We start from the raw sequence: 49,261 nt of genomic DNA on the forward strand, positions 1-49,261 counted from the left end.
GTAGGAGCCGGCTTGCTGGCGAACGCGGTGGGTCAGCTCCAGAAATGTTGACTGACACACTTGGTTCGCCAGCAAGCCGGCTCCTACAAGTGTGTCCAGCATTGGTCAGGCGGGCGATTCAGCGCTCTCAGGACTTGAGAAACGCCTGGTGCAGCTCTTTCAACGATTCGAAGTGATAAGTCGGCGCTTCGGCCTGTAGCTCTTCACGACTGCCGAATCCATAACCCACTGCCGCCACATCCAGCCCGTTGCGCTTGCCGCCGATCAAGTCGTGCTTGCGATCGCCGATCATCAACGTCTGCTTCGGATCGAGTTTTTCCTCATCCAGCAAATGTCGAATCAGCTCGACCTTATCGGTGCGGGTGCCGTCCAGTTCGCTGCCATAGATCAGCTTGAAGTGCCGGGCGAAGTCGAAATGGCGGGCGATTTCATGCGCGAACACCCAAGGCTTGGACGTGGCGATGAATAATGTACGGCCCTGATCCGAGAGCAGATCGAGCAGTTCGAACACGCCATCGAACACCAGATTTTCGTACAGCCCAGTGACCTTGAAGCGCTCGCGATAGAAACCTACCGCTTCCCAGGCTTTGGTCTCCTCAAAGTCGTAAGCGCGCATGAATTGCTGTAGCAGCGGCGGCCCGATGAAATGTTCGAGCTGGGTGATATCGGGTTCATCGATGCCCAGCTTGCTCAAGGCGAACTGGATTGAACGGGTGATGCCTTCTCGTGGGTCGGTCAGGGTGCCGTCCAGGTCGAACAGAATATTCTGGTAATGCATGTCTACGCCCATGATCGAAGGGAAATTTCCAAATGGCACTGACCTGTGGGAGCGAATTCATTCGCGACTGTTGTACTGCCGACACAGATGAGTTGGATGTACCGGCCCCTCGCGAATGAATTCGCTCCCACAGATTGATCTGATTCCAAATAAACGCCTATTGCTAGCAGGGCTTGTCGAAACCTTCGGCCAGATGCTGATCCTTCAACTTCACGTAATTGGTCGCGCTGTAAGGGAAGAAAGCGATTTCCTTTTCCGTCAGCGGACGCACCTGTTTGACCGGCCGGCCAACGTACAGAAAGCCGCTGTCCAGACGCTTGCCCGGCGGGACAAGGCTCCCTGCGCCGATGATTACTTCATCTTCAACCACTGCGCCGTCCATGATCGTGCTGCCCATGCCGATCAGGATTCGGCTGCCGATGGAACAACCGTGCAGCATGACCTTGTGGCCGATGGTCACTTCATCACCGATCAACAGCGGAAAACCGTCCGGATTGAACGGCCCGGCATGGGTGATGTGCAGCACGCTGCCATCCTGCACGCTGGTGCGGGCGCCGATACGGATGCGGTGCATGTCGCCACGAATCACCGTCAGCGGCCAGACCGAACTGTCGGCGCCGATTTCGACATCGCCGATGACAACCGCCGAATGATCGACAAAGGCCCGGTCGCCAAGGGCTGGCGTGTGATTCTGGAATGTGCGAATAGCCACGATAGGCTCCTTCTCTGGCGTTGATAGCTGCGGTCAGCGCCGATTGTAATTAAGATGCTCAAGTGTTTCTTCCAGCCAAGGTGCCAAACCGTGAGCGCGAACAACCCTCTTTTGCAATCCTACGACCTGCCACCTTTCTCGGCGATCCGCGCCGAGCACGTAAAACCTGCCATTGACCAGATTCTCGCCGACAACCGCGCCGCGATTGCCGACATCCTCGCCAAGCAAGGTACGCAGCCTACATGGGCCGGCCTGGTGCTGGCGATGGACGAGTTGAACGACCGCCTGGGTGCCGCCTGGAGCCCGGTCAGCCACTTGAACGCCGTATGCAACAGCGCCGAACTGCGCGAGGCCTATGAGTCCTGCCTGCCAGCGCTGAGCGCCTACTCTACCGAGATGGGCCAGAACCGCGAACTGTTCCAGGCCTTCGAAGCCTTGGCCAATAGCGCGGAAGCCGCCAGCTACGACGTGGCGCAGAAAACCATCCTGGAGCATTCGCTGCGTGATTTCCGGCTGTCGGGTATCGACCTGCCCCCCGAGCAGCAGAAGCGTTACGCCGAAGTGCAGAGCAAGCTATCCGAGCTCGGCAGTCAATTCTCCAACCAGTTGCTCGACGCTACTCAGGCGTGGACCAAACACGTCGCCGACGAAGCCGCCCTCGCCGGCCTGACTGATTCGGCCAAGGCGCAAATGGCTGCCGCGGCCCAGGCCAAGGGCCTCGACGGCTACCTGATCACCCTGGAATTCCCGAGCTACTACGCGGTGATGACTTACGCCCAGGACCGCGCGCTGCGTGAAGAAGTCTATGCGGCGTACTGCACCCGTGCTTCGGACCAAGGCCCGAATGCGGGCCAGAACGACAACGGCCCGGTGATGGAGCAAATCCTCGACTTGCGTCAGGAACTGGCCAGATTGCTGGGCTTCGCCAGCTTCTCGGAGCTGAGCCTGGCGACCAAAATGGCCGAATCCAGCGATCAGGTATTGAGTTTCCTGCGTGATCTGGCCAAGCGAAGCAAGCCGTTCGCTGCGCAGGACCTGCAGCAGCTCAAGGCTTACGCCGCCGAACAGGGCTGCCCGGATCTGCAAAGCTGGGACAGCGGTTTCTATGGCGAGAAATTGCGCGAGCAGCGTTACAGCGTTTCCCAGGAAGCCCTGCGCGCCTACTTCCCTATCGACAAGGTATTGGGCGGCCTGTTTGCCATCGTGCAAAAACTGTACGGCATCGAAATCGCCGAGCAGAAAGGCTTCGACACCTGGCACCCGGATGTCCGCCTGTTCGAAATCAAGGAAAACGGCCAGCACGTCGGCCGCTTCTTCTTCGATCTCTACGCCCGCGCCAACAAGCGTGGCGGTGCCTGGATGGATGGTGCCCGCGATCGTCGCCGTACTTCCAGCGGTGCCCTGCAAAGCCCGGTCGCCAACCTGGTGTGCAATTTCACCCCGGCATCGCCTGGCAAGCCTGCCCTGCTGACCCACGACGAAGTTACGACCCTGTTCCACGAATTCGGCCATGGTTTGCATCACCTGCTGACCCGCGTCGAACACGCTGGCGCCTCGGGCATCAACGGCGTGGCCTGGGATGCGGTCGAGCTGCCGAGCCAGTTCATGGAGAACTGGTGCTGGGAGCCGGAAGGTCTGGCACTGATCTCCGGTCATTACGAAACCGGCGAACCGCTGCCTCAGGACCTGCTGGAAAAAATGCTCGCGGCGAAGAATTTCCAGTCGGGGCTAATGATGGTGCGTCAGCTGGAATTTTCGCTGTTCGACTTCGAACTGCACGCCACTCACGGCGACGGCCGTACCACGCTGCAAGTGCTCGAAGCCGTACGCGACGAGGTCTCGGTAATGCGTCCGCCGGCGTACAACCGCTTTCCCAACAGCTTCGCGCACATCTTCGCGGGCGGTTATGCAGCGGGTTACTACAGCTACAAATGGGCTGAAGTGCTCTCTGCCGACGCTTTCTCCAGGTTCGAGGAAGACGGCGTGCTCAATGCCGAAACCGGTCGTGCGTTCCGCGAAGCGATTCTGGCCCGGGGCGGTTCGCAAGCGCCGATGGTGCTGTTCGTCGACTTCCGCGGACGCGAGCCTTCGATTGACGCACTCTTGCGCCATTCCGGCTTGAGTGAGGACGCGGCAGCATGACCGATACACCGCATGTGGTTACCAAGAAGCGCTTCATCGCCGGGGCTGTCTGCCCGGCGTGCAGCGAGCCTGACAAGTTGATGATGTGGAGTGAAGATGACGTCCCGCATCGCGAATGCGTGCATTGCGGGTATTCCGACACGCTCAACGCCCAGGGTCAGTCGATTCCGAAAGAACTGGGCACGCGCGTCAACAAGGCTCCCGTAAAACCGGCCGACACGAAGGTGCAGGGTGTGCAGTTCTTCCCGAATCCGAAGCTGAAAAAGCCGGCAGATCCAAGCTGACAAGCGCTGGCATCTACCTGTAAGAGCCGGCTACCTGGCGAACGCGATTCACCTGATCCATTGACGGTGATTGACGCGACGCTTTCGCCAGCAAGCCGGCTCCTACAGCCCTCGACCCGAGCAGAATGCCTCGCGAGGGTTCACAGGCTTTTCACTTAACAAAAAACCAGGGACGTGGCCGAGCGGCCCTTCGTTGGACTCAGCTATCGACTTCCGCTGAAATAGCCAAACGAGACCAATCCGTCGATACCTTTGCTGTGATTTTCCACTTTCACATTTTGGTCCTGATACGAGCGATTGAAGCTTGGGATCACAATAGGTGTCGTGATATCTCGCAGGATTGTCACGTTCGTCCGGCCCTCTTTGAACTCGCCCCCTGGATGCCCCGTTAACGTGAACTCGGTTCCCGCTTTCGCTTTCAGGATCTTCGCGGAACGGATCTCGTCATTCGAGCAACCGAAACTGTTTTTCTTCATCCTTACATGATGCGCATAGTGAAATGGCACGACACAGTCCAGGTTTTGCGTCGCATTGTTTCCTTCGTAGAAGGCCACTGCGGCATCGGAAAAATCTACAGGCGTGGTTTTAACTTCAATGCGAGAGACTTTTCCTGCCAAACCATTGTTGCGGATATAAACCGCTCGGTAGGCGTCCGTGGTGCGGCTGCGCTCCAAAGAACCAACCACGACTTTTTCACTGATACCGATATCTCGTATTACGTCGATGATGATGTGGTCATCTTCACGATTACCGCTTGCGCTGTCGAACAGAGTGATGCGGGTGCCCTTGTTGATGCCCGCCAGGGACAAGGATCTGGCTTCGTCGTTTTCGCATCCGTTCGCTGGCAGGCTCAAGGTCTGCGCCCGACGGGGTATGACGCATACGGTATCGCCCGTGGTATTGGCGTTGTCCTTTTCCCAGAGATAAATGCCACCCTGACTCAAGGCTTGGGTGTAAGGCAGCGTATCGCCATTGCGATAGTTATTGATGCCGATGAAGTTTGGGGTGGTGCCGCAATTCGCTGCACGACGCATCAGGTAGGTCAGATTGTTGTCGTACTTGGCTGAATCCGGAATGGTCGAGGTTGCGTAATGGAACTGATTCATCAGGAAAAGGCGATTCCACTGTTTTCCCGTGCGCGCATTCACTTTTGCAGTCGATAACGGCAGGCTGCTCCATCGGGTCGGACAGGAAAAATCGTGTGCGGCCAACACGTTCGAAGCCACAGCTCCCAACGTTTTCCAGTGGTTCTGCACCAGCCAGTCCTGATCGAACAAGACCTTGATGGGTCGCCCATTGACTGTATACGTCCCGGCGACTTCGGATCTGTCGGTAAAAATAATCAGTCGATTGTTTTTTTGCGCCATCTGCCCACGAGTCGGCCACCCACTGGCCGGGAAGTTGTCAGGGTTGAACGCAATATCGGCAACTTGAGGAAAGCTGTTCAGGAAATTATGGAATTGTTCGCGAGTCACGTAGGTTTCCAGGAACAGCGTGACGATTTCGTTTTTATGGGTGTTCAAAAAAGGCAGGAGTTCGTTGCCAAGTTGATTGGCAAGACTGCCATAGCAGATTTTTTTATGGCAGACCCTGATGGCGTCACGGTCTGAGTGTTTGTCGTCGTGATAAAGATCCAGCATGAATCCACGAACGCCGTCGTTCAGCTGATGCGGAATCTCCCTGAGGTTCTGGTTAATCTTTTCATATGAATTGTGAGTGGTGACCCAGCTGAGTTGGTCGAATGGCAAATCTTTCTCAGCCAATGGATGAGCTGTTGCGTGAGCTGTCATGAGAAACGCAAGAAAGCCGCCACAGAGATTAGTGGCCCCTTTAAGTTGATTCATCGTCGAAATCCTTTTCCTTCAATCAGCGCTTCCTGCACTGAAGGTGGCTTGAAAGTGGCCTCCGTTCTGGAGGTGACGAAAGTATCGATGGGAAATATGAAACCCGCTATTAAGCAAGCTTCTGAAATTGTTACTTGAATTGCGGCATCTCGCGTTTTTCAGCGCCTCAGGAACCACCTGTCCGAGGGCCGACCACGCAGCCCACTGGCTATGGAATGGACGTTCTGGTTGCGATACTGTATGCATGAACAGTTATCCAGAGGCGCGCATGTCCATATCACTGCCCCCGCGTGGCCGCGGCACCGCGACCAATCCGCACAATCGTTTCGCGCCGAACCGCTCGGTGGTCGAAGACGATGGCTGGTATCAGGAGGTGCCTGTGACGCAAGGCACCACGGTTACGCTGGAGACGGCCAAGACCATCATCGCGCGCAACTCGTCACCTGACATCCCGTTTGATCGCTCGATCAATCCTTATCGCGGCTGCGAGCACGGCTGCATTTATTGTTACGCACGGCCCACTCATGCCTATTGGGACATGTCGCCGGGTCTGGATTTCGAGACCAGACTCATCGCCAAGACCAACGCCGCTGCCCTGCTTGAACAGCAACTGTCCAAGCCCGGCTACAGCGTGGCCCCCATCACTCTGGGTGCTAATACCGATCCGTATCAGCCTATCGAGCGCGAATACAAACTCACCCGCGCAACTTTGGAGGTGCTGCTGCGCTATCGGCATCCGGTGACCATCATCACCAAGGGCTCGTTGATTCTGCGTGATCTGGATCTGCTGGCTGAGTTAGCGAAGCTGAAGCTGGTCTCGGTGTTCATCAGCCTGACTTCGCTGGACGATGAACTCAAACGCATTCTCGAACCGCGGGCCGCGGCGCCCAAAGCGCGACTTCGCGCGATTCGGGTGCTGCGCGATGCCGGTGTGCCGGTGGGTGTGCTGTTGGCGCCGATGATTCCGATGATCAATGACATGGAACTGGAGAAGCTCATGACCGAGGCCAAAGCTGCCGGAGCCTTGAGCGCGAGCTATGTAATGCTGCGTCTGCCACTGGAGGTCGCGCCGCTGTTCGAGGAATGGCTCCAGGCGCATTACCCGCAACGGGCCGAGCACGTGATGAGTCTGGTTCGGCAGAGTCGCGGTGGCCAGGTGTACGACAGTCGCTTCGGCTCAAGGATGCGCGGCGAAGGGGTGTTCGCCGAGTTGCTGGCGCAGCGCTACAGTATTGCGGTGAAGCGACTGGGCCTGAACCACCGCGAGAGTTTCAGGCTCGATTGCGAAGCGTTCTGCCCGCCGGGCGGGCAGATGTCATTGTTGTGACTCCGGTGGCGTCTCAACTGCACATGCCGCTCTGGCCAAGCATTGGATTTTCTTAAGCAGACCCGCGAGCTAGAGGGCTGCATTCAGTTTCAATTAAGTTTTTATCGCTAAGGTGTTTCGCAAGTGACCAGCTGGTCGCGCACAGATGGAATTGTCCGTCATGCCAGAAAAAAGTGGGACATTCACCGGAATCACTGGAAACTCCACTTCAATTCGACAGAGGGGATGAGACATGAGCAACAGGGATAAACAACCGCAGGCGCAGACGACTCAAGCCCCGGTCAAAGCTGAATCCGCCGAAGCGGCGTTGCAACACATCGTTGACGGCTTCAAACACTTTCGTCATGACGTCTTCCCGCAACAGGAAGAACTGTTCAAGAAACTCGCGACGGCCCAACACCCGCGAGCGATGTTCATCACCTGCGCTGACTCGCGCATCGTTCCCGAACTCATCACCCAAAGCTCGCCGGGCGACCTGTTTGTTACCCGCAATGTGGGTAATGTCGTGCCTCCTTATGGCCCCATGAATGGCGGCGTTTCCACGGCGATCGAATACGCGGTGCTGGCGCTGGGCGTGCAGCACATCATTGTCTGCGGACACTCCGATTGCGGTGCCATGCGTGCGGTTCTCAATCCAGAGACCCTGGAGAAAATGCCGACCGTCAAAGCCTGGCTGCGTCATGCCGAAGTCGCCAAGACCGTGGTGCAGGACAACTGCAACTGCTCCGGTGAACATGAAACCATGCACGTACTCACCGAAGAGAACGTTATCGCCCAGCTGCAGCATCTGCGTACTCATCCTTCGGTCGCGTCGAAACTGGCGAGCGGTCAGTTGTTCATCCATGGCTGGGTCTACGACATCGAGACCAGCGAAATCCGCGCCTACGACGCCGAGCAGGATTGTTTCCTTCCTCTGGACGGCGATCAGAAGATTCCGATGGCAACCGTACCCCGCGGCCGCTATTGATCCAGGCGATGTAAAGACTCCTGCAGGCTAGGGCCTTCGGCGCTGCGCACGCGATGCTGCGTTATAACAGGCGGAAAATGCTCATCTGGAGCACCTGGAGTCGGACGCGACCCGGCCGTTTTCGCCTGTTTTGCCTTGCCTTACCTTCGCTCGGGACGTTTTTACACACTCCGGATCGCCAGTTGACCGCAGCGACACATCGGTGACGCTGCGGCACCACTGACGGTTCCAACCCATTCAAGCTCACAGCGGCCACGCCTTGCGCGCGCCGTCGGGCGTTGTCACGCCTGAAAAATCTTCGGAGAGTCGCCATGGCTACTAAAGATCTGAAATCATTATTGCCTCGGGAGCTGCTGGCGTCCGTGGTGGTTTTTTTGGTGGCCCTGCCGCTGTGCATGGGGATCGCGATAGCGTCCGGCATGCCGCCCGCGAAAGGGCTGATTACCGGTATCATCGGCGGCATCGTGGTCGGTTGGTTGGCCGGTTCGCCGCTGCAGGTCAGCGGCCCGGCCGCAGGTCTGGCGGTGTTGGTTTTCGAGCTGGTGCGCGAACACGGCATGGCCATGCTCGGGCCGATCCTGCTGCTGGCGGGTCTGCTGCAATTGCTGGCCGGGCGTCTTAAACTCGGCTGCTGGTTCAGAGTGACGGCGCCAGCGGTGGTCTACGGCATGTTGGCGGGAATCGGCGTGCTGATCGTGTTATCCCAAGTCCATGTGATGTTCGACAGCGGCCCCAAGCCTTCAGGGCTGGGTAACCTGATCGCCTTTCCCCAAACCCTGTTCGGCGCCATCGGTCCTGGTAACGGTATGCAAGCGGGCTTGCTGGGTCTGGGCACCATCGCGGTCATGTGGCTGTGGGAAAAACGTCGGCCACAAGCGCTGCGTTTCGTGCCAGGCGCCTTGCTCGGCGTGGGCATCGCCACTGTGGTCAGCCTGGCGGTGAGCCTTGACGTCAAGCGGGTTGAAGTCCCGGCCAACCTCGCTGAGGCCATCGACTGGCTGAGTCCGGCGGACCTGTTGAACCTGGCGGATCCGTCGATCCTGATCGCGGCCATTGCCGTGGCCTTCATCGCCAGCGCCGAGACATTGCTGTCAGCGGCGGCAGTCGATCGCATGCATGACGGTCAGCGTTCAGACTTCGACAAGGAACTCAGCGCTCAGGGTATCGGCAACATGCTCTGCGGCCTGGTCGGAGCGCTGCCGATGACCGGCGTGATCGTGCGCAGCTCAGCCAATGTGCAAGCCGGTGCCAGGACGCGACTGTCGGCGATCTTCCACGGCCTTTGGTTGCTGGCGTTCGTGTTATTGCTGTCCAGCGTGTTGCAGAGCATTCCAGTGGCGAGTCTGGCGGGTGTGCTGGTCTATACCGGAGTCAAGCTGGTCGATCTCAAGGCGCTGAGAGGCCTTGGGCGTTATGGCCGCATGCCGATGTTCATCTACGGTGCCACGGCGAGTGCGATCATCCTGACCGACCTGCTGACCGGGGTGCTGATCGGATTTGGCCTGACGCTGGTGAAGCTGGCGCTGAACGCATCGCGTCTGAAGATTAATCTGGTGGATCGTGAAGCCGAGAACGAAATGGACTTGCGTCTGAACGGTGCAGCGACTTTCCTCAAGGTGCCTGCGCTGACTCAGGCGCTGAACAACGTTCCGTCGGGTACTACGTTGCACGTGCCGCTGGGCAACCTCAGCTATATCGACCATTCCTGCCTGGAGCTGCTTGAAGAATGGGGCCGGGCCAATGCTGCGCAGGGTTCAAGATTGCTGCTGGAGCAACGCCTGCTCAAGCGGCGGGTCGAGGGGCGGATCCGGACTTCGATTGGTGGCGCGGCATTGCATTGATGGTTGAACAACCTGATCTGAACTGCGATCCCCTTGTGGGAGCGAGCTTGCTCACGAATGGCCTGCACATCACAGCGGATATACCGTCTGGACGTTAGCTTTCGTAGGTAAGCTCACTCCCACAGGTTTCGCATCGCTCCCATGACATCCGTAGCGTTAGTCCTTCGGACATTCCACCTCAAGCCCCACTCCCAGCTGGCGCGACAGGCTCGGCCAGCGTTTCCACGCTGCTTCGGTGTCGGGGCTGGCAAGTTGCTCGCGGTACGCTTCGACTGACTCCAGCGAGAAACTGTCTTCGTCCAGCATTTCGTCGATGGCGTGATGCACCACCTCGTCCAGCTGATTGGCGAACGCCTCACCAATCAGTTGATGCGCGATGACGCTGGCGACGGTGGTGTTCACGGGGATCAGCGGCTGGCCGAAATGCACGATGTACAAATCATTCACTTCTTCGACCAGACGATGCGCCAGATAAGCCTCGTCCAGCAGGCTGTCGAGCCCTTCATGGCCGTCCATGATCGCAGGCGGTGCGCTGAAGAACTGCTCGGCGATTTTCAGCACCGGTTTGATCTGGTCTTCGATACCCGCTTGCAGCGCTACGTCATGAGCGGCATCCAGCAGGTGTGGAACCTGATCGATATAAGTGACGACGAAACGCGCGAGTACGCCCCGCGCATCGACGTCAGGGAGATGGATAGCAGGGTGAAGATGTGGAAGTTGCAACTCAAGCTGACGCAAAAGCTGACCAGTCCGGGCCTCGTGTTCCTGTGCTCGTGTAATCTGCTCGCGCAACGCGGCGGTGTTCATGAATGCTCCATAAGGCAATAAAACCAAGCCGTCATTATAGGAAGTCATACGTTAGCTTGCTTATTAACGAGGCTAAGACGTAATTGTCATAACAGCTTCACGGTTATGTGCATGAGCTATTAAAAGGCCACTTATGTGGCTTTTGTCTTTGGTTTCCGCAGTAAATGCGGTTGCGTATAGCTCGGATTCGTGGAATCTCCACTGCGTGCGTACGTTCACGCCCTGTCTATACTCCGATTGTGTGAGTTAGCTCTACTGGATGTGCTGGCCTGGCCCCGGTCCCCCTTGTCTCTTAATAGACCGCTCCCTCGCCTGCTGTGACGCTGGCAAAAAATAAGAAGAAAAAGGGGGGATCCCGCAATGATGCGACATCCACACGTCTGGATGGCGCTCCTGTTGTGGTCGGTATTCAGTCCGGTGCAGGGCGCCTGGACCACGAATATGGCGCCGGGAGCGACTGAAGTAAGCCACGAAGTCTTCGACCTGCACATGACCATCTTCTGGATATGTGTGGTGATCGGGATCATCGTGTTCGGCGCGATGTTCTGGTCGATGATCATCCATCGGCGCTCAACCGGTCAGGTGGCGGCCAGATTCCATGAAAACACCAGGGTGGAGATTCTCTGGACTATCGTGCCGCTGCTGATTCTGGTGGCCATGGCAATTCCCGCGACCAAGACTCTGATCCAGATGTACGACAACACCGAGTCGGGTCTGGATATTCAGATCACCGGTTATCAGTGGAAGTGGCATTACAAATACCTGGGCCAGGACGTCGAATTCTTCAGTAATCTTGCGACGCCCGCCGATCAGATCCACAACAAGGAAGCCAAGGGCGAGCACTATCTGCTTGAGGTGGATCAGCCTTTGGTGGTGCCTGTCGGTGTGAAAATCCGCTTCCTGGTGACGGCCGCCGATGTCATTCATTCCTGGTGGGTGCCTGCGTTCGCGGTCAAGCGCGACGCCATTCCCGGCTTCGTCAACGAGGCCTGGACCCGCATCGAAAAGCCCGGCATCTATCGCGGCCAGTGTTCGGAACTGTGCGGCAAAGATCACGGTTTCATGCCGATCGTGGTCGAGGCCAAGACGCAGGCCGACTACGACACCTGGCTCGCCGGTCGCAAAGAAGAGTCCGCCAAACTCAAGGAGCTGACCAGCAAGGACTGGACGCTTGAGGAACTGGTGGCTCAGGGCGACAAGATCTATCACACCACCTGCGTGGCCTGTCACCAGGCCGAGGGTCAGGGTCTGCCGCCGATGTTCCCGGCGCTCAAGGGCTCGAAAACCGCGACCGGACCCAAGGAAGCTCATCTGGCCACCGTATTCAACGGCCGGCCCGGCACCGCCATGGCCGCGTTCGGCAAGCAATTGTCCGAGGTCGACATCGCTGCTGTCGTGACCTATGAACGCAACGCCTGGGGCAACAACAAAGGCGACATGGTCACGCCCAAGGATGTCTTGGCGTTCAAGCAGGCGGCTGCCAAATGAACGTCTTCACGGATCTGCACATGATCACCTGTGAGAGCGAATTCACTCGCGAGACGATCACACATCCGACGCCTCTCTATCGTCTGCGCCACACCATCGCGGATGCATTCGCTCCCGCAGGGTTCAACGGCGCGGCCGGGAATTCAATCAAGCCGTCTTCCACACCGTCAGGTGGCATTGCCGGATTTCAGGCTTGGCGCGAGACATTCTCAGGAGACAAGACATGAGCGCAGTGATTGACGACCCCCGCCAGGAAGATCATGAAGGCCATGCCCACGGGCCCGCCAAAGGCCTGACCCGCTGGTTGCTGACTACCAACCATAAAGACATCGGCACCTTGTACCTATGGTTCAGCTTCTGCATGTTCCTGCTTGGTGGTTCGTTCGCGATGGTGATTCGTGCCGAGTTGTTTCAACCTGGTCTGCAGATCGTCGAACCGGCATTCTTCAACCAGATGACCACCATGCACGGTCTGGTGATGGTCTTCGGGGCAGTAATGCCGGCCTTCGTCGGCCTTGCAAACTGGATGATTCCGCTGATGATCGGCGCGCCGGACATGGCCCTGCCGCGCATGAACAACTTCAGTTTCTGGCTGCTCCCCGCCGCGTTCCTGTTGCTGGTGTCGACACTGTTCACCCCCGGCGGCGGACCGAATTTCGGCTGGACCTTCTATGCCCCGCTTTCCACTACCTACGCACCTGAAAGCGTCACGTACTTCATTTTCGCCATTCACCTGATGGGCATCAGCTCGATCATGGGCGCGATCAACGTTATCGCGACCATCCTCAACCTGCGCGCCCCAGGCATGACCCTGATGAAAATGCCGCTGTTTGTCTGGACGTGGCTGATCACGGCTTTTCTGCTCATCGCCGTGATGCCGGTGCTGGCCGGCTGCGTGACCATGATGTTGATGGACATCCACTTTCACACCAGCTTCTTCAGCGCGGCAGGCGGTGGTGATCCGGTGCTGTTCCAGCATGTGTTCTGGTTCTTCGGTCACCCCGAGGTGTACATCATGATCCTGCCGGCGTTCGGCGCGGTCAGTTCGATCATCCCGGCCTTCTCGCGCAAGCCGTTGTTCGGTTACACCTCCATGGTCTATGCCACGGCAGCCATTGCCTTTCTGTCGTTCATCGTCTGGGCGCACCACATGTTCGTGGTCGGCATACCGCTGGTGGGCGAGTTGTTCTTCATGTACGCGACGATGCTGATCGCCGTGCCGACCGGCGTGAAAGTCTTCAACTGGATCAGCACCATGTGGCAGGGCGAGCTGACCTTCGAAACGCCGATGTTGTTCGCCGTGGCGTTCGTGATCCTGTTCACCATAGGCGGTTTCTCCGGGCTGATGCTGGCCATCGCGCCTGCTGACTTCCAGTACCAGGACACCTACTTCGTCGTCGCGCATTTCCACTACGTGCTGGTGCCTGGCGCGATCTTCGGCATCTTCGCCTCGGCGTATTACTGGCTGCCGAAATGGACAGGCCACATGTACGACGAAACCCTCGGCAAGCTGCACTTCTGGCTGTCCTTCATCGGCATGAACATGGCCTTCTTCCCGATGCACTTCGTCGGGCTGGCCGGAATGCCGCGTCGGGTACCCGATTACAACCTGCAGTTCGCCAACTTCAACATGGTGTCGTCGATCGGCGCGTTCACCTTTGGCGCGACGCAGATTTTCTTTTTGTTCATCGTGATCAAGACCATTCGCGGCGGCGCCCCTGCACCGGCCAAACCCTGGGACGGCGCCGATGGCCTGGAGTGGACCGTGCCCTCGCCCGCTCCGTATCACACCTTCGTCACACCGCCGGATGTCGAGTGAGAAGTGAAATGACCCACGCACTGCATCCGAACAAGCGACTGGTCATCCGCCTGCTGATTTTGGTAGCAGCGATGTTTGCCTTCGGGTTTGCGCTAGTGCCGCTGTACGACGTGATGTGCAAGGCGCTGGGGATTAACGGCAAGACGGGCGATCAGTACAGCCAGACGCAGCAGATCGACGACAGCCGCCAGGTGCGGGTGCAGTTTCTGTCGACCAACTCGGCGGACATGGTCTGGGGTTTTTACCCCAAGGCAGAGGAACTGAACGTACACCCCGGCGCGGTCAACGAGATGTTGTTCGTGGCGCAGAACCCGACCGGCAAACCAATGACCGCCCAGGCGATCCCGAGCATTTCACCGAGCACGGCGGCAGTGTATTTCCACAAGACCGAGTGCTTCTGTTTCACCCAGCAAATGCTGCAACCGGGGGAGCGCATCGAGATGCCGGTGCGCTTCATCGTCGACCGCGATCTGCCCAAGGATGTGAAACACCTGACGCTCGCCTACACCCTGTTCGACATCACCGCTCGTATGCCGCCGATTGTCCGCCCTGTCGCGGCCAATGGTGGCTAGGCTTCATGGCCGAGGAGATTCAGAAATGGCAACCCATGAGCATTACTACGTTCCGGCGCAGAGCAAATGGCCAATCATTGCCACGGTCGGCATGTTCATCACCATGTACGGCCTGGGCACCTGGTTCAACGACCTGAAAGCGGCTCGCGACTCACATGGGCCGATTTTTTTCGCGGTTGGCGGACTGATCGTCGCCTATATCCTGTTCGGCTGGTTCGGCACGGTCATCAAGGAGGGGCGAGCGGGTTTGTACAGCGCGCAGATGGATCGTTCGTTCCGCTGGGGGATGGGCTGGTTCATCTTCTCGGAAGTGATGTTCTTCGTGGCATTCTTCGGTGCTCTGTTTTACGTGCGCAACATCACAGGCCCCGCGCTGGGCGGCGAAGGCCCCAAAGCCATTGCCCACATGCTGTGGCCGAACTTCCAGTACACCTGGCCGATGCTGAACACGCCCGATCCAAAGATGTTTGCGCCGCCGAAGGAGGTCATCGATCCCTGGCATTTACCGTTGATCAATACGGTGTTGCTGGTCAGCTCCAGCGTCACCGTGACCATCGCTCACCACGCCTTGAAAAACGGCCACCGCGGTGCGCTGAAGCTCTGGTTGGCGATCACCATTTTGCTGGGCATCGCGTTTCTGTCGTTGCAAGCCAAGGAATACCACGAGGCTTATACCGAGCTGGGGTTGACGCTGGGGTCGGGGATCTACGGCGCGACCTTCTTCATGCTCACCGGGTTTCACGGCGCACACGTAACCATCGGCACGATCATTTTGTTTGTGATGCTGATGAGGATCGTGCGCGGGCATTTCGATGCCGAGCACCAGTTCGGCTTCGAGGCGGCCAGTTGGTATTGGCATTTCGTGGATGTGGTGTGGGTAGGGTTGTTCGTTTTTGTGTATGTGTTGTGAGCGTTCAATCGGCCCTCCGCAATCTCTGTGGGTAGCCTATTGCACAGGATTTACGTCGGATTGATTACCAAGGCGTGTGATAGACCAACTGCCCGCTGAAATACCCATACGCAATCAAAGCCAGGGTAATTGCGGCGCAGACCACGCGGACAGTCAGGGCTTTGAGCAGGCGGGTGGATGACGCGTCATCCTTGACCAGAAAGAACAGGCCGCTGAATAGGCTGGCCACGGTGGCAAGCAGCATGAAGACGATCGCGGCTTTGAGCATCGGGTGACTCCGGGGAGCAAACGCTATGCAAGGGAGTATAGGTGTGGCTCATCAGCTGACGCAGGTGGCGTGATGAAGCGCTTTCGGCCGAGCATTGCGTCGACGCTTGTGGTGCTCATTTTGCTGCCGCTGCTGGTCTCGTTGGGTTTCTGGCAGTTGGGTCGTGGCGAAGAAAAACGCCAGATGCTGATCCATTACACCGAGAACCAGAGCGCACCGCCGATGTCTGCTGAACTATTGCCAACCACGGCCGATCCCGCCTACCGCCGGGTGCAGTTGCGCGGCAGTTTCGATGCCGCCCACAGCCTGTTGCTGGATAACAGTACGCGCGAGGGCAAGGCCGGTGTCGAGTTGATTCAGCCGTTTCACGATCAGTCGAGCGGGCTTTGGTTGATGGTCAATCGCGGCTGGCTGCCTTGGCCGGATCGGCGCACGCCCCCCGTTTTCGATACGCCGGGTCAGCCCGTGAACCTCGACGCCTGGGTCTACATCTCTCCCGGTGCGACGTTCCAGTTGCATCCTGACACCCAAAGCGCCAGGTGGCCGAAGCTGGTGACAGCGATCGATCCAGCCAAGATCTGGCCGGAGCTGAACCGGGAAGGCTTCGCTCACGAGCTGCGTCTGGAAGCCGGGCCGGCGGCCTATCGCACTGACTGGCCGGTGGTTGCCATGGGGCCGGAAAAGCACTTGGGCTATGCGGTGCAGTGGTTCGCCATGGCCACGGCGCTGGTCGGGCTTTATCTGTATCTAGGCTTCAACCACGTCAGAAACGTCAGGAACACTAAAAAACAGGAGAAGCCGCATGGGAACGGCGATGAATCCAGCCAGCACATCTGAAGCCTATCCTGCCAAGAGGCGTCGTCGCGGGCGCTTGCAGTTGATTCTTGTGTTGCTCGTGGCGCTGGGGCCGATGGTGCTCGCCACGGCCATGTACAAGTTCAATTTCTGGGTACCGGACAGCCGAAGCTACCACGGTGATTTGATCGGCAATGGCGAAAGCCGCGCCGAACTGGGCGTGCAGTCCGACGAGAAGCGCTGGCAGTTGTTGGTCACTGCACCCGATCAATGCGAAGCCGATTGTCAGCAACTGGTGTATCTGGCGCGGCAGATCCAGATCGGGCTCGGCCGCGATGCCTCGCGTGCGAGTCACGCGCTGACCACCGCGCAGCCTCTCAGCCCCGAGTACGAAGCTAAGCTCACACGTGAGTATCCCCAACTGCAGCGTTATCCCCTCGATCTGAAGCGCTATCAACGCATGGCGCCGGGAGTCGAGTTGCCGCAGCTGTGGATCGTCGATCCCCACGGCAATCTGGTGTTGCGTTACGGTGCGCAGGTCAACGGCAAGGACCTGCTCAACGACCTGCGCCAACTGCTGAAACTGTCAAATATCGGATAAAGGGGGTCGTAAATGACCAAACCCGGATTTCGTCTCGGATTGTTTGCAACCCTGTTGGCGCTGGTGGTGGTGCTGCTCGGCGCCTATACCCGCTTGACCCACGCAGGCCTCGGTTGCCCGGATTGGCCGGGCTGTTATGGCTTCATCAGCGTGCCCCAGACCGAAGCGCAATTGGCGCATGCCGAACTGCACTACCCTGATTCGCCGGTTGTGGAGCACAAGGGCCGTAACGAGATGGTCCATCGCTACTTCGCGGGTGGCCTGGCACTGGCGATCATGATGCTCGGCGTGCAAGCCTGGCATCGGCGGCACATAGTCGGCCAGCCGGTCGGTCTGCCGTTGCTGTTGTTGGGCGTAGTCTTGGCGCAAGCGGCGTTCGGCATGTGGACAGTGACCCTCAAGCTCTGGCCGCAAGTGGTCACGGCGCATTTGCTCGGGGGGATCACGACGCTGAGTCTGCTGTTTCTGCTGACTGTTCGATTGAGCGGGGTGTTTGCGCCGATCCCCAAAATCCCTTCGCGTCTGCGGCGGCTGGCTGCTGTGGGCTTTGCCCTGGTGGTGTTGCAGATCGCCCTGGGCGGCTGGGTCAGCGCCAACTACGCGGCGATGGCCTGCGCCGACCTGCCGACCTGTCAGGGCCAATGGTGGCCGGACGCGGACTTTGCCAATGGCTTTCATCTGACGCAACACATCGGCCCCAACTACTTGGGCGGAAAACTGGACAGCGAAGCGCGCACAGCCATTCACCTGACCCATCGCATTGGTGCCTTGCTGGTGACCTGTTCATTGCTAGCGCTGGCTTGGCAGCTGCATCGCGCGGGGCTTAAAGGAATGGCGACGTTATTGATGCTGGCGCTGGGTGTACAGATCGCTCTGGGCCTGAGCAATGTGGCCTTCCATCTGCCCATCACCGTAGCCGTGGCCCATAACGCCGGGGGTGCTGCGTTGATGCTGACCATGACACTGATCAACTATCGCGTACGACCCGTGTTTGCCGAGGTGCGAAGACACGCGCCCGGCTTCTGGCAACATGCCCATGTGCTGCTGCATCTCGGGCCGCATCGTTAAGACTGGGGATTCCCTTTCTGCACACGCGTTGGTGTTGTACCGTGGCAGCCGGCCGCATGCCGCGATCAATATCGCGCTGCTTGTAGATCATGACCTGATATTGAATTTATGACCCGAACCCAAAAAACCGTCTTCATTCTTGTGGCCATCGTCGCGCTGGTGCTGGGCCTGACCGTCAACCGCGTGCTTTCCGGCAAGAGCCAGGGCGACCAGACCGCGTTGATCGACGCCGGGGTGATTCTGCTGCCACAAAGCCGCGAAGTGCCGGGCCTGAAACTTATGGATCAGGACGGTCAACCAGTGTCGCTGGACGCGTTCAAGGACAAATGGACGCTGCTGTTCTTTGGCTACACCTTCTGCCCGGACATCTGCCCGACCACCCTCGCCCAGCTGCGTCAGATCAAGAGTGAGCTGCCGAAGGATGCCGTGGACAGGTTGCGTGTGGTGCTTGTCAGCGTTGACCCGAACAGGGATACGCCGCAGCAACTGAAAACGTATCTGGGTTATTTCGACAAACAGTTCGTGGGTCTGACCGCGCCGGTGGAGACCATTCAGAAATTGGCAAATGCGGTGAGCATTCCGTTCATTCCGGCGGACACCAATAAGCCGAACTACACCGTCGACCACAGCGGCAACCTTGCCATTCTCGGTCCGGACGGCACACAACGCGGTTTCATCCGCGCGCCGTTGAACACCCAGAAATTGGTGGCGCAATTGCCCGGATTGGTGGAAAGGAAGTAACGAGCAAGGGTTCACCGCGGATCACGCAGGTACATCGAATTGCAGGAGCCGGCCTTGACGGCGAAGGCGGTGTGTCAGTCCCTATCAATGTGACTGGCCTGACGCATTCGTCAGCAAGCCGGCTCCTGCAGTGGAGATTGCGTGCCGCCGCAGCGGATGCGGCAGACACGCAGCCTGATCAGAACGCCGGAACCACGGCGCCTTTGTATTTATCGACGATGAACTGCTTGGTCTCTGGGCTATGCAGCGCAGCGACCAGTTTCTGGATGGCAGGCGAATCCTTGTTGTCTTCGCGGGTGACCAGAATGTTCGCATAGGGCGATTCCTGACCCTCAATGATCAGCGCATCCTTGGTCGGATCGAGCTTGGCGGTCAGCGCGTAGTTGGTATTGATCAGCGCCAGATCCACTTGGGTCAGCACTCGCGGCAGGGTCGCGGCTTCCAGCTCGCGAAATTTCAGATTTTTCGGGTTCTGCTGCACATCGCTCGGCTTGGCGGTGATGCTTGTCGGATCCTTCAACGTGATCAGGCCAGCCTTGACCAGCAGCAAGAAGGCACGTCCTTCGTTGGTCGCATCGTTCGGCAGCGCCACGGTTGCGCCGTCAGGCAGATCAGCCAGGCTCTTGAGCTTGTCCGAGTACGCACCGAAAGGCTCGATGTGAACCTTGGCCACACTCACCAGATGCGTACCCTTGCCCTTGTTGAACTCATCCAGATACGGCTGATGCTGGAAGAAGTTGGCATCCATGCGCTTCTGATCGACCTGCACGTTCGGCTGAATGTAGTCATTGAAGACCTTCACGTTCAGCGTTACGCCTTCTTTGGCCAGCGCCGGTTTCACGAATTCGAGAATCTCGGCATGCGGCACCGCAGTGGCGGCAACGCTCAGGGTTTCATCGGCATGGGCGGACAGCGCAGCCACAGCAGCGAATACGGCCAACAGCTTCTTCATAGATCTCAACTCCTTGAAATGCGCACCCAGCGGCACGCATGTGCCGGTCCCATGCGGGTGAAAAAGACCGGCGAACTCGATTAACGGTGGGAAAAGTGCGCGACCAGCCTGTCGCCCACGGTTTGCAGAATCTGCACCAGCACCAGCAGCAATACGACCGTCACGAACATCACATCGTTCTGGAAGCGCTGATACCCGTAGCGAATGGCCAGGTCGCCCAACCCGCCCGCGCCCACGGCACCGGCCATCGCAGTGAACGACACCAGCGCGATTGCTGTGACGGTGATCGCCGCCAGAATGCCCGGCCGCGCTTCCGGCAGCAGGGCCTTGACGATGATTTGTCGGGTAGAGGCACCCATCGCCTGAGTCGCTTCGATGATCCCGCGGTCCACCTCGCGCAGCGCGGTTTCCACCAGTCGCGCGAAGAATGGTGTGGCCCCTGCGATCAGCGGCGGCAGCGTGCCGAGAATTCCCAGCGAAGTGCCTGTGATGATCTCGGTAAGCGGCATCATCACGATCAGCAGAATAATGAACGGCAGCGCCCGCAGCATGTTCACGATCAGGCCGATAGTGGCATAGACCGGCTTGTTCTCGAGCAACTGACGCGGAGAAGTGAGGAACATCAACACACCAAGCGGCAGGCCCAGCAGCACGGTGAAGGCCAGAGAAATGCCGAGCATGATCAGGGTATCGCCAGTGGCAACCCAGATTTCATACCAGTCAACGTTGGAAAACAGAGTGGCGAGGGTTTCCATCAGCGCAGGATCTCCATGTGGACGTCAGCCGCCGTGAAGCGGGCGAACGCGGCTTCCATATCGCCGCCGGTGATGGCCAGCGTCAGTTGCCCGTAGGGAGTGTCCTTGATGCGGTCGATCCGACCGGCCAGGATGCTGTAGTCCACGCCAGTTTCCCGAGCCACGGTACCTAGCAATGGCGCGTAGGTCGCTTCACCCTGGAATGTCAGACGCACAATGCGACCCTGAACGTGGGCGAAGTCGGAGTTCATGTCGTTCTCGTCCACCTGCTCGTCTTCTTGCACGAAACGGCGCGTGGTCGGGTGCTTGGGATGCAGGAACACATCCGCTACGGCGCCCTGCTCGACGATCACCCCTGCGTCCATCACCGCCACCTGATCGCAGACACGACGGATCACGTCCATTTCGTGGGTGATCAGCACGATGGTCAGCTTCAACTCGCGGTTGATCTCGGCCAGCAGTTGCAGGACCGATGCCGTGGTCTGCGGGTCGAGCGCGCTGGTGGCCTCGTCGCACAGCAGGATTTTCGGTTTTGTCGCCAAGGCGCGAGCAATGCCGACGCGCTGCTTCTGGCCACCGGACAACTGCGCCGGATATTTCTTCGCGTGATCGGACAGCCCAACCCGCGCCAGCAATTCGGCCACTCGCTGATCGATCTGCGCGCGGGACATATCCCCGGCCAGGGTCAGCGGCATGGCGACGTTATCGGCCACCGTCTTGGACGACAGCAGGTTGAAGTGCTGGAAGATCATCCCGACCTGGCGGCGAAAAGCCCGCAGACCGTCGGCGTCCAGCGCGGTGACATCGACGTCATCGACCAGGATCTTGCCACCGCTTGGGGCTTCGAGTCGGTTGATCAGGCGCAGCATGGTGCTCTTGCCTGCGCCTGAATGGCCGATCAGACCAAATACCTGGCCGTTTTCGACTCGCAGGCTGGTGGGATGCAGTGCGGGTATTTCCCGGTCAGCAACCCGATAGGTTTTATGGACGTTTTGAAACTCGATCACGTAGCGAACCTTGTGGGGGCGCGTTAGAAGTTCAGCGTGAGAAAAGCCTCGAACGCTGCTGGACGACCAGCGAATAGAGCCGCTTATCGCCTTGGCTGGATAAACCGGGCGCGCATTTTAGCCTGTCAGACCGGGGTTGGCTCCGCAATTCTTAGCATTTATTTAGCTGCTTTCCTGCCGAACGGTCATAACGTCGGTATCGATTGCCTGAAGCAACGTTAGACCAGTGGTCTGAAAAAAAACGGAACGGTCATTTTTATCCTTAGTCACTACATAAGCGTCGAAATTTTCCCTGCTTGTTGTCCGGGAAATTCCTGCTAACCGAGCTCATACCGACTTTCCTCACGGAAGAACGAGAAAAGAGCCGCCTGAACCGAGGAGTTTTTGTCCAATGGCTACGAAAAAACCTGCACCTGTAAGTGCTACACCCAAGAGCGAACTGGCAGGCACCGATACGCTGGACCGGGGCAACACCAACGAAAAACTCGACAGTCTTGAGCAGTTTCGCTCCGATGCGACCGGGCAGGCTCTGCGCACCAATCAGGGCGTCAAGGTTTCCGACAATCAGAACACCCTGAAAGTTGGTAGCCGCGGCCCGTCGCTGCTTGAAGATTTCATCATGCGTGAAAAGATCACGCACTTTGACCATGAGCGCATCCCGGAGCGCATCGTGCATGCGCGCGGTACAGCGGCTCACGGTTACTTTCAGAGCTATGAGAATCACTCGGCTCTGAGCAAGGCTGAATTCCTGCGTGATCCGGGCAAGAAAACCCCAGTATTTGTACGCTTCTCCACGGTTCAAGGGCCGCGTGGCTCGGGCGACACCGTACGAGACGTGCGCGGCTTTGCCGTGAAGTTCTACACCGGCGAAGGCAACTTCGACTTGGTCGGCAACAACATGCCGGTATTTTTCATTCAGGATGCGATCAAGTTTCCTGACTTCGTGCACGCCGTAAAACCAGAGCCGCACAACGAGATTCCTACGGGTGGTTCGGCCCATGACACCTTCTGGGACTTCGTTTCGCTGGTGCCGGAATCCGCGCACATGGTCCTGTGGACAATGTCCGACCGCGCTATTCCGAAAAGCCTGCGCACGATGCAGGGTTTCGGGATTCACACCTTCCGCATGATTAATACCAAGGGCAAATCCTCGTTCGTCAAATTCCACTGGAAACCCAAGTACGGCACTTGTTCCCTGTTGTGGGACGAGGCGCAGAAGCTGGCCGGCAAGGACACCGACTACCATCGCCGCGACCTGTGGGAGTCTATTGAAACCGGCGATTATCCGGAATGGGAACTGGGCGTGCAGATTGTCGCGGAAGAGGACGAGCACAAGTTCGATTTCGACCTGCTCGATCCGACCAAGATCATCCCCGAGGAGATGGTCCCGGTCACGCCGCTAGGCAAGATGGTGCTCAATCGCAACCCGGACAACTATTTCGCCGAAACCGAGCAGGTCGCATTCTGCCCGGGTCATGTGGTGCCCGGCATCGACTTCTCCAACGACCCATTACTGCAGGGCCGGCTGTTTTCCTACACCGACACGCAGATCAGCCGACTGGGCGGGCCGAACTTTCATGAGATCCCGATCAACCGTCCGGTAGCGCCGAACCACAGCAGCCAACGCGACGCGCAACATCGCATGACCATCGACAAGGGCCGCGCCTCCTACGAGCCCAATTCCATTGACGGTGGCTGGCCGAAAGAAACTCCGGCCGGTCCCGAAGACGGTGGCTTCGAGACCTATCACGAACGGGTGGAAGCCAACAAAGTGCGCGAGCGCAGTCCTTCGTTCGCCGACCACTTCTCGCAGGCCACGCTGTTTTTCAACAGCATGAGCGAGCATGAGAAGGAGCACATCATCGCGGCTTACAGCTTCGAGTTGGGCAAGGTGGATCGTGAGCACATCCGTGCGCGTCAAGTGAATGAAATTCTTGCCAACATCGACATGACCCTGGCGACCCGCGTCGCTGCCAATCTCGGCCTGCCTGCGCCCACCGGGCCGACCGTCAAGGCACAGAAGACTGGCGAGCCAACGGTGGACAAGTCGCCACTGCTGAGTCAGGTGAATCTGTTGTCCGGTGACATCGCTTCTCGCAAAGTGGCGATCCTGGTGGCAGACGGTGTAGACGAAAAAGCCGTGGCGACCATGAAGGCTGCGCTAGAGGCCGAAGCGGCTCACGCCAAGGTACTGGGCCCGACCTCTGCACCGGTGAAGACGGCAGGCGGTCAGACGCTGGCTGTGGATGCCTCGATCGAAGGGATGCCTTCGATTGCCTTCGATGCGGTGTTCATCCCTGGTGGGACGGCATCGGTCAAGGCACTGAGCGGCAACGGCGTGGCGCTGCACTATGTGCTCGAAGCCTACAAACACCTCAAGGCCATTTCCTACGCTGGAGACGCCGAGAAACTGATTGCCTTGCTGCGTCTTGAGGCTGATGCGGGCTTGCTCGCAGTGTCGGACAGCAAGTCGTTCACCGCTTTCTTCGATGCGATCAAGCAGCATAGGGTGTGGGCGCGTGAGCCTAAGGCCAAGGCGATTCCGGCGTAAGGCATGTAGCGGTTTCGCGGTGGGACTGAGCCGCAGCGAAACTTGAATGGCTTTCGCGATTGGGCTGACTTGTCGCGAAATCTGTAGGAGCCGGCTTGCCTGGCGAAGGCGTGGTGTCAGTTACCTCATATGTGACAGAAATCCAGCTTACTCCAGCAAGCCGGTCCTACAAATGGGTACGCGTCGAAATCCATTCTATTAATTGGCCTAATAAAAAGGCGTTACCCGCGAGGGCAACGCCTTTTTTTGATCTTGCTTGTGATCAGGAAACGATCAGAGCTTGGCGGGTTTCAGGATGATCTGCGCAGGCTGGGTTTTCTCGATCTCGCGCTCGATCTGCAATTCGAAATCCGGGTTGATCTTGGTCACGCGCTTGGTCAGCAAGGTTGCCAGCCACGGGTAATCGTCGGTGCGTGGCACCTGCACCGTCACCTCGCAGTTAAAGGCCGTTACATCGGCGGCGATGTCGTTCAGTTGACGACGCAGTTGCTTGGAGTCGGTGATTTTCAGCTCGATAGTCGTGCTTTCAATGCTCGGATCGATAATCTTCGCGATGCGCTTGGCTTCGGCAGCCCGCAGCTCGGCTTCGGCCTTGTCGAGTTCAGCCTTGCGGGCGTTGGCGATGGCGCCGTTGACACCGCTGGTCAGCGCTGGCGCTTTTGGCATCAGAGCGCGGGCACGACTCAGCGCGCTGGCGGCAGCGTTGACATCGCCTTTTTGCAGAACGATCTGACTGCGGCTCAGATAGGCCTCGGCCAGTTGACGCTGATACTGCTCCAGGCGTGGATCGTCGGCGTTCTTGCTCTGCAGAGCGGCGAGCTGATCCTCAGCGGTGGCCAATTCGCTGCTGGCGATATTCTGTTCCAACTGCTGATAGGCGTCAGGTGCCGCGACGGGGGCGGGCTGTTCAACGGGCTTGCTTTGGCAAGCGCCCAACAGAATGGAAAATGCAGCAAGCAGCAGATAACGGGATGCGAACGGCTTCATTCCTGCGATTCTCTATTTGCGCAAAAAACGAGCAAGTTTACACATAAGTGACTTGCACCGAAAATAACTGATCACGATCGGCGGCGCTGGATCGAATCATTGCACATTGCCGCCATTCAATTATTGCCGAGTATGACTCCACTTCCCAGCCAAGGTTCTACCGCTTGGGCAAAAGGAAACTGAGCAGGAACAGGGCCGCGGCGCAGACCACGATAGAAGGGCCGGCTGGCGTATCCTTGAACCATGACAATGCCAGTCCGCCGCAGACCGCAAGGATGCCGATTACGCTCGCGCCGAGGGCCATTTGCTCCGGCGAACGGGCGTGACGCTGTGCCGCAGCAGCTGGGATGATCAACAGCGACGTGATCAACAGTACACCAACGATTTTCATGGCCACGGCGATAACCACGGCGATCAACAGCATCAGGGTCATGCGCAGCGTGGCTACTGGCAAACCTTCAACGGTCGCCAGTTCTTCATGTACGGTAATCGCCAGCAGCGGGCGCCAGAGTGCGCAGATGATCACCAGGACCGCCGCGCTGCCGCCGAGAATCCAGGCCAGATCGGTAGGGCTGATGGCCAGCAGGTCGCCGAACAGATAGCCCATTAGATCGATGCGCACTTCGCGCATGAAGCTCAGCACCACCAGCCCTAGCGAAAGGGTACTCGGCGCGAGAATCCCCAGCAGCGTGTCTGAAGCCAGCGGCTGGCGTTGCTGCAAGGTCACCAGAAGGATCGCCAGCAACAGGCAGCCGACGGTCACCGCGATAGCCGGGCTGATGTCCAACAAAAAGCCCAACGCGACGCCTAGCAACGCCGCATGAGACAGGGTATCGCCGAAATAGGCCATTCGTCGCCAGACCACGAATGATCCCAGTGGACCGGCCACTACCGCCAGAGCGAGGCCTGCGAGCAAGGCATAAAGTAGAAAATCAGCCATGCTTGCAGCTGTCCCCATGGTCGTGGTTTTCAGTGTGAAGGTGGGTGTGAGGCTGCGAATGATCGTGGGCAGGTGGCGCGGGCTGGCAGACCTCGCCGTGCAGGTCATGGGCATGGTCGTGATGGTGGTGATAGATCGCCAGGCTCGGAGCGTTCTGACCGAACAATTCGACGAACGCCGGATCGTTACTGACCTGTTCAGGATGACCGGAGCAGCAGACGTGGCGGTTCAGGCAAACGACCTGATCGGTGGTACTCATCACCAGATGCAAGTCGTGGGACACCATCAGCACGCCGCATTCGTGACGGTTGCGCAGCTGGGTAATCAGGGCATACAGCTCGGCCTGCCCGGCTACATCGACGCCTTGCACCGGTTCGTCGAGCACGAGCAGTTCAGGTTTGCGCAGCAGTGCGCGGGCGAGCAAGACCCGCTGCATCTCGCCCCCGGAAATGCCTTGTAACGGGCTATCGATGACCTTCTCGGCGCCAACTTCCACCAACGCGGCCAGCGCGGTATCGCGATCGACACCCGGAACCAGCCGCAGAAAGCGTAAAACGGACAGCGGCAGCGTGGCATCCACGTGTAGCTTTTGCGGCATGTAACCGACACGCAGCTTCGGCTTGCGCCAGACGTCGCCCGAATCGGGCTTGAGCAGACCCAGCACGGCGCGCACAAGCGTGGTCTTGCCTGCGCCATTAGGACCGATCAGGGTGACGATCTCGCCAGAACTGACGCTCAGTTGAATGTTTTCCAGCACATTCTGGCCGGCACGAGCGACGCTGACGCCCTTCAGGCGGATCAGTGCGTCGCTCATCAAGCGGCCTTGCAGCCAGCACACACCCCAACGACTTCGACGGTCTGGGCTTCCACGGCAAAGCCAACTTCGTTGGCGGCGCTGACGATGGAGGCGCTGATCGCCTTATGTTGCAGTTCGATGGCGGCATGGCACTCACGGCAGATCAGGAACTGGCCCTGATGCGCGTGTGTGGGGTGATTGCAGCCTGCGAAAGCGTTGAGCGAGGCGATGCGGTGCACCAGGCCGTTTTCCAGGAGGAAGTCCAGTGCGCGGTACACGGTCGGCGGCGCGGCACGGCGCCCGTCCTCTTCGCTCAGGATAGCCAGAATGTCGTACGCGCCCAGCGGCTTATGGCTTTGCCAGACCAGCTCCAGCACACGACGGCGCAGAGCGGTCAAACGTAGGCCTTTGCCGGCGCACAGCGCATCGGCTTCAGCCAGTGCGCTGTGCACGCAATGAGAGTGATCATGGGGGCGACTGGCCAGTGGTGTTTTAGACATGGGCGGCGACGGCTTTTGTGAGAGACGTTATTATGTTACCCGTTCCTGCCCTCATGAGTGGTCATCGTGTCTCGACTTTTTTTACTTTTTGTCGTTTTCATCACCGGATTCTCCGCAATTGTTCCAGCCCAGGCCGAGGTGCGCGTACTGACCAGCATCAAGCCGCTGCAGTTGATCGCCGCGGCTGTACAGGACGGCATCGCGGTGCCGGAAGTGCTACTGCCGCCGGGCGCTTCGCCCCATAACTACGCCCTGCGCCCATCCGACGTACGGCGCGTGCAGGAGGTCGATCTGCTCTACTGGATCGGTCCTGACATGGAAACTTTCCTGCCTCGCGTATTGGCTGGCCGGAGCAAGGTTTCGGTGCCTGTTCAGTCGCTGCCCGGCATGCATCTGCGTCATTTCACGGCCAATAGCGATCACCACAACGACGGCGATGAAGACGAGCACGATCATGACCACCGCCCGGGCAGCGTCGATGCGCACCTATGGCTGTCCTCGTTCAACGCGCGGGTTATCGCGGCAAAAATGGCGGCGGACCTGAGTGAAGCCGATCCCGCCAACGCCAGCCGATACGAAAGCAACGTCAAAGCTTTCGATACGCGCATGGACGCGCTGGATGCCAGCATCAAACAGCGCGTGGCGAGCATCGCTGACAAGAAATATTTCGTTTTTCACGAGGCTTTCGATTATTTCGAAGAAGCTTATGGGCTGAAGCATGCCGGTGTGTTCGCGGTCAGCAGCGAAGTCCAGCCGGGCGCTCAGCACGTCGCCGCTATGCGTACGCGGTTAGCGGAATACGGCAAGACCTGCGTATTCAGCGAGCCACCTTTACGCCCGCGTCTGGCCGATACTCTCAGCGCCGGTTTGCCGGTGAAGCTGGCTGAGCTGGATGGTCTGGGCGGCTACACACCTGCCACGGCCCAGGGCTATGAGCAACTATTGAGCAAGCTGGCGGATGATCTGGCGGGGTGTCTGGAATCGCTCTGAAATTGAGGTGATGCACGGCTTGAGACCTGCGGGAGCGAATTCATTCGCGAGGGGCGGTACATTCGATGCACATCGGCCGTCTGGCAAATGGCTTCGCGAATGAATTCGCTCCCACAGTTACGCCGCGTTCACAGCGTTGTAGGGGTTACAACGCAAATGGCAGCGGAATATGGGTTTCCTGACGCTGTTCCAGGCGTTTGCGGAATTCCGATGGGTCGTGGATCAGCACGTCCTGGCCGGCAAAGGTCTCGGCGGCGATCAGGCGGGACAGCCAGAACCGCACGCAGCCCACGCGCAGCATCGTCGACCACAGCTCAGCTTCTGCCGCCGTGAACGGGCGCAATCCCGCGTAGGCCCCCAGCAGCGCGCGGGCCCGAGGCGCGTCGATCTTGCCATCCTCGAACGAGCACCAGTCATTCACGGCAATTGCCACGTCATACAGCATCGGGCCGGAGCAGGCGTTGTAGAAGTCGATCACGCCAGTCAGATGGGTTCCTTCGAACAGCGTATTGTCGCGGAACAGGTCGGCGTGCACGTTGGCGCGCGGCAGGGCCATGATTCTGGCCTGCTGACGCTCGATTTCCTCTACCGACGCCTTCAGCAGCGCGCCTTCGGCTTCGTCCAGATGCGAGATGAAGTTGCTGCCTTCTTTCAGCATCCATTCCAGCCCCCGGTCGGTCCGCCGCTCGATGGTCTTTTCGCGGGTCGCCAGGTGCATGTGCGCCATCAACTCGCCGATCTGGGCGCAATGCTGGGTGTTCGGGTCGGTGGGGTGTTTGCCCGACAGGCGCGGTTGCAGCAGCGCCGGTTTGCCCTTGAGCTCGCGCAGGGCCTGGCCGTCGGTGGTGCGCAGGGCGTACGGCACTGGCAGGTCTGCGTCGTGCAGCACGTCCAGCAGTTCGATGAAGAACGGCATTTCCTGCACAGGGCCGCGCTCGACCAGTGTCAGCACGAATTCGCCCTGTTCCATGCTGATGAAGAAGTTGGTGTTTTCACTTCCGGCTGCGATGCCTTGGAAATCACGCAGTTGGCCGAGCCCGTATGGGGCGAGAAAAGCTTCCAGCTCGGGCCGAGCCAGGGGAGTAAAAACGGACATATGAACACTGCCAGCAAAAGGTGAATGTAGGGCGTTACCAGCTGAATAATACCCATTGGGGAATCAGCATGTCCGGTTGATCCGAACGAATGAATTGACCGCTCGTGCCGTCGGCGCGCACCAGGAAGTATGGCTTGCCGTGTTTCGGCGTGATTTTTACTGCGTACACGAAACCGTTCGCTTTGTATTCCTGGACGAAATTGTCGCCATCCTTGCCGATCGTGACGTCAGGTTCTGGCGAAGGTGCATCTTCTTCGACCGCCACTGCCATCAGCGGGCAAGCAGCCATCGAGCTGACCAGTAACAGGCGATTCAGCGCGCGCATGATAACCTTGTTCCTTTGTCGTCAACGGTCCTCGCATTCTAGCGCCGACCCCGCCGAAAAGGTTGATCCCTCACATGAGTCAAGCGCCTCTCGTCCTGGTGGACGGTTCTTCTTACCTATACCGCGCCTTCCATGCGCTGCCGCCGCTCACCACGTCCAAAGGCCTGCCAACCGGTGCGGTCAAGGGCGTGCTGAACATGCTCAAGAGCCTGCACAAACAGTATCCAGACAGCCCGTTCGCGGTGGTCTTCGATGCCAAGGGCGGCACGTTTCGCGACGAGATGTTCGCCGAGTACAAGGCCAACCGTCCGAGCATGCCCGATGACATGCGCGTACAGATCGACTTTCTGCACAAGTGCGTACGAGGTCTGGGCTATCCGCTGCTGTGCGTTGAAGGCGTCGAAGCCGATGACGTGATCGGCACCCTGGCGCGCAGCAGTGCCGCCGCCGATCGTCCGGTGATCATCTCCACGGGCGACAAAGACATGGCGCAGCTGGTCGACGGGCACATTACCTTGGTCAACACCATGACCGGCAGTGTGCTGGACGTGGCGGGCGTGAAGGAGAAATTCGGCGTCGGTCCGGAATACATCATCGATTTTCTGGCGCTGATGGGTGACAAAGTCGACAACATCCCAGGCGTTCCCGGCGTGGGTGAGAAAACCGCCGCTGGTTTGCTGGTGGGCATCAATGGCGGCCTGAAGGAGCTTTACGACAACCTCGACAAAGTGCCGAGCCTGGCGATTCGTGGTGCGAAGTCGCTGCCCGCCAAGCTCGAAGAGCACAAGGACATGGCGTTCCTGTCTTACCAGCTGGCGACGATCAAGGTCGATGTGCCGCTGGACATCGAGCTGGACGCCCTGCACTGTGGCGAGCCGGACCGCGAAGCCTTGCTGGCGCTCTACACCGAGCTCGAATTCAAGAGTTGGATCAATGATCTGCAGCGTGAGGCCAGGCAGGAAGGAACCGAGATCGCGACGGTCGAAGAGCCTGTTCCAGTCATCGAGGCCCAGTACGAACTGATTCTGGAACAAACACAATTCGACGACTGGCTGAAAAAACTCCAGGCCGCCCAGCTGTTCGCGTTCGTGGTTCAGAGCAACGGCACCGACGCCCAGCGCGCGCAGATCGTCGGCTTGTCGTTCGCCATCAAGACCCACGAGGCCTGTTACATTCCGCTGACCCATTCCTACATGGGCGTGCCGCAGCAACTGGATCGCGACGAAGTGCTCAAGGCGGTGAAGCCGATGCTGGAGGACGCGAGCAAGATCAAAGTCGGTCAACACGCCAAGTTCGCTATCAACCTGCTGGCCAACTGCGCCATCGGTGGAGATCAGGATCAGGGTATTGCCGTGCAGGGCGTCAAATTCGACACCATGCTCGAGTCCTATGTGCTCGACTCGACAGCGACTCGCCACGATCGAGACAGTCTGGTTGCCAAATACCTGAACCACACGCCGGTCAATTTCCAGGACATCGCGGGCAAAGGCGCCAAACAGCTGAGCTTCGACCAGATCGCGCTGGAACAGGCGGGAATCTACGCCGCCGAGGAAGTCGATCTAACCCTGCGTCTGCACGAAACATTGCAGGAAAAACTGGCCAAGACCCCAAGTCTGCAACCTGTCCTGAACGACATCGAAATGCCGTTGATGCCGGTACTTGCGCGCATCGAGCGTCAGGGCGCCTTTGTCGACGCCAAGCTGCTGGGGATTCAGAGCGTCGAGCTGGGTAACAAGATGACTGAGCTTGAGCGTGAGGCGTTCGCCATTGCGGGAGAAGAGTTCAACCTTGGCTCACCCAAGCAGTTGGGCGTAATCCTTTACGAAAAGCTGGGTATGCCGATCATAAGCAAAACCGCCACCGGCCAGCCTTCCACGGCTGAAGCGGTGCTGGCCGAACTTGCCGAGCAGGAATTCCCGCTGCCCAAAGTGCTGATGCAGTACCGCTCGATGAGCAAACTGAAAAGCACCTACACCGATCGTTTGCCCGAGCAGATCAACCCGCGCACCGGGCGCATTCACACGTCTTATCACCAAGCTGTCGCAGTGACCGGGCGGCTGTCTTCCAGCGATCCGAACCTGCAGAACATCCCGATTCGCACCGCCGAAGGCCGCCGCATTCGCCAGGCCTTCGTCGCACCGAAAGGTTACAAGCTACTGGCTGCGGATTACTCGCAGATCGAACTTCGGATCATGGCGCATCTGGCCAAGGATGAAGGCTTGCTGCACGCCTTCCGCAACGATCTGGACGTGCACCGCGCGACGGCGGGCGAGGTGTTCGGCGTGGACCTGGCGCAAGTCACCAATGACATGCGCCGCAGCGCCAAGGCGATCAACTTCGGCCTGATCTACGGCATGAGCGCGTTCGGGCTGGCCAAGCAGATCGGCGTCGACCGCAAGCAGTCCCAAGCTTATGTCGACCGCTATTTTGCCCGCTATCCCGGCGTGCTTGAGTACATGGAGCGCACCCGCACCCAAGCTGCCGAGCAAGGCTATGTCGAGACCATCTTCGGTCGTCGTCTGTACCTGCCGGACATCAACGCCAAGAACCAGGCCTTGCGCAAAGGCGCCGAGCGCATGGCGATCAACGCGCCGATGCAAGGTACCGCCGCCGACATCATCAAGCGCGCGATGGTCGCCGTGAACGGCTGGCTGGAATCGTCAGGCCTGGATGCCCGCGTCATCCTGCAGGTTCACGATGAACTGGTGCTGGAAGTGCGCGAAGATCTGGTCGAGCAGATCAGCAAGGACATCCGCTCACACATGAGCGGCGCGGCGGATCTGGACGTACCGCTGTTGGTGGAAGTGGGGGTTGGGAATAACTGGGATGAGGCACATTGATCAAATATGGACGCCATAGGAGCTGGTTTGCTGGCGAATGCGGTATTTCAACCGATACACGTGGGTTGAATGTACCGAGCGTTTCACTGGCAATCCGGCTCCTACAGGTCTGAGCGAAATCGTTCTGCCAACATTAAATTTCCCCGGATTTTGAACTTCCATGGTCAAAGCCCGGTCAGAGTTTGCGAATGGCTGACGTAGCCATTCATGCTCCTATGTTGTGTTAAGTGTTGGCAGATATCCGGACCGCTCCCTAAGAGGTCTGGACTTAGACCCCGAACTTCCCCTCCCCATATGAAGTCCGGGGTTTTTTTTGCCTGCGATTCAGGCAGCAGGCGCTTTGTCTTCCAGTTCCATCCAGTTGGCGAGCACGGTGTACGCCTCTTCCAGGCCCATGCGCTTAGGCGCCGAAAACAGCTGGATGGTCACGGTATCGCCCCAACCCTTACGAATTTCCGACTGCACTTTGAGCAGCGTGTTCTTGGCCGCGCCGAAGGTCAGCTTGTCGGCCTTGGTCAGCAGGATATGCATCGGCATGCCGCTTGCGATCGCCCAATCGAGCATCAGCAAGTCGAAGTCGGTCATCGGGTGACGGATATCCATCATCAGAATCAGACCTTTCAGACTCTCGCGGCTGCCCAGATAAGCTTCCAGGTGACGCTGCCAGTGCTGCTTGAGCGGAATCGGCACCTTTGCGTAGCCGTAGCCGGGCAAATCGACCAGACGACGGTCATCATCCAGGCTGAAGAAGTTCAACAGCTGCGTACGGCCAGGGGTTTTCGAAGTGCGCGCCAGGCTGGCGTGAGTCAGGGTGTTCAGGGCGCTGGATTTACCAGCGTTGGAGCGACCGGCGAAGGCCACTTCAAAACCTTCGTCATCCGGGCATTGGTCGACTTTGGCGGCGCTGAGCATGAACTTGGCTTGTTGGCACAAACCGAGGATCGGGTTCTTGAGTTGCATGGGATATCCGGTGAGGGCGTTGCGGCAAGGATGCGGCAACGGGGTGTCGTTTTCCGTTCGATGGGCGCAAGTATATAATGCCGCAGATTTTGTGTGTGCTTCGTCCCGCCCGCAGGTGAAGTTCGCAGAAGTCGGACTAACCTTATACCAACAATAAAACGTATTGGATTAGCCGATGAACAAGCTATTGGTGAGTCTGCTTTTGATCCTGGGATTCTCTGGCGCAACGCGAGCCGCTGATGTGGTCGTGGGAGATCCCGCCGCCGGGCAGGCAAAAACCGCAGTCTGTGGCGCCTGTCATGGCCCGGATGGTAACAGCATGGCGCCCAATTTCCCGAAACTGGCCGGACAAGGCCAACGCTATCTGCTCAAGCAACTGCATGAAATCAAGGACGGCAAACGTGTAGTGCTTGAAATGACCGGCATGTTGAACAACTTCAACGAGCAGGATCTGGCAGACATCGCCGCCTACTTCGCCAGCCAGAAAGGCAGTGTCGGTGCCGCCGATCCCAATCTGGTCGCAAGAGGCGAGGCGCTCTTTCGGGGCGGCAAGCTCGATCAGGGCATGCCCGCCTGTACCGGCTGCCACTCCCCCAACGGCGCTGGCAATGCGGCTGCAGGCTTTCCCCATTTGGGTGGGCAACATGCCGACTACGTGAAAAAACAGCTAACCGCCTTTCGCGAGGGTGATCGCACCAACGACGGCGACACCATGGTCATGCGAAGCATTGCCTCCAAGCTCAGCAACAAGGATATCGATGCATTGTCGGCCTACATACAGGGGCTGCATTAAGCCTGGATTAACGCTAAGGCCTTGATTCAAGTCGAATCGACGACTGGAAATCTTCGGTCATGCATCTCGCTCAGGCGGGCCAAAAAGGGTAGCGAACGGCTGCCCTTTTTTGTGCGCGCAAGCGTTACACTTGCGAACTCGTATCACCCCGCCCGGTCAACTGCGGCCATCGAGGTGACTTTTCATGCCCAGGAGTTAAGCATGCGTAATCTGATTCTCAGCGCCGCTCTGGTGTTCACCAGCCTGTTTGGTCTGACCGCTCAAGCTGCAGAGCCGATCGAAGCCGGCAAACAATATGTCGAGCTCCAGAGCGCCGTCCCGGTCGCCGAGCCAGGCAAGATCGAAGTTGTGGAAATGTTCTGGTACGGCTGCCCACACTGCTATGCGTTCGAGCCAACCATCAATCCATGGATTGAAAAACTCCCGGCCGATGTTCACTTCATTCGTATTCCGGCGATGTTCGGTGGCCCATGGGATGCCCACGGCCAGCTGTTTATCACCCTCGACACCATGGGCGTGGAAAAGAAAGTCCACACGGCCGTGTTCGATGCCATCCAGAAAGGTGGCAAGCGTCTGACAGACCCGAACGACATGGCTGAGTTCGTGGCAACCCAGGGCGTCGACAAGACCAAGTTCCTCGAAACCTTCAATTCGTTCGCTGTGAAGGGCAAGATCGCTCAGTACAAGGAACTGGCCAAGAAGTATGAAATCACCGGCGTCCCGACCATGATCGTCAACGGCAAATACCGTTTCGACCTGGCCACTGCCGGTGGCCCTGAGAAAGCGCTGGACGTGGCCGATCAACTGATCGCCAAAGAGCGCGCCACGCTGACTGCCAAGTAAGCGCCGATCATGACGCGCTGGGGTACTGAACGCACCGTTGCCCGGCATATCCCCAAGGTCAACGAGCGACACCTGCAGGAAACCGGATTGCCGGCCGATGGCCGGCTCCGGTTACTCAGCTTCAACATTCAGGTGGGTATCAGCACCGAGCGCTATCGGCATTATCTGACCCGTGGTTGGCAGCATCTACTGCCGCACAACGGTCGGGCCGGAAATCTGCAGAAAATCGGCAACCTGCTCAACGACTACGATCTGGTCGCGCTGCAGGAAGTCGATGGCGGCAGCCTGAGATCAGGCTACGTCAACCAAGTCGAACATCTTGCCCAGCTCGGTTCCTTTCCGTACTGGCATCAGCAACTCAATCGCAACCTCGGTCGTTTCGCCCAGCACAGCAACGGCGTGCTGAGTCGGCTGCGCCCGTGGGACATCGAAGATCACCCCCTGCCAGGTCCGTCCGGTCGTGGCGCGATTCTGGTTCGTTTTGGCGAAGGCGAAGATGCGCTGGTGGTGGTAGTCATGCACCTCGCGTTGGGCGCCCGCACGCGAACCCGCCAGCTCGCCTATATTCGCGAGTTGATCGGTGGCTACAGACATCAGGTGCTGATGGGTGACATGAACACTCATGCAGCCGATCTGCTTGAAACATCTCCCCTGCGTGATCTGGGCCTGCTTGCGCCACAGATCGAAGCGACGTTCCCAAGCTGGCGTCCACAGCGTTGTCTGGACCACATCCTCCTGAGCCCGACTCTGACGCTTGAGAAAGTGCAGGTGCTGGCTCTGCCCATTTCCGATCATCTGCCGGTTGCGGTGGAGATTCGCTTGCCGGCCTCATTAATTGGTGACTCGCTGCCGATAACAAGCACATCTCCTCGTGAGCCCTGGGAATGAGTGACGAAGCCCAACGCTGGAAAGAAAAATACCTCAAGAGCATCGAGCAGCAAGAAAAGCTCGAAAAGCGCTGGAATGCCCGCCTGGATCTGTTGCGGCGCGGCCTGGTACGCAGCAGTCTGGCGGCCGAAGGGGTCGACAAGGCGGTCGATCAGTGCATGAAGGAAATGCGCGAGATCGTGCGCAAGGACGACATGGACGCCGGTCTGGGCGCGCTGATTCCGCGACTGGAAAAGGCGGTGCTGGACTCCGAGCAGCGTCGTGAGCGGCGCGTCGAGCAGATGGGAACGGCGCTGACGGCGCTGGTGGCCCAGCTGCAATCACTGCCATTGCCCAGAGAAGTCGCCAAGCCGCTCAAACGTTTCGCCAAGACGCTTGAAGATCGCGTGAACCAGGCCCGTGAAATTCCGCTGCTGTTGAGCGAACTGAGCGGATTGCAAGGACAGGCGCTGTCCCAGCTTGAATACCCGGAACAGGCCGTGCGTCCAGGGTTCCTGCAGCGTTTGTTTGGCAGTCGGGATGCCGCTGAGGTAGCTTCGCTGCCTGCGCATCCGGATCTGGAGCCACCCCCACCTGCCGTGCCAGCGACTGCGTTTGTGGAGGATGACGCTCAGCTGTCGCCAGCGCCACAAGTCGCGCAGTGGACCAACGAGGCGCCGCCGACTGAAACGTCAGTCATCGCCGAGAAGCGTGGCGCCGGTCCAGCCCCTGCGCCCACTGTCGAAGCCCGCGCTCCCGCACATCCCGAAGAGCTGTCGCCAGCTGAGCCTTCCGCGGCGGTCGTCGAAGCTGAAATCGGTGAGCCTGTAGCCTCAGTGGCGCCAATACCGCTTGAAAGCGCCGAGCCCGCAGCAACCGACATTGATGTCGAACATCCGCAAGCTGTGGAGCATCCAGAAGCGACAGCTACAGCCTTGGCTGAGTCTGAACCTGCAGATATCACCAGCGAAGCCGCCCAGGCGAACGAAGATCAAGCTATCGAAAGTCCCGGGGTTGCAACGGTAGAGGACGAGGTCGCTGAAGGGGCGAGCGCGAGCAAGTATGCCGATGAAGAAACCGCTGAGGACGACACCGGCGCCGATGACAATGAGGAGGATGGCCCTTACGCCCTGCCTTCCTCTCCTGAACCAAGCTACAGCTCAGTCGCTACACACATAGAAGACACCCTACTGGGGCTGCTCAATGACCTGACCTTTCCAGAGCATCACCGCCCGCAAGCCGAAGCCATGCGCGCCCGGCTGGAACATGGCCTTAATTGGTACGAATTGCTGCCGATGCTCGACGATCTTGCCGTGCTCATGCTGGCAATCACTGACAGCGGCCAGCACGAATTCGAGTTGTATCTCAAGCAGTTGAACGAGCGCCTGGAGTCCTTCCAGGCCAATCTGCAAGCCGCCAGCGACGATCACGCTGGTCAGCAGACGGCGTCGCGGGAGCTGAACGATCAGTTACGCGAACATGTAGATGATTTGCAGAGCAGTGTGCAGGAAGCCGCTGACCTCAATAGCCTGAAAACCGTGCTGGAGACTCGTCTCGAACGTCTGCTCGGGACCTTGGACGAACATCAGAAGCAGCGTGACGCGCGGGAGCAGGAGGTCGCCTCTCGGCTGCAATCCCTGGCAAGCCGCGTGGCAACCATGGAGCAGGAAGCGATAGGCTTCCGTGCGCACCTTGAAGAGCAGCGGCAAAAAGCCTTGGTCGACACCCTTACCGGGCTGCCCAACCGCGCAGCCTGGAACGAGCGGCTGGAGCGCGAAATCGATAAGCTGCAGAAACCTCGAACCAGCCTGCTGCTTGGGATCCTCGATCTGGACCACTTCAAGCGCATCAATGACGGCTATGGACATCTGGCGGGCGACAAGGTGTTGAAGATCATCGCCGCGCAGTTGAAAAAACGTCTGCGCGCCTCTGACTTCATCGCCCGCTTCGGCGGCGAAGAGTTCGTTGTACTGCTGCCTGATACACAGATGGCTAACGGTCTTGGGCTACTGGAGCGCCTGCGTACAACCATCGAGCAGTGCCCCTTCCATTTCAAGGGTGAGCCGGTGACGATCACGGTATCGATGGGCATCACTACCTTCAGGCCCGGTGAGCGCAGCGATCTGGTGCTTAAACGGGCGGATCAGGCCCTGTATCGCGCCAAGCACGAAGGCCGAAACCGCATCGAACAAGGTTAAGCGCCGTCACATGGCGTCACGCAGTCTGGTCGCAATTTTGAGCGCTGGGCTGGCATTCCGTTACACTGTTGCATTACTTGCCTACGTGTTCTGCCTTTTATGAAGTCTTACTGCGCACTTTTCCTGGCCCTGCTGCTGACAGCCTGTTCCAGCGGGCCGAAGCTGGATACCAGCCATCCTTCCGTCAACTACGACAGCCGAGCGCAGTTCGTGGTCGTGCATTACACCTCTGCGTCACTTGATCGTTCGCTGGCGCTGCTGACCTACGGCGAGGTAAGTGCGCATTATCTGATCGGCGATGGCCCGGCGACGACCTATAAGCTGGTGGATGAAAGCCAGCGAGCCTGGCATGCCGGAGAAAGCGAATGGGACGGCCGCACCTGGCTCAACTCCAGCAGCATCGGTATCGAGATCGTCAATCCTGGCTACCGCGACACCCCGACTGGTCGCCTGTGGTATCCCTACAGCGAAGCGCAGATCAAGGCGCTGATCGTTCTGCTCAAGGACATCGTCAAACGCAACAAGATCGAACCGCGCCACGTGATTGGTCATAGCGATATCGCGCCCCTGCGCAAACTTGATCCCGGCCCGCTGTTCCCGTGGAAGCGGCTGGCGCAGGAGGGACTGGGAATCTGGCCAAACGAGCAGCAGGTCGCGCAACAGCAGTCGCAGATGATGGGCGTTATGCCAAGTGCCACCTGGTTCCAGCAGCAATTGGCGCTTTTGGGTTATCCCACGCCGCAAACGGGTGAATGGGACATCGCGACGCGCCACGTTCTTGCGGCGTTTCAGATGCACTATCGTCCGCAAAAATTCGATGGTGAGCCTGATGTGCAAAGTGCAGCTATCCTTCAGGTACTGAACTTGAAGCACTGAATTATCCTTCTGCATTTTTTTGACGGGCTATTTCCGCGCTTGTTGCTATACCTTTTGGTATTCACCTGGATATTGCCCCGATGTACACGGCTTCGCCGCAATTGCGCTCGTTCCTTTACCGCCCTTCGCTCCTGGCTTTGCTCGCAGCGTTGTTGAGTGCTGCCGTGTTGTTGGCGGGCAGTTTCGGCTTGGCGATGCACCAGGCGCGGCAGGAGGAAAGCGCCCAGATGAATGCTCAGGGCGAGCGGTTTCTGGTGCGTCTGGAGCAGCTTTTCAATCAATTGCGCACCGGGCTCGATCAGCTTGAAGCCCAGCCGCTGCGCGGTTGCAGTCCGGAAATGATCGAACAGCTGCGGCAGGTCAATTCGCGCTACCGCTTCATTTATGAAGTCGCTTATGTCGACGACACTCAATTCTGCTCCAGCTGGACACGTCAACGTCAGAGCTTGATCGGCAAACCTCGATCGCCTGATATCCGGGGGCCAACTTACGATTACTGGCTCAACACCTCGACCCAACCCGACGACAACCTCGCGTCGCTGATGCTCGGCCGCGGCGACTTCCGCGTATCGACTTCCCGTGGCCATCTCACCGATGTGGTCGACCTGCCACCTGGCGGGAGTCTGGTGGTGGTGCTGGATCAAGGCAAAAAAGCCGTGCCGGTGCTGGGGCCTGCGCAAACCTGGCCCCCGACGCCCGACTGGACCCCAACCTCGGTAGAGACGCTGATCACCACACAAGAAAAGCTGGTTTATCGGATGCCCACGCAAAGCCCGGAATATCAGTTGGTGCTGATTACCCCGCGCAATGGCTTGCAGCAGAAAATCACCGGGGCCTGGTGGTTGCTTGTTCCGGCCAGCGTTCTGGTATCGCTGTGCATCGGGATTCTGGTGCTGCAATTGGTCCGGCAGCGGCAGTCGCTGGGTGGTGAGTTGCATGGCGCGCTGCGCCGGGGTGAGTTGAAGGTGCTGTATCAGCCCATTTTCGACCTCAACACCCGCTTGTGCGTGGGCGCTGAGGCTCTGGTGCGCTGGCGACGACCGGACGGCACGCTGACCAGTCCCGACCTGTTCATTCCGCTCGCTGAAAACACCGGCCAGATTCGCCAAATTACCGATTTCGTTTTACAACAGTTGCTCGAGCAGCTCGGGCATGTACTGCGTGCGAACCCGCATCTTTACGTTTCGGTCAATCTGGCAGCTTGTGATGTGATGGCCCCGCGCATTGGCCGAGTGACCGCGAAACTGCTCGCCTTGCACCGCGTCTCGCCTCGGCAGATAGCTTTCGAGGTCACCGAGCGAGGGCTGGTTGACGTAGTGGTTGCGCGCAATCACCTGCAAGCCTTGCGTGATCGGGGGCATCAAGTGTTGATCGACGATTTCGGTACAGGTTATTGCAGCCTGGCGTATCTGCAGACGCTGCCGGTGGATTGCCTGAAAATCGATAAGGCATTCATCGACGCCTTGGGGCATGACGCGGCCAGCAGCGGTGTTGCGCCGCACATCATTCGCATGGCCCACGCCCTGCAACTGCGGGTGATCGCCGAGGGCATCGAATTTGAGTCCCAAGCCTTGCTGCTCAAAAGTGAGGGCGTGATCTACGGCCAAGGCTGGCTCTTCGCCCGACCGCTGACGGCGACGAAGTTCACCGAATTGGTGACCGGAGGACGGCGTAGTGCCGGGCGCAGGGCGGATGATGTGGCTTGAGCATTCGGTCCCGGTCCGCGATTGGCACGGTGCTATCTAACCTTGTGGAAGCGAATTCATTCGCGAGATAGCAGACGGGCGACGGAAATATGTTGTGGGTACCGGCCTCGCACGAATGAATTCGTTCCCACAGGAAAAATCCGCGTCCGTCTGTGAAGAGCTTCGCAGCGCTTTCCTAAAGCCGCGAGCGGTCTTTACAACGGCAGCGCCATGTAGAACTGCGTGCCCTGCCCTGGTCGGGAATACACGCCCATGCGTCCGCCGTGCAATTGCACGATTTCCTTGCACAGGGCCAGGCCCAGGCCGGCGCCGCCTTTCTTGCGGCCGACCTGGACGAAGGGTTCGAAAATCCGCGCCTGCTGACCATAGGCGATGCCCTCGCCGTTGTCTTCGACGCTGATGATCAACCGCTCGCCATGCCGGCGCGCTTGCAGTCGGATGAGTCCGGACTGCGGCGTGTGGCGCAATGCATTGTCCAGCAGGTTATCCAGCACGCGATCCAGCTGAGCCTTGTCGGCCTGCAGGCGTGGCAGCGGCTCCTGCATCTCCAGCAGCACCATCACATCCTGCTCTTGTGCTGCATCGGCAAAGCGCTGGCGCGCTTCAGTAAGCAACTCGTTGATATCACAGGGTGCCAGGGTAAGTTTCTGCAATCCGTTCTGGTAGCGGGAGAAATTCAGCAAATCGTTGATCAGTTGCATCAGACGCTGCATTTCTTCATTGACGGTCTTGAGCAGGTCCGTTTCGCGGGACTCAGGCGGGAAGTGCACGCGCTCCTGCAACAGCCCGAAGGCCATATGCATGCCTGTCACCGGCGTGCGCAACTCGTGGGAAGCGCGCAGGACGAACTCGCTACGCACCCGTTCGAAAGCCCGTTGCTCGGTGACGTCATGCAGCACCATCACTGCACCGAGAATATGGCCCTTGGTATGACTGACAGGCGTCAGGCTATAAGTCAGCAGCCGGGTTTCGCCATCGATCTCGATGGAGAGATCTTCCGGCGCTCGCTCCAATGTCCCGCCGCGCAATACCAGATATAGCTGCTCATCCAGTTCCGGACGCTGCAATGCCTGCCCAAGACCCTGACCCAAGCGTCCCTCTTCCCAGCCCAACTGCCGCTGTGCGACGGGATTCAGGTGCTCGAGACGCCCTTGGCGATCAATCATCAGCAGGCCGTCGTCGATGCTGTCGAGCACCGCTTGCAGGCGCTGTTGACCCGCCAGCAGCTCATCGACGTTAGTCACCTGATGCTGGCGCAGGGCCTCGGCCATGATGCCGAAGCGCCGAGTCAGTTGATTCATTTCGGCGGCCGAGGAAATCGGCAGGGTCACCTCGAAATTGCCTTGGCCGATGTTATCAGCGGCCTTGGCCAACGCCTCGATCGGCGCGCCGAAGCGACGGGCAATACCGTGGGCGGTGACGAAGCCAATCGCCAGCACAGCAAGTCCAACCATTCCCAGCAACGCGGCGACCCAAAGAGCGCGGCTGCGTGACGTGCCTTCGGCCTTGCTGATGTTTTCCAGTGCCTGGCGATGAGCGTCCAGCAGGCCATTGCGCAATGAGTTGAAGGAAGTGGCGACCGCCTTGCCATCGCTCAGCGCATCGGCAGCGTCGCCCGCATCTGTGAGCGACTTGAGGAACTGCTCATAATCCACCCGCGCCTTTTCGAAGCCGCTGGGGGTATTGGTTTGTTGGTCGTGATCGATGCCTTGATCGAGCAATTCCCGGAATTGTTCCTGGCTGCGCTTAAGCGCTGCCTCATCGGGCTTTTCCCTGAGCAACATCACCAGCTGATCGCCGAGGTTCTGCCGCAGTTTGAGGCCGATGTCGAGCGTGATGAAGTTGTGGCGGATCAGCTCCTCCTGGGACTTGGCCATCTGCATGACGCTGACCAGTCCCAGCAACAGGCCCAGCAACGCGACCGTTATTAGCGCCGAAATGCTGAGGAACAGTCGGGTGCGCAACTTCATCGCGAACTTCATGGGCGCCCTGTCACAGGTTGTACTGCTTGCGTTTGCGGTACAGCGTCGAGGCATCGATGCCCAACGTGCGTGCTGCCTGATCGAGGGTGTCGCTGGTGGCCAGCACCGCGCCGATGTGGGCTTTTTCCAGCTCGTCCAGACTCAACGCCGCACCGACCCGCGGTGCATTGTTGGTCGGCTGCTCGCCCATGCCCAGATGGCTGACTTCGACCTTTTCCTGTGGACAGATAATGCTGGCCCGCTCGATAACGTTACGCAGTTCGCGAATGTTGCCAGGCCAGCGGTAATTGACCAGCGCGCTGCGAGCGTCCTCGCTGAAACCGCGAGCGGGACGGCCATATTCCTTGACGAAACGGGCCAGGAAGCGATCGGCCAGCGTCAGGATGTCTTCGCCGCGCTCGCGCAAAGGCGGCAGATTTAGCGTGATCACGTTCAGTCGGTACAACAGGTCTTCACGGAAACGCCCATCGCGCACCATATCTTCCAGGTTCAGGTTGGTCGCCGCCAGGATGCGCACGTCAGCTCGGCGCGTCACTGGGTCACCGACGCGCTCATATTCCTTGTCTTGAATGAAGCGCAGCAGCTTAGGCTGCAATGTCAGTGGGAAATCGCCGATTTCGTCGAGGAACAATGTACCGCCGTCGGCCTGGTTGACTCGTCCGAGAGTGCTCTCGCTGGCGCCGGTGAACGCGCCGCGGCTGTGACCGAACAGCTCGCTTTCCATCAGCTCGGCTGTCAGCGACGGGCAGTTGATGGTAACGCAGGCTTTCTTCGCCCGTTTGCTCCAGCCGTGAATAGCTCGCGCCAGTTCGCCTTTACCAGTCCCCGATTCGCCGAGGATCAGAATGTTGGCGTCGGTGTTAGCCACCTGACGTGCTGTCTCCAGAATTGCCATCATCGACGGGCTGTGGGAATCCAGGCCATCCTTGGGCTTGCGCACTTCGCCTTCCAGCGCTTCAAGTCGCGCCGACAGCTGACGAACTTCCAGCTGTTTGGCAGTCGCAAGACGCAACTGATCAGGGCTGCACGGTTTGACCAGATAATCAGCCGCACCCGCTTGAATGGCGTCTACGGCGGTGTCGACAGCCGAGTGCGCGGTGACGATCACCACCCGCATCCACGGGGCTTGAATGCGCATCTGCGCCAATACGTCCAGACCGTTGTCTTCCCCAAGTCGCAGATCCAGAAAACACACGTCGAACACCTGACGTTGTAGCAGCGCTTCAGCCTGCGCCGCACTGTTGGCGGTGGCGACGCTGTAGCCTTCATCTTCCAGGCAATAGCGGAAGGTGCGAAGGATGGCGGATTCATCATCCACAAGCAGAATACGGCCCTGATTCTCAGTGGCTGCTTCCATTTTTCCTACGCTCCTAAATGAATGGTCTGAGGTTAGTCCCGGAAAAATCGGGCAAGTTGCATGGTTCATTCTGATTGATTCGACGCGTTGCATGGTAGCTATCTGGCAAAAATCAAATAACTCCTTGATCTGCGGCGTATGCCTTCGAAAATCTGTCTGGCACGGCGATTGAAACTGTTTCTGGGAAGCGCACGGCGAACAGAACATCTGAACGATTCAAAAGTCTCTCCACTAGTACCTTTTGTAACTGTCGGGAGAACTGCCATGCATCCGCTGAAGAAAATCGCTCTGGCCGTGGCCATCGCTGGCCTGCTCGGGATGACGCCTGTCATCGCTCAGGCCGCCCAAGGCGATTTGCAAACGCAACTGGCCGAGGCGCGTCAGGAAGGTTCGATATGGACAGCCTTCGCCCTCAATCGCCATTTGAGTCCTTTCAACATCGGCGTGAAGGTCGAGCAAGGCACCGCCATCCTCACAGGCAAGGTGGAGAATGACGTCGACAAGGAACTGGCAACGCAAATCGCTGGCGATACTCAAGGCATCAACAAGGTCGACAACCAGCTGCAGGTCGATCCGCAAGTCGCGGCCGAACCCGGCACCAAGCCCAACATGGCTCAGCGCTTCGACGACGCAACGCTTACCGCGACCATCAAATCCAAGCTGCTGTGGAACAGCGTGACAGAAGGCCTGAACATCGATGTGCAGGCGGCCCAAGGCGTGGTGACGTTGAAAGGCCAGGCCAAGGACGCCGAGGCCAAGCAACTGGCAGGCAGTCTGGCGAGTAATACCGATGGCGTGACCGAGGTGAACAACTTGATCAGCCTTAGCGCCCGCGATACCCAAGCTATCAAGGAGCAGAACGACGCGCAGGCTAACAGTGTGCGCGAGGAGTTCAGCGACGCCTGGATCACTAGCAAGGTGAAATCCAGCCTCATCTATAGCCGCAACCTCGATGGGCTGAACATAAAGGTGGAGACCAAGAGTGGCGTCGTCAGCCTCGATGGGGTAGTGGCCAATTATGCTGAAAAGGAATTGGCGGTGGAGATTGCCCGCAATATACGCGGCGTGAAGGGCGTGGATGCGGATACGTTGCGGGTGATGACGCGTAGTGCGGGGTAACTTTTTGTATCTTTCCATAGCAGTACGGCTTGCCGGTGGTGGGCCGTCGGGTCGCCATCGGCCGCAAGCCGTGCTGCTACGGGATTGAAGATCGACCGCCAATTCTCCGAAGTCCTGCGTCAGATTGCCCCATCTCTTCGTGCAATACGCACGATGCCAAATGTTCAATCGTGCAGCTTGCGCATAGGAACTATCTCGCATATGCATTCAACTCGTTGATTTATAAGGTTTTTATTTCAACGGAAAAACTGGCACACAGGCTGCAATAACCCAGTTAACAAAGGTCTGAACCGTCGACCGACAAGATTGCCTGGAGCTAGCTGAATGAACACTCAACGTCTTGCCGCACTGCGTATCTCCCCTCTGCATCTGCAGCAAGGTTTGTTTGCCAGTCTGGCGCTGATGATCACCTTGATCGTCGTTCAGCAGTTCGTTCACTGGAATCAGAATCAGCAAGTCAGTCACTTCCAGCATTCCTACAGCCACACCGCACCGTTCGCCAAAGCCACAGCGCTGAAGGCCACGGATGTCGGTTTGAATCTGCAACCAGTTGAAGACGCTGCGCCTGCTGTGGAGCAGGCGCCGCGTCAACAGAGTTGGGTTTTCTGATCATCGGGTGATGGCAGAGACGCGATCTACGCCGAGGGTCGACTCCGACGCCTGGCTGTAGTCAGAAATTAAAAACAGTAAGGAGAATCACCATGTTGAGCTGGGCTATTACATTTCTGATCATCGCTATCGTCGCAGCAGTACTGGGCTTCGGTGGTATCGCAGGCACCGCCACGGGTATCGCCAAGATTCTCTTTGTCGTGTTCCTGGTGATGTTCGTCGTGTCGTTCTTCTTCGGTCGTCGCGGTCGAGGCTGACAACAATGGTTGGCAAGCACTTCCATGCCATGACGCTGGCGCTCCTGACGAGCGTCAGCGCCATGGTAATGGCAGCGAACGACGGTCAGGCCCGGGTGAATGAGCTTCTGAGCTCCGATCCTGAATACCGCCAGACCTGGTCGAGCGTGGTCAAGAAAGAAGAACGTTTACCCGATTGGGTGATCAATCTGTCCGGTACGTCCGATCAGATGAATGCGGTGACCGAGGATGGTGACAAATACCTGGTAGGGCCTCTTTGCGAAACCCAGGACACGTGCATCCATAAACGGCTCATCGTTGCGTTCAGCATGAACAAGGCTCATGCCTACGCCATGTTGGTTGAGGTGCCCGCAGGTCTGCCGGCGGATAAATCGCCGACTCGCCATGCTGATTACCGATTCCTCGGCAAGCCCGATGAAGGCATGCAAGGCCTTCTGAAAGAGCAGCTGAAGAAAGATCCGAACTGGTACTGATTCACTGATACTGATTTAAATGACGGAAGTCCGAATCTCGTTGGGTACTTCCGAAAGCCGCGCAGCCCGAGGAGGGTATGCGCGTGACCAAGGGGCCGGCGCGTTCTGATCAACGGAGTGGTTGCAGCGCGCCAGGTGTACAGGGAGTACTCTCATTCGTGGGCCGGGTCAGGAAGCCGCAACGCAAGTCCATTATCTGATCGCCATTGATGGTGCGATTTGATCATGGGCTTGCGACGCGCAAATATTTTGAATATCCCAATCCGCGTTTCGACCGTATATCGAGAAATTACAGTTCTCGAATGGCGGCTCGGCCATGTGTGACCATTTTGTCACTTGCGTCCTCTCCACCCCTCCACCTGCCCTACAGGCGACGTTTTAGCCACTTTTCAGCATATTTCTCCTGAGCGGGACTTTGCGTTTTGCAGCAATTTCACTTAAGTCATTGATTTTCTTCATGCCGATTCGGCATGAGGTAGGCATTTACGGCATTAGACGTTGAAGGTCTGGATGGGAATAGTTGCGCCCTTTTTCCGCCTGCCGAGAGCTCGGACGCTCGTTTGCAGAGACCTTCTGGACAGATCCAAGGGCATCCACGCTTCGATTGGCTTTACGAGAGCCCTTTTCGAACGCGTCGGTGAGAAATGTCCACGCCAACTACAACAAGGTTAATGACATGAAGAAGGCAAAACTCAGCCTCGCTTGGCAGATTCTCATCGGTCTGGTCCTGGGGGTCGCACTCGGCGCAGTGCTCAATCACTTCAGCGCTGAAAAGGCCTGGTGGATCAGCAATATTCTGCAACCTGCGGGCGACATCTTTATCCGCCTGATCAAGATGATCGTCATTCCCATCGTGATCTCGTCGCTGGTCGTCGGTATTGCGGGTGTGGGTGATGCGAAAAAGCTAGGCCGCATTGGTCTCAAGACCATTCTCTATTTCGAAGTTGTCACAACCATCGCTATCGTCGTCGGCCTGCTGCTGGCTAATGTGTTCCATCCGGGCACCGGCATCGATATGAGTACGCTGGGCACCGTGGACATCTCGCAGTACCAGAAGACCACTGCCGAGGTGCAGCACGACCACGCATTCATCGCCACGATTCTCAACCTGATCCCGTCAAATATCTTCGCTGCTGTGGCCCGTGGCGACATGCTGCCGATCATTTTCTTTTCGGTATTTTTTGGTCTGGGGCTGTCCAGCCTCAACGCTGAAGTGCGCGAGCCGCTGGTCAAGGTATTCCAGGGCGTGTCGGAAACCATGTTCAAGGTCACTCACATGATCATGAACTACGCGCCAATTGGCGTGTTCGCGCTGATCGCCGTGACGGTCGCCAACTTCGGATTCGCCTCACTGCTACCGCTGGCCAAGCTGGTCATTCTGGTTTACGTCGCCATCGCGTTCTTCGCCTTCGTGGTGCTGGGAATGATCGCCCGCCTGTTCGGTTTCTCGGTGATCAAGCTGATGCGCATCTTCAAGGATGAGCTGGTGCTGGCCTACTCCACCGCAAGCTCCGAAACCGTGCTGCCGCGCGTGATCGAGAAGATGGAAGCCTACGGCGCACCGAAGGCCATCAGCAGCTTCGTGGTGCCGACCGGTTACTCATTCAACCTTGACGGCTCGACGCTGTACCAAAGTATTGCGGCGTTGTTTATCGCTCAGCTGTACGGCATCGACTTGTCCATCGGCCAGCAGATCATGCTGGTGCTGACCCTGATGGTTACCTCCAAGGGCATCGCGGGGGTTCCTGGCGTGTCGTTCGTGGTGCTGCTGGCGACGCTGGGCAGTGTCGGTATTCCGCTGGAAGGCCTGGCGTTCATCGCCGGCGTCGACCGCATCATGGACATGGCGCGTACCGCCCTGAACGTGATCGGCAATGCCTTGGCGGTGTTGGTCATCGCGCGTTGGGAAGGCATGTACGACGACGCCAAGGGCGAGCGCTACTGGAATTCCCTGCCGCACTGGCGTAGCAAGGAATCCCTGCCAGCGGGTCAGTCGACTGTCGATTGATCGCGCAATAGCGTGCACACACACAAACCCTGGCTCTGGCCGGGGTTTGTTGTTTTTGCGGCTCTCGTTAACGCCAATACATGATCCCGCCGCTTGTGCCCTGTGGGGAGCGCCGGGCCCCACTCTTCGCGGCGCGCCTAAACTCCGTGGGAGCGAATTCATTCGCGATTGGCCGGTACATCCGATCCATCTCCACAGGATGTACCACCGCATCGCGAATAAATTCGCTCCCAGACTTGAGCCCGCGCCAGGCTTACTCTTTGGCCCCCTGATCCTCTGCGGGAGCGCCAAGCCGCAATCTTGCGGCACCCCCTGAACTCTGTGGGAGCGAATTCATTCCCGATTAGCCAGTACATCCGACGCATTTGCACAGGATGTACCACCGCATCGCGAATAAATTCGCTCCCACACTTGAGCCCGCGCCAGGCTTACTCTTTGGCCCCCTGATCCTCTGCGGGAGCGCCAAGCCGCAATCTTGCGGCACCCCCTTAACTCTGTGGGAGCGAATTC

44 protein-coding genes and 2 pseudogenes are annotated in these 49,261 nt (G+C 58.5%); 28 read left to right on the plus strand and 18 right to left on the minus strand.

What is annotated here, in order from left to right; all coding sequences use genetic code 11:
• Positions 1-127: 127 nt before the first annotated feature.
• A complete protein-coding gene (locus tag ACRER8_RS18780) occupies positions 128-778 on the minus strand; it encodes an HAD family hydrolase (RefSeq protein ID WP_431747708.1) in 651 nt (216 codons plus the stop codon).
• A 163-nt stretch (positions 779-941) separates the two neighbouring features.
• Entirely contained in the window at positions 942-1,490 is a 549-nt protein-coding gene (locus ACRER8_RS18785; RefSeq protein ID WP_431747709.1) for a gamma carbonic anhydrase family protein, read from the minus strand.
• A 54-nt stretch (positions 1,491-1,544) separates the two neighbouring features.
• Here ACRER8_RS18785 and prlC point away from each other — a divergent pair, with 54 nt between their 5' ends.
• Together prlC and ACRER8_RS18795 are read left to right on the plus strand one after the other, a co-directional pair.
• On the plus strand, positions 1,545-3,632 hold the full coding sequence (gene prlC, locus ACRER8_RS18790) for an oligopeptidase A (RefSeq protein WP_431747710.1): 2,088 nt from the start codon (positions 1,545-1,547) through the stop codon (positions 3,630-3,632).
• Entirely contained in the window at positions 3,629-3,916 is a 288-nt protein-coding gene (locus tag ACRER8_RS18795) for a YheV family putative zinc ribbon protein (protein ID WP_431747711.1), read from the plus strand. The genes prlC and ACRER8_RS18795 overlap by 4 nt, the downstream gene beginning before the upstream one ends.
• A gap of 203 nt (positions 3,917-4,119) precedes the next feature.
• Here ACRER8_RS18795 and ACRER8_RS18800 read toward each other — a convergent pair whose 3' ends face one another.
• Positions 4,120-5,760 carry a hypothetical protein gene (locus ACRER8_RS18800; RefSeq protein ID WP_431747712.1) on the minus strand — a complete coding sequence of 547 codons (1,641 nt, stop codon included), beginning with the start codon at positions 5,758-5,760 and terminating at the stop codon, positions 4,120-4,122.
• Between the two features lie 268 nt (positions 5,761-6,028).
• Here ACRER8_RS18800 and ACRER8_RS18805 point away from each other — a divergent pair, with 268 nt between their 5' ends.
• The 3 genes from ACRER8_RS18805 to ACRER8_RS18815 all read left to right on the plus strand — a co-directional run bounded on the left by ACRER8_RS18805 (position 6,029) and on the right by ACRER8_RS18815 (position 9,895).
• A complete protein-coding gene (locus ACRER8_RS18805; RefSeq protein ID WP_431747713.1) occupies positions 6,029-7,087 on the plus strand; it encodes a PA0069 family radical SAM protein in 1,059 nt (352 codons plus the stop codon).
• A gap of 232 nt (positions 7,088-7,319) precedes the next feature.
• Positions 7,320-8,054, plus strand: a complete 735-nt coding sequence (locus ACRER8_RS18810; RefSeq protein ID WP_431747714.1) for a carbonic anhydrase — start codon at positions 7,320-7,322, stop codon at positions 8,052-8,054.
• Between the two features lie 311 nt (positions 8,055-8,365).
• Positions 8,366-9,895: a SulP family inorganic anion transporter gene (locus ACRER8_RS18815; RefSeq protein WP_431747715.1), complete on the plus strand. Its 1,530-nt coding sequence runs from the start codon at positions 8,366-8,368 to the stop codon at positions 9,893-9,895.
• Positions 9,896-10,051: 156 nt separating this feature from the next.
• Here the strand turns inward: ACRER8_RS18815 and ACRER8_RS18820 are convergent, their stop codons facing one another.
• Complete coding sequence (locus ACRER8_RS18820) at positions 10,052-10,702, minus strand: hypothetical protein (protein ID WP_431747716.1); 651 nt, start codon at positions 10,700-10,702, stop codon at positions 10,052-10,054.
• A 360-nt stretch (positions 10,703-11,062) separates the two neighbouring features.
• Between ACRER8_RS18820 and coxB the strand changes: the two genes are divergently transcribed.
• From coxB to ACRER8_RS18845, 5 genes are read left to right on the plus strand one after another with little or no spacing between them, the layout of a single operon-like run.
• On the plus strand, positions 11,063-12,190 hold the full coding sequence (coxB, locus tag ACRER8_RS18825) for a cytochrome c oxidase subunit II (protein ID WP_431747717.1): 1,128 nt from the start codon (positions 11,063-11,065) through the stop codon (positions 12,188-12,190).
• A complete protein-coding gene (locus ACRER8_RS18830) occupies positions 12,187-12,417 on the plus strand; it encodes a hypothetical protein (RefSeq protein ID WP_431747718.1) in 231 nt (76 codons plus the stop codon). Before coxB ends, ACRER8_RS18830 begins: the two co-directional genes overlap by 4 nt.
• Complete coding sequence (gene ctaD / locus ACRER8_RS18835; RefSeq protein WP_431747719.1) at positions 12,414-14,009, plus strand: cytochrome c oxidase subunit I; 1,596 nt, start codon at positions 12,414-12,416, stop codon at positions 14,007-14,009. The genes ACRER8_RS18830 and ctaD overlap by 4 nt, the downstream gene beginning before the upstream one ends.
• A gap of 8 nt (positions 14,010-14,017) precedes the next feature.
• The gene (locus tag ACRER8_RS18840) at positions 14,018-14,581 is read left to right on the plus strand and encodes a cytochrome c oxidase assembly protein (protein ID WP_431747720.1); all 564 of its coding nucleotides are present in this window, start codon (positions 14,018-14,020) and stop codon (positions 14,579-14,581) included.
• Positions 14,582-14,606: 25 nt separating this feature from the next.
• Entirely contained in the window at positions 14,607-15,491 is an 885-nt protein-coding gene (locus ACRER8_RS18845) for a cytochrome c oxidase subunit 3 (RefSeq protein WP_431747721.1), read from the plus strand.
• A gap of 64 nt (positions 15,492-15,555) precedes the next feature.
• Here the strand turns inward: ACRER8_RS18845 and ACRER8_RS18850 are convergent, their stop codons facing one another.
• Positions 15,556-15,759, minus strand: a complete 204-nt coding sequence (locus ACRER8_RS18850; protein ID WP_431747722.1) for a twin transmembrane helix small protein — start codon at positions 15,757-15,759, stop codon at positions 15,556-15,558.
• Between the two features lie 72 nt (positions 15,760-15,831).
• Between ACRER8_RS18850 and ACRER8_RS18855 the strand changes: the two genes are divergently transcribed.
• The 4 genes from ACRER8_RS18855 to ACRER8_RS18870 all read left to right on the plus strand — a co-directional run bounded on the left by ACRER8_RS18855 (position 15,832) and on the right by ACRER8_RS18870 (position 18,964).
• Positions 15,832-16,596 (plus strand): SURF1 family protein, encoded by a 765-nt coding sequence (locus tag ACRER8_RS18855; protein WP_431747723.1) that lies wholly within the window; start codon positions 15,832-15,834, stop codon positions 16,594-16,596.
• Positions 16,562-17,155, plus strand: a complete 594-nt coding sequence (locus tag ACRER8_RS18860; RefSeq protein WP_431747724.1) for a hypothetical protein — start codon at positions 16,562-16,564, stop codon at positions 17,153-17,155. The genes ACRER8_RS18855 and ACRER8_RS18860 overlap by 35 nt, the downstream gene beginning before the upstream one ends.
• A gap of 12 nt (positions 17,156-17,167) precedes the next feature.
• Positions 17,168-18,223, plus strand: a complete 1,056-nt coding sequence (locus tag ACRER8_RS18865) for a COX15/CtaA family protein (RefSeq protein WP_431747725.1) — start codon at positions 17,168-17,170, stop codon at positions 18,221-18,223.
• Positions 18,224-18,331: 108 nt separating this feature from the next.
• The gene (locus tag ACRER8_RS18870) at positions 18,332-18,964 is read left to right on the plus strand and encodes an SCO family protein (protein WP_431747726.1); all 633 of its coding nucleotides are present in this window, start codon (positions 18,332-18,334) and stop codon (positions 18,962-18,964) included.
• A 178-nt stretch (positions 18,965-19,142) separates the two neighbouring features.
• On the opposite strand, the gene ACRER8_RS18875 is transcribed toward ACRER8_RS18870, so the two are convergent.
• The 3 genes from ACRER8_RS18875 to ACRER8_RS18885 form a co-directional block, all read right to left on the minus strand.
• Positions 19,143-19,916 (minus strand): MetQ/NlpA family ABC transporter substrate-binding protein, encoded by a 774-nt coding sequence (locus tag ACRER8_RS18875; RefSeq protein WP_431747727.1) that lies wholly within the window; start codon positions 19,914-19,916, stop codon positions 19,143-19,145.
• An 80-nt stretch (positions 19,917-19,996) separates the two neighbouring features.
• A complete protein-coding gene (locus ACRER8_RS18880) occupies positions 19,997-20,671 on the minus strand; it encodes a methionine ABC transporter permease (protein WP_110951749.1) in 675 nt (224 codons plus the stop codon).
• Complete coding sequence (locus tag ACRER8_RS18885; RefSeq protein ID WP_431747728.1) at positions 20,671-21,678, minus strand: methionine ABC transporter ATP-binding protein; 1,008 nt, start codon at positions 21,676-21,678, stop codon at positions 20,671-20,673. Before ACRER8_RS18885 ends, ACRER8_RS18880 begins: the two co-directional genes overlap by 1 nt.
• Positions 21,679-21,988: 310 nt before the next feature.
• Between ACRER8_RS18885 and katE the strand changes: the two genes are divergently transcribed.
• The gene (gene katE / locus ACRER8_RS18890) at positions 21,989-24,229 is read left to right on the plus strand and encodes a catalase HPII (protein ID WP_431747748.1); all 2,241 of its coding nucleotides are present in this window, start codon (positions 21,989-21,991) and stop codon (positions 24,227-24,229) included.
• A 273-nt stretch (positions 24,230-24,502) separates the two neighbouring features.
• Here katE and ACRER8_RS18895 read toward each other — a convergent pair whose 3' ends face one another.
• The 4 genes from ACRER8_RS18895 to ACRER8_RS18910 form a co-directional block, all read right to left on the minus strand.
• Positions 24,503-25,216, minus strand: a complete 714-nt coding sequence (locus ACRER8_RS18895) for a PA5502 family lipoprotein (RefSeq protein WP_431747729.1) — start codon at positions 25,214-25,216, stop codon at positions 24,503-24,505.
• Positions 25,217-25,373: 157 nt separating this feature from the next.
• Entirely contained in the window at positions 25,374-26,156 is a 783-nt protein-coding gene (gene znuB / locus ACRER8_RS18900) for a zinc ABC transporter permease subunit ZnuB (protein WP_431747730.1), read from the minus strand.
• Positions 26,149-26,970: a zinc ABC transporter ATP-binding protein ZnuC gene (gene znuC, locus ACRER8_RS18905; protein ID WP_431747731.1), complete on the minus strand. Its 822-nt coding sequence runs from the start codon at positions 26,968-26,970 to the stop codon at positions 26,149-26,151. Before znuC ends, znuB begins: the two co-directional genes overlap by 8 nt.
• Positions 26,970-27,452 (minus strand): Fur family transcriptional regulator, encoded by a 483-nt coding sequence (locus tag ACRER8_RS18910; RefSeq protein WP_431747732.1) that lies wholly within the window; start codon positions 27,450-27,452, stop codon positions 26,970-26,972. The genes znuC and ACRER8_RS18910 overlap by 1 nt, the downstream gene beginning before the upstream one ends.
• A gap of 66 nt (positions 27,453-27,518) precedes the next feature.
• Here ACRER8_RS18910 and ACRER8_RS18915 point away from each other — a divergent pair, with 66 nt between their 5' ends.
• Positions 27,519-28,442 (plus strand): zinc ABC transporter substrate-binding protein, encoded by a 924-nt coding sequence (locus ACRER8_RS18915; protein ID WP_431747733.1) that lies wholly within the window; start codon positions 27,519-27,521, stop codon positions 28,440-28,442.
• A gap of 145 nt (positions 28,443-28,587) precedes the next feature.
• On the opposite strand, the gene ACRER8_RS18920 is transcribed toward ACRER8_RS18915, so the two are convergent.
• Both ACRER8_RS18920 and ACRER8_RS18925 read right to left on the minus strand, forming a co-directional pair.
• Positions 28,588-29,538: a homoserine kinase gene (locus ACRER8_RS18920; protein ID WP_431747734.1), complete on the minus strand. Its 951-nt coding sequence runs from the start codon at positions 29,536-29,538 to the stop codon at positions 28,588-28,590.
• A gap of 34 nt (positions 29,539-29,572) precedes the next feature.
• Positions 29,573-29,863, minus strand: a complete 291-nt coding sequence (locus ACRER8_RS18925) for a DUF2782 domain-containing protein (protein WP_431747735.1) — start codon at positions 29,861-29,863, stop codon at positions 29,573-29,575.
• A gap of 74 nt (positions 29,864-29,937) precedes the next feature.
• On the opposite strand from ACRER8_RS18925, the gene polA reads away from it, so the two are divergent.
• Complete coding sequence (gene polA, locus ACRER8_RS18930; protein WP_431747736.1) at positions 29,938-32,703, plus strand: DNA polymerase I; 2,766 nt, start codon at positions 29,938-29,940, stop codon at positions 32,701-32,703.
• A gap of 324 nt (positions 32,704-33,027) precedes the next feature.
• Here the strand turns inward: polA and yihA are convergent, their stop codons facing one another.
• Positions 33,028-33,663, minus strand: coding sequence for a ribosome biogenesis GTP-binding protein YihA/YsxC (gene yihA / locus ACRER8_RS18935; protein WP_431747737.1), 636 nt, complete (start codon positions 33,661-33,663; stop codon positions 33,028-33,030).
• 175 nt (positions 33,664-33,838) lie between these two features.
• Between yihA and ACRER8_RS18940 the strand changes: the two genes are divergently transcribed.
• The 6 genes from ACRER8_RS18940 (at position 33,839) to ACRER8_RS18965 (ending at position 40,946) form a co-directional block, all read left to right on the plus strand.
• A complete protein-coding gene (locus ACRER8_RS18940) occupies positions 33,839-34,456 on the plus strand; it encodes a c-type cytochrome (protein WP_431747738.1) in 618 nt (205 codons plus the stop codon).
• Between the two features lie 201 nt (positions 34,457-34,657).
• A complete protein-coding gene (locus ACRER8_RS18945) occupies positions 34,658-35,299 on the plus strand; it encodes a thiol:disulfide interchange protein DsbA/DsbL (protein WP_431747739.1) in 642 nt (213 codons plus the stop codon).
• A gap of 6 nt (positions 35,300-35,305) precedes the next feature.
• On the plus strand, positions 35,306-36,187 hold the full coding sequence (locus ACRER8_RS18950) for an endonuclease/exonuclease/phosphatase family protein (RefSeq protein WP_431747749.1): 882 nt from the start codon (positions 35,306-35,308) through the stop codon (positions 36,185-36,187).
• Positions 36,184-38,364 carry a diguanylate cyclase gene (locus ACRER8_RS18955; protein ID WP_431747740.1) on the plus strand — a complete coding sequence of 727 codons (2,181 nt, stop codon included), beginning with the start codon at positions 36,184-36,186 and terminating at the stop codon, positions 38,362-38,364. Before ACRER8_RS18950 ends, ACRER8_RS18955 begins: the two co-directional genes overlap by 4 nt.
• A 99-nt stretch (positions 38,365-38,463) precedes the next feature.
• A complete protein-coding gene (locus tag ACRER8_RS18960; RefSeq protein ID WP_431747741.1) occupies positions 38,464-39,240 on the plus strand; it encodes an N-acetylmuramoyl-L-alanine amidase in 777 nt (258 codons plus the stop codon).
• An 80-nt stretch (positions 39,241-39,320) separates the two neighbouring features.
• A complete protein-coding gene (locus ACRER8_RS18965) occupies positions 39,321-40,946 on the plus strand; it encodes an EAL domain-containing protein (RefSeq protein ID WP_431747742.1) in 1,626 nt (541 codons plus the stop codon).
• Between the two features lie 194 nt (positions 40,947-41,140).
• Here ACRER8_RS18965 and ACRER8_RS18970 read toward each other — a convergent pair.
• The 3 genes and pseudogenes from ACRER8_RS18970 to algB form a co-directional block, all read right to left on the minus strand.
• A pseudogene (locus ACRER8_RS18970) lies at positions 41,141-42,517 on the minus strand (sensor histidine kinase); the annotation flags it as partial.
• Positions 42,512-42,982 (minus strand): annotated as a pseudogene (locus ACRER8_RS18975) (KinB sensor domain-containing domain); the annotation flags it as partial. The pseudogenes ACRER8_RS18975 and ACRER8_RS18970, both read right to left, overlap by 6 nt.
• Positions 42,939-44,285 (minus strand): sigma-54-dependent response regulator transcription factor AlgB, encoded by a 1,347-nt coding sequence (gene algB / locus ACRER8_RS18980; RefSeq protein ID WP_431747743.1) that lies wholly within the window; start codon positions 44,283-44,285, stop codon positions 42,939-42,941. The pseudogene ACRER8_RS18975 and the gene algB, both read right to left, overlap by 44 nt.
• Before the next feature lie 264 nt (positions 44,286-44,549).
• Here algB and ACRER8_RS18985 point away from each other — a divergent pair, with 264 nt between their 5' ends.
• From ACRER8_RS18985 to gltP, 5 genes are all read left to right on the plus strand, one after another.
• A complete protein-coding gene (locus ACRER8_RS18985) occupies positions 44,550-45,404 on the plus strand; it encodes a BON domain-containing protein (protein ID WP_431747744.1) in 855 nt (284 codons plus the stop codon).
• A 324-nt stretch (positions 45,405-45,728) separates the two neighbouring features.
• On the plus strand, positions 45,729-46,013 hold the full coding sequence (locus ACRER8_RS18990; protein ID WP_431747745.1) for a hypothetical protein: 285 nt from the start codon (positions 45,729-45,731) through the stop codon (positions 46,011-46,013).
• A 92-nt stretch (positions 46,014-46,105) separates the two neighbouring features.
• The gene (locus ACRER8_RS18995; RefSeq protein WP_002555679.1) at positions 46,106-46,270 is read left to right on the plus strand and encodes a DUF1328 domain-containing protein; all 165 of its coding nucleotides are present in this window, start codon (positions 46,106-46,108) and stop codon (positions 46,268-46,270) included.
• A gap of 5 nt (positions 46,271-46,275) precedes the next feature.
• Complete coding sequence (locus ACRER8_RS19000) at positions 46,276-46,743, plus strand: inhibitor of vertebrate lysozyme family protein (protein ID WP_431747746.1); 468 nt, start codon at positions 46,276-46,278, stop codon at positions 46,741-46,743.
• 676 nt (positions 46,744-47,419) lie between these two features.
• Positions 47,420-48,751, plus strand: a complete 1,332-nt coding sequence (gene gltP / locus ACRER8_RS19005; protein ID WP_431747747.1) for a glutamate/aspartate:proton symporter GltP — start codon at positions 47,420-47,422, stop codon at positions 48,749-48,751.
• Positions 48,752-49,261: the final 510 nt, after the last annotated feature.

This window comes from Pseudomonas sp., assembly GCF_050739935.1.
Lineage (GTDB): Bacteria > Pseudomonadota > Gammaproteobacteria > Pseudomonadales > Pseudomonadaceae > Aquipseudomonas.

Excerpts from the sequence above, each read along its gene's own strand:
- polA (WP_431747736.1), top strand. The coding sequence starts at position 29,938 with ATGAGTCAAGCGCCTCTCGTCCTGGTGGACGGTTCTTCTTACCTATAC.
- ACRER8_RS18995 (WP_002555679.1), top strand. The coding sequence starts at position 46,106 with ATGTTGAGCTGGGCTATTACATTTCTGATCATCGCTATCGTCGCAGCA.
- ACRER8_RS18920 (WP_431747734.1), bottom strand. The coding sequence starts at position 29,538 with ATGTCCGTTTTTACTCCCCTGGCTCGGCCCGAGCTGGAAGCTTTTCTC.
- ACRER8_RS19000 (WP_431747746.1), top strand. The coding sequence starts at position 46,276 with ATGGTTGGCAAGCACTTCCATGCCATGACGCTGGCGCTCCTGACGAGC.
- ACRER8_RS18815 (WP_431747715.1), top strand. The coding sequence starts at position 8,366 with ATGGCTACTAAAGATCTGAAATCATTATTGCCTCGGGAGCTGCTGGCG.
- ACRER8_RS18840 (WP_431747720.1), top strand. The coding sequence starts at position 14,018 with ATGACCCACGCACTGCATCCGAACAAGCGACTGGTCATCCGCCTGCTG.
- ACRER8_RS18965 (WP_431747742.1), top strand. The coding sequence starts at position 39,321 with ATGTACACGGCTTCGCCGCAATTGCGCTCGTTCCTTTACCGCCCTTCG.
- ACRER8_RS18990 (WP_431747745.1), top strand. The coding sequence starts at position 45,729 with ATGAACACTCAACGTCTTGCCGCACTGCGTATCTCCCCTCTGCATCTG.
- ACRER8_RS18865 (WP_431747725.1), top strand. The coding sequence starts at position 17,168 with ATGACCAAACCCGGATTTCGTCTCGGATTGTTTGCAACCCTGTTGGCG.
- algB (WP_431747743.1), bottom strand. The coding sequence starts at position 44,285 with ATGGAAGCAGCCACTGAGAATCAGGGCCGTATTCTGCTTGTGGATGAT.
- prlC (WP_431747710.1), top strand. The coding sequence starts at position 1,545 with ATGCTCAAGTGTTTCTTCCAGCCAAGGTGCCAAACCGTGAGCGCGAAC.
- ACRER8_RS18895 (WP_431747729.1), bottom strand. The coding sequence starts at position 25,216 with ATGAAGCCGTTCGCATCCCGTTATCTGCTGCTTGCTGCATTTTCCATT.
- ACRER8_RS18910 (WP_431747732.1), bottom strand. The coding sequence starts at position 27,452 with ATGTCTAAAACACCACTGGCCAGTCGCCCCCATGATCACTCTCATTGC.
- ACRER8_RS18805 (WP_431747713.1), top strand. The coding sequence starts at position 6,029 with ATGTCCATATCACTGCCCCCGCGTGGCCGCGGCACCGCGACCAATCCG.
- ACRER8_RS18800 (WP_431747712.1), bottom strand. The coding sequence starts at position 5,760 with ATGAATCAACTTAAAGGGGCCACTAATCTCTGTGGCGGCTTTCTTGCG.
- ACRER8_RS18925 (WP_431747735.1), bottom strand. The coding sequence starts at position 29,863 with ATGCGCGCGCTGAATCGCCTGTTACTGGTCAGCTCGATGGCTGCTTGC.
- ctaD (WP_431747719.1), top strand. The coding sequence starts at position 12,414 with ATGAGCGCAGTGATTGACGACCCCCGCCAGGAAGATCATGAAGGCCAT.
- ACRER8_RS18855 (WP_431747723.1), top strand. The coding sequence starts at position 15,832 with ATGAAGCGCTTTCGGCCGAGCATTGCGTCGACGCTTGTGGTGCTCATT.
- ACRER8_RS18810 (WP_431747714.1), top strand. The coding sequence starts at position 7,320 with ATGAGCAACAGGGATAAACAACCGCAGGCGCAGACGACTCAAGCCCCG.
- ACRER8_RS18875 (WP_431747727.1), bottom strand. The coding sequence starts at position 19,916 with ATGAAGAAGCTGTTGGCCGTATTCGCTGCTGTGGCTGCGCTGTCCGCC.
- ACRER8_RS18880 (WP_110951749.1), bottom strand. The coding sequence starts at position 20,671 with ATGGAAACCCTCGCCACTCTGTTTTCCAACGTTGACTGGTATGAAATC.
- yihA (WP_431747737.1), bottom strand. The coding sequence starts at position 33,663 with ATGCAACTCAAGAACCCGATCCTCGGTTTGTGCCAACAAGCCAAGTTC.
- znuC (WP_431747731.1), bottom strand. The coding sequence starts at position 26,970 with ATGAGCGACGCACTGATCCGCCTGAAGGGCGTCAGCGTCGCTCGTGCC.
- gltP (WP_431747747.1), top strand. The coding sequence starts at position 47,420 with ATGAAGAAGGCAAAACTCAGCCTCGCTTGGCAGATTCTCATCGGTCTG.
- ACRER8_RS18820 (WP_431747716.1), bottom strand. The coding sequence starts at position 10,702 with ATGAACACCGCCGCGTTGCGCGAGCAGATTACACGAGCACAGGAACAC.
- ACRER8_RS18870 (WP_431747726.1), top strand. The coding sequence starts at position 18,332 with ATGACCCGAACCCAAAAAACCGTCTTCATTCTTGTGGCCATCGTCGCG.
- ACRER8_RS18955 (WP_431747740.1), top strand. The coding sequence starts at position 36,184 with ATGAGTGACGAAGCCCAACGCTGGAAAGAAAAATACCTCAAGAGCATC.
- ACRER8_RS18940 (WP_431747738.1), top strand. The coding sequence starts at position 33,839 with ATGAACAAGCTATTGGTGAGTCTGCTTTTGATCCTGGGATTCTCTGGC.
- ACRER8_RS18850 (WP_431747722.1), bottom strand. The coding sequence starts at position 15,759 with ATGCTCAAAGCCGCGATCGTCTTCATGCTGCTTGCCACCGTGGCCAGC.
- ACRER8_RS18795 (WP_431747711.1), top strand. The coding sequence starts at position 3,629 with ATGACCGATACACCGCATGTGGTTACCAAGAAGCGCTTCATCGCCGGG.
- ACRER8_RS18960 (WP_431747741.1), top strand. The coding sequence starts at position 38,464 with ATGAAGTCTTACTGCGCACTTTTCCTGGCCCTGCTGCTGACAGCCTGT.
- znuB (WP_431747730.1), bottom strand. The coding sequence starts at position 26,156 with ATGGCTGATTTTCTACTTTATGCCTTGCTCGCAGGCCTCGCTCTGGCG.
- ACRER8_RS18985 (WP_431747744.1), top strand. The coding sequence starts at position 44,550 with ATGCATCCGCTGAAGAAAATCGCTCTGGCCGTGGCCATCGCTGGCCTG.
- ACRER8_RS18830 (WP_431747718.1), top strand. The coding sequence starts at position 12,187 with ATGAACGTCTTCACGGATCTGCACATGATCACCTGTGAGAGCGAATTC.
- ACRER8_RS18860 (WP_431747724.1), top strand. The coding sequence starts at position 16,562 with ATGGGAACGGCGATGAATCCAGCCAGCACATCTGAAGCCTATCCTGCC.
- ACRER8_RS18945 (WP_431747739.1), top strand. The coding sequence starts at position 34,658 with ATGCGTAATCTGATTCTCAGCGCCGCTCTGGTGTTCACCAGCCTGTTT.
- coxB (WP_431747717.1), top strand. The coding sequence starts at position 11,063 with ATGATGCGACATCCACACGTCTGGATGGCGCTCCTGTTGTGGTCGGTA.
- ACRER8_RS18845 (WP_431747721.1), top strand. The coding sequence starts at position 14,607 with ATGGCAACCCATGAGCATTACTACGTTCCGGCGCAGAGCAAATGGCCA.
- ACRER8_RS18780 (WP_431747708.1), bottom strand. The coding sequence starts at position 778 with ATGCATTACCAGAATATTCTGTTCGACCTGGACGGCACCCTGACCGAC.